The organism is Mycolicibacterium vulneris, assembly GCF_002104765.1.
GTDB lineage: Bacteria > Actinomycetota > Actinomycetes > Mycobacteriales > Mycobacteriaceae > Mycobacterium > Mycobacterium vulneris.
In genome coordinates this window covers 57,672-109,739 of sequence record NZ_NCXM01000022.1, presented here as the reverse complement: position 1 = coordinate 109,739, position 52,068 = coordinate 57,672, and the positions used below count along the sequence as shown (strand labels likewise).

General features: G+C 66.6%; 47 protein-coding genes and 1 pseudogene (1 of these 48 cut by a window edge). 28 read left to right on the top strand and 20 right to left on the bottom strand.

Translation table 11 applies throughout. The features are described 5' to 3' along the window. The 16 genes and pseudogenes from B8W69_RS20425 to B8W69_RS20350 all read left to right on the top strand — a co-directional run. A pseudogene (locus B8W69_RS20425) lies at window positions 1-254 on the top strand (hypothetical protein); the annotation flags it as partial. Between the two features lie 704 nt (window positions 255-958). Next, on the top strand, window positions 959-1,258 hold the full coding sequence (locus B8W69_RS20420) for a PE family protein (RefSeq protein ID WP_085291587.1): 300 nt from the start codon (window positions 959-961) through the stop codon (window positions 1,256-1,258). Between the two features lie 16 nt (window positions 1,259-1,274). Beyond that, window positions 1,275-2,477, top strand: a complete 1,203-nt coding sequence (locus tag B8W69_RS20415) for a PPE family protein (protein WP_085291586.1) — start codon at window positions 1,275-1,277, stop codon at window positions 2,475-2,477. A gap of 21 nt (window positions 2,478-2,498) precedes the next feature. Then, window positions 2,499-3,710 carry a PPE family protein gene (locus tag B8W69_RS20410; RefSeq protein ID WP_085291585.1) on the top strand — a complete coding sequence of 404 codons (1,212 nt, stop codon included), beginning with the start codon at window positions 2,499-2,501 and terminating at the stop codon, window positions 3,708-3,710. Window positions 3,711-3,716: 6 nt separating this feature from the next. After that, a complete protein-coding gene (locus B8W69_RS20405; RefSeq protein WP_085291584.1) occupies window positions 3,717-4,055 on the top strand; it encodes a DUF732 domain-containing protein in 339 nt (112 codons plus the stop codon). Window positions 4,056-4,291: 236 nt separating this feature from the next. Beyond that, a complete protein-coding gene (locus tag B8W69_RS20400; RefSeq protein WP_110881999.1) occupies window positions 4,292-5,251 on the top strand; it encodes a metal ABC transporter solute-binding protein, Zn/Mn family in 960 nt (319 codons plus the stop codon). Then, window positions 5,252-6,136, top strand: a complete 885-nt coding sequence (locus tag B8W69_RS20395) for a metal ABC transporter ATP-binding protein (RefSeq protein WP_085291582.1) — start codon at window positions 5,252-5,254, stop codon at window positions 6,134-6,136. Then, a complete protein-coding gene (locus B8W69_RS20390; protein WP_085291581.1) occupies window positions 6,133-7,050 on the top strand; it encodes a metal ABC transporter permease in 918 nt (305 codons plus the stop codon). The genes B8W69_RS20395 and B8W69_RS20390 overlap by 4 nt, the downstream gene beginning before the upstream one ends. After that, complete coding sequence (locus B8W69_RS20385) at window positions 7,047-7,937, top strand: metal ABC transporter permease (protein WP_085291580.1); 891 nt, start codon at window positions 7,047-7,049, stop codon at window positions 7,935-7,937. The genes B8W69_RS20390 and B8W69_RS20385 overlap by 4 nt, the downstream gene beginning before the upstream one ends. 22 nt (window positions 7,938-7,959) lie before the next feature. Beyond that, the gene (locus B8W69_RS20380) at window positions 7,960-8,373 is read left to right on the top strand and encodes a Fur family transcriptional regulator (RefSeq protein ID WP_085291579.1); all 414 of its coding nucleotides are present in this window, start codon (window positions 7,960-7,962) and stop codon (window positions 8,371-8,373) included. Window positions 8,374-8,490: 117 nt separating this feature from the next. After that, complete coding sequence (locus B8W69_RS20375) at window positions 8,491-8,967, top strand: CbiQ family ECF transporter T component (protein WP_245843316.1); 477 nt, start codon at window positions 8,491-8,493, stop codon at window positions 8,965-8,967. A 9-nt stretch (window positions 8,968-8,976) separates the two neighbouring features. Next, the gene (locus tag B8W69_RS20370; RefSeq protein WP_085291578.1) at window positions 8,977-9,981 is read left to right on the top strand and encodes an alpha/beta hydrolase; all 1,005 of its coding nucleotides are present in this window, start codon (window positions 8,977-8,979) and stop codon (window positions 9,979-9,981) included. Window positions 9,982-9,983: 2 nt separating this feature from the next. Further along, entirely contained in the window at window positions 9,984-10,841 is an 858-nt protein-coding gene (locus B8W69_RS20365) for an SDR family NAD(P)-dependent oxidoreductase (RefSeq protein WP_085291577.1), read from the top strand. A 23-nt stretch (window positions 10,842-10,864) separates the two neighbouring features. Next, window positions 10,865-11,785 carry a reductase gene (locus B8W69_RS20360; RefSeq protein WP_085291576.1) on the top strand — a complete coding sequence of 307 codons (921 nt, stop codon included), beginning with the start codon at window positions 10,865-10,867 and terminating at the stop codon, window positions 11,783-11,785. Window positions 11,786-11,787: 2 nt separating this feature from the next. Continuing rightward, entirely contained in the window at window positions 11,788-13,284 is a 1,497-nt protein-coding gene (locus B8W69_RS20355) for a flavin-containing monooxygenase (protein ID WP_439330631.1), read from the top strand. Window positions 13,285-13,298: 14 nt separating this feature from the next. After that, window positions 13,299-14,207, top strand: coding sequence for a MerR family transcriptional regulator (locus tag B8W69_RS20350; RefSeq protein WP_085291574.1), 909 nt, complete (start codon window positions 13,299-13,301; stop codon window positions 14,205-14,207). A 112-nt stretch (window positions 14,208-14,319) separates the two neighbouring features. Here B8W69_RS20350 and B8W69_RS20345 read toward each other — a convergent pair whose 3' ends face one another. Continuing rightward, window positions 14,320-15,336, bottom strand: a complete 1,017-nt coding sequence (locus tag B8W69_RS20345; RefSeq protein ID WP_085291573.1) for an acyl-ACP desaturase — start codon at window positions 15,334-15,336, stop codon at window positions 14,320-14,322. 179 nt (window positions 15,337-15,515) lie between these two features. Then, window positions 15,516-16,868, bottom strand: a complete 1,353-nt coding sequence (locus B8W69_RS20340) for a salicylate synthase (RefSeq protein ID WP_085291572.1) — start codon at window positions 16,866-16,868, stop codon at window positions 15,516-15,518. A 226-nt stretch (window positions 16,869-17,094) separates the two neighbouring features. Between B8W69_RS20340 and B8W69_RS20335 the strand changes: the two genes are divergently transcribed. Both B8W69_RS20335 and B8W69_RS20330 read left to right on the top strand, forming a co-directional pair. Continuing rightward, on the top strand, window positions 17,095-17,307 hold the full coding sequence (locus B8W69_RS20335) for a hypothetical protein (protein WP_085291571.1): 213 nt from the start codon (window positions 17,095-17,097) through the stop codon (window positions 17,305-17,307). 278 nt (window positions 17,308-17,585) lie between these two features. Further along, entirely contained in the window at window positions 17,586-18,827 is a 1,242-nt protein-coding gene (locus B8W69_RS20330) for a sodium-dependent bicarbonate transport family permease (protein ID WP_085291570.1), read from the top strand. A gap of 17 nt (window positions 18,828-18,844) precedes the next feature. Here the strand turns inward: B8W69_RS20330 and hemW are convergent, their stop codons facing one another. Next, window positions 18,845-20,017: a radical SAM family heme chaperone HemW gene (hemW, locus tag B8W69_RS20325; protein ID WP_085291600.1), complete on the bottom strand. Its 1,173-nt coding sequence runs from the start codon at window positions 20,015-20,017 to the stop codon at window positions 18,845-18,847. Window positions 20,018-20,184: 167 nt separating this feature from the next. On the opposite strand from hemW, the gene B8W69_RS32105 reads away from it, so the two are divergent. The 3 genes from B8W69_RS32105 to B8W69_RS20315 all read left to right on the top strand — a co-directional run bounded on the left by B8W69_RS32105 (window position 20,185) and on the right by B8W69_RS20315 (window position 22,833). Then, the gene (locus tag B8W69_RS32105) at window positions 20,185-20,310 is read left to right on the top strand and encodes an Ms4527A family Cys-rich leader peptide (RefSeq protein ID WP_369332969.1); all 126 of its coding nucleotides are present in this window, start codon (window positions 20,185-20,187) and stop codon (window positions 20,308-20,310) included. Window positions 20,311-20,425: 115 nt separating this feature from the next. After that, window positions 20,426-22,093, top strand: a complete 1,668-nt coding sequence (locus tag B8W69_RS20320; RefSeq protein WP_085291569.1) for a nitrite/sulfite reductase — start codon at window positions 20,426-20,428, stop codon at window positions 22,091-22,093. Beyond that, window positions 22,090-22,833 (top strand): phosphoadenylyl-sulfate reductase, encoded by a 744-nt coding sequence (locus tag B8W69_RS20315; RefSeq protein ID WP_085291568.1) that lies wholly within the window; start codon window positions 22,090-22,092, stop codon window positions 22,831-22,833. The genes B8W69_RS20320 and B8W69_RS20315 overlap by 4 nt, the downstream gene beginning before the upstream one ends. A 31-nt stretch (window positions 22,834-22,864) precedes the next feature. Here the strand turns inward: B8W69_RS20315 and B8W69_RS20310 are convergent, their stop codons facing one another. The 5 genes from B8W69_RS20310 to B8W69_RS20290 all read right to left on the bottom strand — a co-directional run bounded on the left by B8W69_RS20310 (window position 22,865) and on the right by B8W69_RS20290 (window position 27,225). Then, window positions 22,865-23,962 (bottom strand): sulfate/molybdate ABC transporter ATP-binding protein, encoded by a 1,098-nt coding sequence (locus B8W69_RS20310; RefSeq protein ID WP_110881998.1) that lies wholly within the window; start codon window positions 23,960-23,962, stop codon window positions 22,865-22,867. An 8-nt stretch (window positions 23,963-23,970) separates the two neighbouring features. Then, window positions 23,971-24,789, bottom strand: coding sequence for a sulfate ABC transporter permease subunit CysW (gene cysW, locus B8W69_RS20305; RefSeq protein WP_085291567.1), 819 nt, complete (start codon window positions 24,787-24,789; stop codon window positions 23,971-23,973). Continuing rightward, complete coding sequence (cysT, locus tag B8W69_RS20300) at window positions 24,786-25,658, bottom strand: sulfate ABC transporter permease subunit CysT (RefSeq protein WP_085291566.1); 873 nt, start codon at window positions 25,656-25,658, stop codon at window positions 24,786-24,788. Before cysT ends, cysW begins: the two co-directional genes overlap by 4 nt. Further along, window positions 25,655-26,686: a sulfate ABC transporter substrate-binding protein gene (locus B8W69_RS20295; RefSeq protein ID WP_085291565.1), complete on the bottom strand. Its 1,032-nt coding sequence runs from the start codon at window positions 26,684-26,686 to the stop codon at window positions 25,655-25,657. Before B8W69_RS20295 ends, cysT begins: the two co-directional genes overlap by 4 nt. Window positions 26,687-27,021: 335 nt before the next feature. Further along, window positions 27,022-27,225 (bottom strand): hypothetical protein, encoded by a 204-nt coding sequence (locus B8W69_RS20290; protein ID WP_245843315.1) that lies wholly within the window; start codon window positions 27,223-27,225, stop codon window positions 27,022-27,024. 190 nt (window positions 27,226-27,415) lie between these two features. Here B8W69_RS20290 and B8W69_RS20285 point away from each other — a divergent pair, with 190 nt between their 5' ends. Next, the gene (locus B8W69_RS20285) at window positions 27,416-29,455 is read left to right on the top strand and encodes a glycoside hydrolase family 15 protein (RefSeq protein WP_085291598.1); all 2,040 of its coding nucleotides are present in this window, start codon (window positions 27,416-27,418) and stop codon (window positions 29,453-29,455) included. 131 nt (window positions 29,456-29,586) lie between these two features. Here B8W69_RS20285 and B8W69_RS20280 read toward each other — a convergent pair whose 3' ends face one another. The 3 genes from B8W69_RS20280 to lepA are packed head-to-tail and all read right to left on the bottom strand — an operon-like array spanning window position 29,587 to window position 32,987. Continuing rightward, entirely contained in the window at window positions 29,587-30,327 is a 741-nt protein-coding gene (locus B8W69_RS20280) for a sensor domain-containing protein (RefSeq protein ID WP_085291563.1), read from the bottom strand. A gap of 36 nt (window positions 30,328-30,363) precedes the next feature. Beyond that, a complete protein-coding gene (locus B8W69_RS20275) occupies window positions 30,364-31,122 on the bottom strand; it encodes a sensor domain-containing protein (protein WP_085291562.1) in 759 nt (252 codons plus the stop codon). A gap of 2 nt (window positions 31,123-31,124) precedes the next feature. After that, window positions 31,125-32,987, bottom strand: a complete 1,863-nt coding sequence (gene lepA / locus B8W69_RS20270) for a translation elongation factor 4 (protein WP_085291561.1) — start codon at window positions 32,985-32,987, stop codon at window positions 31,125-31,127. 125 nt (window positions 32,988-33,112) lie between these two features. Between lepA and B8W69_RS20265 the strand changes: the two genes are divergently transcribed. Beyond that, entirely contained in the window at window positions 33,113-33,715 is a 603-nt protein-coding gene (locus tag B8W69_RS20265; RefSeq protein WP_085291560.1) for a type II toxin-antitoxin system PemK/MazF family toxin, read from the top strand. 57 nt (window positions 33,716-33,772) lie between these two features. On the opposite strand, the gene B8W69_RS20260 is transcribed toward B8W69_RS20265, so the two are convergent. Beyond that, window positions 33,773-34,201 carry a CBS domain-containing protein gene (locus B8W69_RS20260; protein ID WP_085291597.1) on the bottom strand — a complete coding sequence of 143 codons (429 nt, stop codon included), beginning with the start codon at window positions 34,199-34,201 and terminating at the stop codon, window positions 33,773-33,775. A gap of 167 nt (window positions 34,202-34,368) precedes the next feature. Here B8W69_RS20260 and B8W69_RS20255 point away from each other — a divergent pair, with 167 nt between their 5' ends. Then, the gene (locus tag B8W69_RS20255; RefSeq protein WP_085291559.1) at window positions 34,369-35,211 is read left to right on the top strand and encodes a ribonuclease Z; all 843 of its coding nucleotides are present in this window, start codon (window positions 34,369-34,371) and stop codon (window positions 35,209-35,211) included. Between the two features lie 9 nt (window positions 35,212-35,220). On the opposite strand, the gene B8W69_RS20250 is transcribed toward B8W69_RS20255, so the two are convergent. From B8W69_RS20250 to B8W69_RS20235, 4 genes are read right to left on the bottom strand one after another with little or no spacing between them, the layout of a single operon-like run. Next, complete coding sequence (locus B8W69_RS20250; RefSeq protein ID WP_085291558.1) at window positions 35,221-35,925, bottom strand: hypothetical protein; 705 nt, start codon at window positions 35,923-35,925, stop codon at window positions 35,221-35,223. 52 nt (window positions 35,926-35,977) lie between these two features. Beyond that, window positions 35,978-36,817 carry a transglutaminase family protein gene (locus B8W69_RS20245; RefSeq protein ID WP_085291557.1) on the bottom strand — a complete coding sequence of 280 codons (840 nt, stop codon included), beginning with the start codon at window positions 36,815-36,817 and terminating at the stop codon, window positions 35,978-35,980. Continuing rightward, window positions 36,817-37,794 (bottom strand): alpha-E domain-containing protein, encoded by a 978-nt coding sequence (locus B8W69_RS20240; protein ID WP_085291556.1) that lies wholly within the window; start codon window positions 37,792-37,794, stop codon window positions 36,817-36,819. Before B8W69_RS20240 ends, B8W69_RS20245 begins: the two co-directional genes overlap by 1 nt. Continuing rightward, window positions 37,781-39,511: a circularly permuted type 2 ATP-grasp protein gene (locus B8W69_RS20235; protein WP_085291555.1), complete on the bottom strand. Its 1,731-nt coding sequence runs from the start codon at window positions 39,509-39,511 to the stop codon at window positions 37,781-37,783. The genes B8W69_RS20240 and B8W69_RS20235 overlap by 14 nt, the downstream gene beginning before the upstream one ends. A 146-nt stretch (window positions 39,512-39,657) precedes the next feature. Between B8W69_RS20235 and rpsT the strand changes: the two genes are divergently transcribed. Continuing rightward, window positions 39,658-39,918 (top strand): 30S ribosomal protein S20, encoded by a 261-nt coding sequence (gene rpsT / locus B8W69_RS20230; RefSeq protein WP_007769864.1) that lies wholly within the window; start codon window positions 39,658-39,660, stop codon window positions 39,916-39,918. A gap of 28 nt (window positions 39,919-39,946) precedes the next feature. Here rpsT and holA read toward each other — a convergent pair whose 3' ends face one another. From holA to B8W69_RS20215, 3 genes are all read right to left on the bottom strand, one after another. Then, window positions 39,947-40,915: a DNA polymerase III subunit delta gene (gene holA / locus B8W69_RS20225; RefSeq protein ID WP_085291554.1), complete on the bottom strand. Its 969-nt coding sequence runs from the start codon at window positions 40,913-40,915 to the stop codon at window positions 39,947-39,949. Between the two features lie 65 nt (window positions 40,916-40,980). Next, window positions 40,981-42,477, bottom strand: a complete 1,497-nt coding sequence (locus B8W69_RS20220) for a ComEC/Rec2 family competence protein (RefSeq protein WP_085291553.1) — start codon at window positions 42,475-42,477, stop codon at window positions 40,981-40,983. Between the two features lie 50 nt (window positions 42,478-42,527). Continuing rightward, window positions 42,528-43,397, bottom strand: a complete 870-nt coding sequence (locus tag B8W69_RS20215) for a ComEA family DNA-binding protein (RefSeq protein ID WP_085291552.1) — start codon at window positions 43,395-43,397, stop codon at window positions 42,528-42,530. A 199-nt stretch (window positions 43,398-43,596) separates the two neighbouring features. On the opposite strand from B8W69_RS20215, the gene B8W69_RS20210 reads away from it, so the two are divergent. The 3 genes from B8W69_RS20210 to B8W69_RS20200 are packed head-to-tail and all read left to right on the top strand — an operon-like array spanning window position 43,597 to window position 46,297. Beyond that, window positions 43,597-44,757, top strand: coding sequence for an acyl-CoA dehydrogenase family protein (locus B8W69_RS20210; RefSeq protein ID WP_085291551.1), 1,161 nt, complete (start codon window positions 43,597-43,599; stop codon window positions 44,755-44,757). A gap of 7 nt (window positions 44,758-44,764) precedes the next feature. Continuing rightward, window positions 44,765-45,871 carry an acyl-CoA dehydrogenase family protein gene (locus B8W69_RS20205; protein ID WP_085291550.1) on the top strand — a complete coding sequence of 369 codons (1,107 nt, stop codon included), beginning with the start codon at window positions 44,765-44,767 and terminating at the stop codon, window positions 45,869-45,871. A gap of 3 nt (window positions 45,872-45,874) precedes the next feature. Further along, entirely contained in the window at window positions 45,875-46,297 is a 423-nt protein-coding gene (locus B8W69_RS20200) for a PPOX class F420-dependent oxidoreductase (protein ID WP_085291549.1), read from the top strand. A gap of 12 nt (window positions 46,298-46,309) precedes the next feature. Here B8W69_RS20200 and B8W69_RS20195 read toward each other — a convergent pair whose 3' ends face one another. Next, on the bottom strand, window positions 46,310-52,068 hold the 3' portion of the coding sequence (locus B8W69_RS20195) for a type I polyketide synthase (RefSeq protein ID WP_085291596.1). It continues 5,323 nt past the right edge of the window; the window shows 5,759 of its 11,082 coding nt (coding positions 5,324-11,082); its start codon lies off the right edge, out of view; its stop codon occupies window positions 46,310-46,312.

Below are 52,068 nucleotides of genomic sequence, written 5' to 3'. Positions count from 1 at the left end.
CCGAGTTGTTCAACCTGGTGCTGGTCTGCCCCTATCACCACCGGCTACACCACCGCGGCGTCATCACCATCACCGGACCCGCCGACGATCTCGTCGTCACCGACAGCGCCGGTCGACGACTCACTGGGGGATCGCTCGCGCGCCCGCCAAAGCTTCCCCCACCCGCTGTCCGACCATGCCCGGGGCCCACCGGCGAGCGCGCCGACTGGTGGTGGTATCAACCCTTCCAGCCCCAACCACCACCACCCAACTAAGCTGGTTACACCAGTCGGATCACGGGGATCGGACCGAAGGCCACAGGTTCAGGCACAAACAGATTCGTCGTACATCCGACTGCCATCAGATCTCGACAATCGATAACCAAGGCTGTCGACCAAACCCGCAACTTCGCCGGCCCCCTACCCGACGATCTTGGCCCGCCAGATCCTCGTGGCAACTGTAGGTTCTCGCCTGCGACGTCATATCGCGATCCAGGGGCCTGCTGTGATGCGTGTTGTCTCACGTCATGTCATCTGCCATTCGCCTCAAACTCATGTCATTTGTTCAGGCGCCGCACCTGGGTCGGTTCGCCAAGCTCTCGTCGTCGATCGGGGCGGCCGGCAAGCTTAAGCACCATTACGTCACGTGACAGCGACTAAGGGGGGTAGCCGGCGTCGGTGGAGGACATGACGGCTGAGCCCCTATGTGTTGACGTCGAGTTCCGCTGTGGGAGCCAGCGGTGTGCCAACGCGTGGCCTCTGCCCGGTCGAGGTCTTAATGAAAATGACAATCATTATGGACAACCCTCACCGGAGACGGTACGGTGGCACCGTCTTAACGATAATGGTTTTCAATAACGGAAGAGTCAATGCGTACTCCGGTGGTCCTGGTGGCCGCTCAGCGGGCAGCGACCGCGTAGCGGTCATGCCTCAGCACGACCACTGCCTCGGACTCGGCTTATTTCGGGAGAAGAACTCTGATGGTTTATGTCACTGCGCAGCCGGAAATGCTGGCCGCCTCCGCGAGCCACCTGCAGTTGATTGGCTCGTCGCTGGCCGCCCAGAATGCGGCCAACGCAGCCCCGATGACCGGGGTGGTGCCCGCCGCTGCCGATGAGGTGTCGGCGCTGACGGCGGCACAATTCGCAAGCCACGCCCAGACGTTTCAGGCGGTGAGCGCCCAAGCCACCGCGATCCACGAGGCGTTTGTGACCACCTTGCAGACAAGCGCCGGGTCGTACGCGGCCACCGAGGCAGCCAACGCAGCCGCGACCCGCTAAGCGACCAGAGGGACCAATGCTAGATTTCGCGGCGTTACCGCCGGAAATTAACTCGGCCAGAATGTATTCCGGCCCCGGATCGGGGCCGATGCTGGCCGCCGCCGCTGCGTGGACCATGATGGCCGCTGAAATGCGTTCGGCGGCAGCCGGTTACGGTTCGGTGGTTTCGGAGCTGACCAGCGGGGGCTGGCTGGGTCCATCGTCGATGTCGATGTCGGCCGCGGCCGCACCCTACCTGGCGTGGCTGAGCACCACCGCCACCCAGGCCGAGCAGGCCGGCATCCAAGCAAACGCGGCCGCTGCCGCGTACGAGTCCGCGTTTGCCATGACGGTGCCACCGCCGGTCATCGCGGCCAACCGCACTCAGCTGGCGACGTTGGTAGCCACCAACGTGTTCGGTCAAAACACCCCAGCGATCGCGGCCACCGAGGCCCAATACGCCGAAATGTGGGCCCAGGATGCCGCAGCGATGAACGGCTACGCCGCCGCTTCGAATTCTGCGGCACAAGTGACACCGTTCACTTCGCCCGGGACGAACACCACCCCTGACGCGGTGACCGGACAAAACCAGGCGGTCACCCAGGCAGTCAATACGTCGGCTGGGAATACGCAGTCGCTGTTGTCGGCCAACACCTTGTCAGCAAATGACGTTAGCGCTGCTGCCGACCCCACGGCCGGATCGGCCACTGACTACTTGACAGGCCTTCTGGACGGGTCGAACAACACGGCGCTGGGAAGCTTCCTGCAAAGCAACTTCCTCAGCGGCTCGGTGCTCAACGGAACCATTGCCGGCGGCCCGTTCAACCCGCAAAGCATCCTGGCAACGGCGGTGGGCGCCATGGGGACGCGCGCCACGACACTCGCGGGTCTGGACGACTTCACCGCCGGCGCGGAAGCCACCGCATCCGCCGGCAGCCTGGCGTCCAACACGGTGGGGTCAGCGGGTCTCACCGGCGCATCTGCTGGGGTGGGCAATGCGCATCTGGTGGGTTCGTTGTCGGTGCCACAGGGTTGGAGCTCCGCAGCCACGATCAGCCAAGCTCAAACGGCGACGCCGGTTGGTGGTCTTAGTGACATCGGGACATCCGGGGCGCCGGCGGCGGGCGGGCCGGGAGGTGTTGCGGGGCCGATGGGCGGTACGGGCAGGCGGCTACGTCGCGCCATTCCACGTTACGGCTTTCGCCCCGTCGTCATGCCGCGTCCACCGGCCGCCGGATAAGAGACTTCAGGAGACCATGTCATGTTGGACTTTGGGGCATTAACGCCAGAAGTCAACTCCGCCAGGATGTATGCCGGTCCTGGATCGGGATCAATGCTGGCTGCCGCGGCCGCATGGAACGCCACGGCTGGTGAATTGCGTGCCACGGCAACCAATTACGACGCAGTTATCAAGTCACTTGTCGGCGAGGGCTGGCTTGGCCCGGCTTCGCAGAAGATGGCGGCGGCGGTCGCACCATATATCGAGTGGCTGGATACCACCGCCGCCCAGGCCGAGCTGGCCGGCACCCAAGCCAACGCGGCCGCAGCCGCCTACGAGGCGGCGTTCGCCGCGACGGTGCCCCCACCGGTGATCGCGGCCAACCGCACCCTGCTGACGAATCTGGTAAACAGCAACATTTTCGGCCAGAATACCGCGGCGATCGCGGCCACCGAGGCCCAATACGGCGAGATGTGGGCTCAAGATGCCTCGGCGATGACCGGCTACACCGCCGCCTCGCGCGCAGCGAGCGAAATGACACCGTTCAGCGCACCGCAGTCCGACACCACCCCCGGCGCAACGGCCCTGCAGAGCAACGCGGTTCTCGGCGCCACCAACAACGCCGTGGCCGCCCCGGCCGCGACTCAGGCGACCAGTATCTGGGACTGGCTTGGCCTTGCGCCCAACTCGGACACGTCCACCACCGGGCTCGCCGGCGCCATGAACTTTCTGAGCAATTCAAACGAGAATCTGATCGGGGCCTTCCTCAACAACGCCTCGGTCTCCAACATTTCCAACGGCTTCACCACCAACGGAATTTTGAACCCGACAACATTCGTCGATTCGATGATGACGGTCAACTCCCTGAGCGCAGTAGGCGCTACCACGTCGGGTCTGGAGGATCTGGCCGCCGGTCTTGGTAATGCCGGGTCGCTGGCATCGGCAGTGAGCGTGCCCGGTGCGGCGGCAACAGCGGGGGTGGGACAGGCGAGCCTGGTTGGGGCGTTATCGGTCCCGCAGGCCTGGGCTGACAGCGGGGCAACGGTCAACACCGTCGCGGCGACGACTCAGGTCGGGGCTGGGGCCTACCGCAGCTTTGGCGCCGCCACCCCGATGGTGATGGAAGAGGCTGGGGCAGTGGGTATGCCCGGGCTGCCCTTGGCGGGGATGCCCGGTCCGCATGAGGATGAGTTCGCTGATCCGATCTATGGGTTCCGCCCCCGCGTCATCGGGCGCCCGCCCGCCGCCGGGTAACGACAGATGAGAGTCCTACCGTTTCTGGCGAGCACCGTCGCCTCGATCGGCATGGCCATGCCAGCACACGCCGACTCCGATGACGATGCCTTCCTCGCCGCGCTCACTAAGGCAGGCATTAGCTATCAGAACCCGGACCGCGCCATAACAGCGGGCCAAAAGGTGTGCGACTTGGCCAACTCGGGGACCTCACAGCTCGACATCGTCAGGGATATCCGAGATCTCAACCCCGGATTCACCATGGTCAGCGCCGCCAAGTTCGCCCAAGCCGCCGCCAGCGTGTACTGCCCTGAACGATTGTCGACGGACAGCGGCGGGACCGCTACTGGCGGTGGTGGCAGTTAGCACGAGCGTCAGGCTGCGATTTCCCCTTGCGGAGGCATCTACGTGTCCCTACCTTGCACGCTCACACCCTCCATGCCCACGCGCCGCGTAGCGCCCCTCATGCACGTAAGCCTGTGGTGCTGACCTGCTAGGGGGCGCTCCGGGCCGTTGGGTGCGAACCGCGCAGACGCGTGCTACCATTTCGCAACAGCCGCTAATGAAAACCATTGTCAATAAGGATGCTGGGAAGAGGTCTGATGAAAAATCGACCCGGTCGGCGCAGCGCGGGCGTATGGGCAGTGGTGGCCGCGGCCGCGGTATTGCTGGGCGCGGTTGCGTGTAGCAGCACCAACGCACCGCAATCCGGGCCTAGTGGCACCAGCAGCACGGGGGCCGGGCCCAAACTCGCGGCGGTCGCGACGATCAACGCGTGGGGCAGCATCGCCTCACAGCTCGGCGGTGACCGAGTGCGCGTGACCAGCATCATCACCAACCCCGATACCGACCCGCACAGCTATGAGCCATCGACAGCCGATGCCCGCATGGTTGCCGACGCGAAGGTCGTGGTCGAAAACGGGATCGGCTACGACACCTGGGCCGACAAAATGCTTGCGCCCGACCCGAATCCGCAGCGCACGGTGGTCAATGTCGGCGACAGCGTCGGGGTTGCCCAGGGCGGCAACCCGCACCAGTGGTATTCACCTGACTCGGTCACCAAGGTGGCCAACGCGATCACCGCCGCGTACAAGAACGCGGACCCGAACGACTCGGGATATTTCGATCAGGAGAACCAGCAGTTCCTCAACCAGGTCCTGTCCAACTACCACGGGTTGATCGCCAGTATCAAAGCCAAGTACGCCGGGACGCCAGTCGCTGCGAGTGAATCGATCTTCTCCCCGCTCTCGGATGCGTTGGGGCTGAACCTGATCACGCCACCGCAATTCCTCAAGGCGATCAGCGAAGGCAGCGATCCATCGCCGGCGGACAAGGCGACCATCGATCGGCAGATCGCCACGAAGGCGATCAAGGTGTACGTGTTCAACACCCAAAACAACGACCCCGATGTGCAGGCCCAGGTCGACGCGGCCAAGAAACAGGGCATTCCGGTCACTTCCGTGACCGAGACACTGTCGCCGGCGAACGTTTCGTTTCAAGATTGGCAATGCACACAGTTGTCGGGCCTGGCCGATGCCCTGCACACCGCGACAGGAAAGTAGATGACGAGCACGGTCCCCAACCACGCCAGCGAGCAGGCCGCCGCGGCGCCGGTTGCCGACGAGGTCGCGGTGCGGATGCGTGGCGCCTCGGCCGTGGTCGGCGGGACGACCGTGTGGTCGGATGTGTCCCTCGACGTCGCCGCCGGGGAATTCGTCGCGGTGCTCGGACCTAACGGCTGCGGAAAGTCGACGCTACTCAAGGTGCTGCTGGGGCTCACACCGTCGCACGGCGTGGTTGAGGTGCTCGGCGCGCGCCCCGGCCAGCGCAACAACCGGGTCGGGTATCTGCCGCAACGGCGCGCGTTCGACGCCAGCGTGCGCATCCGCGGGATCGACGTGGTGTCGCTGGGCTTGGACGGCGCCCGCTGGGGAACGCCCATACCTGGGCTGATCCGGTTGCTGGCCCCGCGGCGGTTCGCGGAACGGCGACGACGGCTCGAGCAGGTGATCGAGGTGGTCGGCGCCGCCGACTATGCCCGGCGCCCCATCGGTAGCTGTTCCGGTGGTGAACAGCAGCGGCTGCTGGTCGCGCAGGCCCTGATTCGCCGGCCGGAGCTGCTGTTGCTCGACGAACCGCTCGACAGCCTCGACGTCCCCAGCCAGGCGGGGATCAGTGCCCTGGTGCGCGACATCTGCCGCCGGGAGCGCGTCGCGGTGATCATGGTGGCCCACGACGTGAACCCGATCCTGCCCTACCTGGATCGTGTCATTTACGTCGCCCGTGGGTCCGCCGTGATCGGAACGCCGGAGGAGGTGATCACCGCCGATCAGCTCAGCGCGCTCTACGGCATCCCGATTGAAGTGCTCCACGACCGAGCCGGGCGCCTGTTCGTCGTCGGCCAGCCCGACGTTCCTCCCGCGCACACCGCTGGAGCGCCCGAATGAATCCGCAGCTGACCTGGAATCTGATCACCGATGTGCAGCAAATGTGGGCCTACCCCTTCATGGTCACCGCGCTGCGCGCCGGAACCGTCGTCGCCGTTCTCGCCGGTGTTGTCGGCTGGGTCATGGTTTTGCGCAAGGAAAGCTTCGCCGGGCACACCCTGGCCGTCGTCGGTTTCCCCGGCGCCGCCGCCGCGGCCTGGCTCGGCGTGGCCACCGGCTACGGCTACTTCGCAGCATGCATCGGCGCCGCTGCGGTGATCGCCCTGCTGCCGGCGCCGACCCAGGCGGGCGGACTCGGCGGCTTCAGTGAGGAGTCCGCCGGCATCGGCACGATTCAAGCCCTCGCTCTGGCGACGGGGTTCCTGTTCGTCAGCCTTTACCACGGATTCCTGTCCGGGTTGACCAGCCTGCTGTTCGGCACCATCGCCGGGGTCAGCTCCCAGCAGCTTGACGTGCTGCTCATCGCCGCATTGGTGTGCCTGATCGTGCTGGCCGCGATCGGGCGGCCACTGCTGTGGGCCTCGATCGATCCCGTTGCGGCCGGCGTCAACGGCGTCCCGGTCCGGCTCGTCGCCGGTGTGTTCCTGGTGGTGCTGGGCGTCGCCGCGGCCGGTGCCAGCCAGATCACCGGCAGCCTGTTGGTGTTCGCGCTGCTGGTGGCCCCGCCCGCGGCCGCCTTCCACTTCACCGCCCGTCCCGCGATGGGCATTGCGATCTCGGTCCTTATCGCGGTCGCGGTGACCTGGGTGGGCATCGGCTGCGCGTTTTATTCGCCGTATCCGATCGGGTTCTGGGTGAGCAGCTTCGCGTTCGGCGCCTATCTGGTGGCCGCCGGCTACCGGGCGAGCGTCGAGCGGACCCTGCGGCGGATCGACCGACGGCACTCCCCGGCTCGCCCCGCGGTGGCGGCATGACGATCACCGACGGACGCGCCAGCGCGTCGGGGCCGCTGACCGGCGTCGCGAACATGCTGGGCCACTCCTTCGTCACCCACGCGTTGGTAGCCGGGACCGCGGTGGCGCTGGTGTGCGGTCTGGTCGGCTACTTCCTCGTGTTGCGCGGCCAGGTATTCGCCGCCGACGCGCAAGGACACATCGCCTACACCGGCGCCATGGCGGCGCTGGTGGCCGGGCTGGACCCCCGCGTCGGGTTGTACGCCGCCACCATCATTGCCGGAGTCGCGCTGGGCGTGATCAGCCGTCGCGGGGCCGACGACGTCGCGATCGGCTCGTTTTTCTCCTGGATGCTCGGGTTGGGCGCGCTGTTCTTGACCTACTACACCACCCACGGCAGCGGCAACAACGGCACAGCCAACGTCAATGTGTTGTTCGGCAGCATCTTCGGGATCAGCGATCAGGCCAGGACCTTGGCGATCACGGTCGCCGCCGGCGTGGGCGTCGTGCTGATCGCGATCGCCCGACCGCTGCTGTTCGCCACCATCGACCCGGTTGTCGCCCAGGCCGCAGGCGTGCCGACCCGGTGGCTGAGTACGCTTTTCCTGGTCATCGTCGGGGTTACCGTCGCCGAGGCCACCCAGATCATCGGCGCGCTCGTCGTGCTCGGCCTGCTCGCCGCGCCGGCCGCCGCCGCCGCGCGACTGACGACCCGCCCCTGGCACGGATTCTGGCTGTCGGCGGTCTTGGCCACCGCGGCGATCTGGATTGGCGTCACCGTCGCCTACGCCGTTCCGGCGGCGCCAGCCACCTTCACCATCATGAGCACCGCCGCCACGATCTACCTGATCGCCGCCGTGCTAAGCGCCCGAGGCCGCCAGCCGCGGCTCGCATCGACGCCGCCGTAAAGCAGGAAAGCTGAGGAGCGCAATGCCCGCGCCGCAGGTGCTACGCCAGATCCGAATGACGGCCCAGCAACGAGCAGTGCTCGGCTTGCTGCGTCGCAGCGACCGCTTCCGTGGTGCCCAACAACTCCATCTCGATCTCCGTCAACGCTACGGGGTCCGGATCGGGCTGGTGACCGTGTACCGGATCCTTCACGCGTTTGCCGACATGAAAATCACCGAAACCCAGCGTGCCGAAGATGGTGAGATGCTTTATCGGCTGCGCACCACACCCGAGCACCGCCACTATCTACTGTGCCGACAGTGCGGGCGCGCGATCGCGTTCACTGCGGGCGAAATTGAAGACTTTACAAACCAACTCGCTCAGCAGCACCGCTACACCGACCTCGCCCACGAGATCGACTTCTACGGAACCTGCCCACGGTGCGCTGAGACCTGAATGCGACGGTACCTACCCACGTGGGTACATGAGGTCGACCATTTTGCTGCGCCCAATCCGCAACCTGGGCCCCCGCACCAGCACCGGGTCAGCCACGATTAAGACTTCCCAGCAGTGATGCTGCCCGCGGCCGCTGCCGTGGCGGCCTACTTACTCCCGCAAGCAATTCCACACCCGGCGATCGGCATAACCAGCAACATCGCCACCTACCTGCTGCGGCTGACCGCCGTCGGCGGAATCGTCACACACCTGGTGAGTACGACGACACCGACCGAATTCACCGCCGCGCTGCGCGCCGCCCGCATTTCCCGCGCGATCACGGGCTCCGGTGCCGTCATGCTTCGGTTCCTACCCACTATCACCGCCGAAGCACGCGCCATCCGCGACGCGATTCGCTTGCGCGGAATCGGTAGGACATCCGTAATGCTGCGCCACGCGATCCGCAGCATCGAGTACTTCACCGCCGCTGATCGCATCGAGCCTGCGTGTCGCCGAAGACCTTTCGGCCACCGCACTACTGCGTGGACAGGGCTCCACGGCAGCCCTGCGCTGACCCCAAAGCTGCCATTGACCAATGTCACCATTTGGTGTTGACTGCGTTCTATGACGGACGTCGTTCCGGCTCGCGGATCGTTGCGATCCCGCGGCGCGGCAGCGGTAAGTACGTACACACTTCGGCCGATCACCAGCGTGATTCCGCCCGAACGGGCATGGGGTCTATGGCTATCGCGCCAGATCATCGCCAGGATCATGGGGACGTTCGGCCCCTCGCTCGCGGGCACCCGCGTCGAATCGGTAGACGTCAAGCTGCCCGACGGCCGTCGTGTCAAGGGTGAGTGGGTCTACGGACCACGGACACCGACAAGCGAAAGCGACCGGTCCTCAATCAGCGAAGGTGCGATCTACTACGTGCACGGCAGCGGATACGCCGTGTGTTCGCCAAAGACGCACCGCCGCTTGACGTCCTGGCTGTCGGCCCTGACCGGCCTACCAGTGTTCAGCATTGATTACCGACTCGCGCCGCGGCATCGCTTCCCCACCGCGGCCGACGACGTCCGCGCGGGCTGGGACTGGCTGGTCGACACCTGCCGCGTGCCGGCGCAACAGGTGGTGATCGCCGGTGATTCGGCGGGCGGTCACCTGGCGGTGGACCTGCTGCTGCAGCCCCAGGTCGATCACCCCGCCGCCATGGTGCTGCTCTCTCCCCTGTACGACCTCACGTTCGAGCTGTCGCTGGCGCGCGAACAGGTTCGCCCCGATCCCGCCACTCGGGCGGCGAGCGCGGTCCGCCTGGTCGGCCTCTACCACAGTGGCATCGAGCTCACCCACCAACGGCTGACGCTCGACGTCGCCGGCGCCGCCGCGCTTCCCCCCACCCTGATCCAGGCGGGTGGGGCCGAGATGCTGCAGGAGGATGCGCGCCAGCTGGCCGCCGACATCCGCACCGCCGGCGGCCGATGCGAACTGCAGATCTGGCCGCACCAGGTGCACGTCTTCCAGGCGTTGCCACGCATGACACCCGAGGCCGCCAAGGCCATGGCCTATGTCGCGCGGTTCATCGCCCACGCGCTGCAGGATGCGCGCGCCGCCACCGAGGAGGTCCACTGAACATGTTCGGCCCCGTAGACAGACTGCTCAACCGGTCGAGGACCAGCCGCGGCGCGGCGGCGGTGGTGACCGGTGCCGGAAGCGGCATCGGTGCCGCGTTCGCCGTCGAACTCGGCAAGCGCGGCGGCGCGGTGGTGTGCAGTGACATCGACGAGGCCGCCGCGCAGCGGACGGCCGACACGATCACCGAGCGCGGCGCCAAGGCGGTGGCAATCCGTTGCGACGTATCGCGATTCGAGGACGTGCAGGCGCTCGCCGAACAGTCGCAGGCCTGGTTCGCGGCGCCACCCACGCTGGTGATCAACAACGCCGGCGTCGGTGCGGGCGGTGCCGCCATCGGCGAAGCGCCGCTGGACGACTGGCTGTGGACCTTGGGCATCAACCTGTGGGGACCCATCCACGGCTGCCACGTGTTCACCCCGATCCTGCGCGAGGCCGAGCCGTCGCGCGCGCCGCGGGGCATTATCAACGTGGCCTCGGCGGCGGCGTTCGGTGCGGCGCCCGGCATGGCCGCCTACAACGTCAGCAAGGCCGGTGTGCTCTCGCTCTCGGAGACCCTCGCCGCCGAACTGGCCGGAACGCCGGTGCGCGTCACCGTGTTGTGCCCGACCTTCGTCAAGACCAACATCCTCGAATCCGGCCGGATCAGTGAACAATCCAGCGCGCTGGCCGGAAAACTGATGCGCTGGACCGGATTGTCCGCGGAAAAAGTCGCGCGCACCTGCCTGGACGCCCACGACCGCGGCGAGCTGTACTGCATGCCCCAATACGACGCCAAGATCGGCTGGAACATCAAACGGCTTGCCCCGCAGACCTATACACGCGCGGCCGGCCTGGTATCCCGCATCAACCTGCCCTGATCACCCAACGAAAGGAGCTACCGGTGGCCATCGACATGGAAGCCATGCTCGCCAAGATCAAGGACCGACAGTGGGCACTCGCCGATATAAACTGGGACGCGCCCGGCGCCGAAATGATTAGTGATGAACAGCGGCCACAGCTCAAGGCGTTCATGGCCGATCTGTGCTGGATCGAGAACATCGGCGCCAGAGGCTTCGCGGCGCTGGCGAAGAAGGCACCCACACCGACTATCGCCGAGATCTACCGGTACTTCCATGCCGAGGAGCAGCGCCACGCCAACGCTGAACTCGCGCTGATGAAGCGCTGGGGCATGCTCGAGGACGGCGAGATTCCCGAGCCGAACGTGAACATCCGGCTGGCGATCGACTGGTTGGACCGCTGGGCCGACGACATGCCGCTGTCTCTGCTCGGCACCGTCATTCCGATGCTCGAAGTCGCACTAGACGGCGCCCTGTTGAAATTCCTCCTGGACGAGGTGCACGACCCCATTTGCCACCAAGTTTTCGAGAAAATCAATAATGACGAATCACGCCATCTGGTAGTCGATTTCGAAGTCCTCGACATGATCGGGCACGCGAAGCTCCGACGGCTTTTGATTGATTTCGTCGGTCACAATGCCACTCCGGGTCTCATTATCGGTGCGATCATGGGCGCACCGCTGATCAACAGGATCCGCAACGAGATCACCGCGATGGGTATGGAGCCAGAGCGGCTTTACCGGGCTGTAAAACGATTCAAAGAGCTCGGTGACCGTGGCGAACGTACCAGGCGGGTACCGACTTATCGTTTCCTGAGGCGGTACGCCGGGGTAGTCACAAATCCACGCCACCCGTACCACTTGCTGGCGAATTCGATGGTGTGGCTTTCCGACCGATATCCGCGGCCCCTGCTTCCGTCGGTACCGACTTGGGTTGGAGAACTTACCCACGAGCCGGCGGCGTGACCATGGCGAACAACCGCGCCCATGCGGCACTCATCATCGGAGCCGGCTTCACCGGACTGGGGGCGGCGATCCGCCTGGCCGAAGCCGGAGTCGACGACATCGTGATGCTGGAGCGCGCCGACCGCGTCGGCGGAACCTGGCGCGACACAACGTATCCCGGAGCCAGCTGCGACGTCCCGTCGCTGCTGTACTCGTACTCCTTCGTCAAGAACCCGACCTGGTCACGCACCTACTCGCCCGCACCCGAGATCTACCGGCACCTCGAGGACATGGCGAACCGGTTCGGAATCCGCAGCCGCATCAAGTTCGGCCACGAAGTCAAGGACCTGACCTTCGACGAGGAAGCCGGTATCTGGACCGCGACCACCAAGAACCGCAAGAAGTTTCGCGCCCGCACCGTCGTGCTGGCCTCCGGCCCGCTGTCCGACGTCAGCTTCCCCGACATCCGGGGCCTGGACAGCTACCGGGGACACAAGATCCACAGCGCACGCTGGGATCACGACTACGACTTCACCGGCAAGCGCGTCGCGGTCATCGGTACCGGCGCCAGCGCCATCCAGATCATCCCCGAACTGGTCAAGCAGGCCGGGTTCGTCAAGGTATTCCAACGCACGCCGTGCTGGGTGCTGCCGCGCCTCGACGTCGCCACCCCGCCGGCCGTACAATCGCTGTTCGCCAAAGTCCCTGCCACCCAACAGCTTGCGCGCCAAGCACTGTACTGGGGCCACGAAGCCAGCGCGACGGCGCTGGTGTGGGACACCCCGTTGACGTCGCTGGTCGCCCGGCTCGGCCGGGCGCACCTGCGCGCCCAGGTGAAAGACCCGTGGCTGCGGCGGCAGCTGACGCCGGACTTCCGGCCCGGGTGCAAACGCATGCTGGTGTCCAGCGAGTACTACCCCGCGCTGCAACGCGACAACTGCAAGCTGATCGACTGGCCGATCGCCACATTGAGCCCGGCCGGTATCCGCACCAGCGACGGCATCGAGCACCACCTCGATTGCATCGTGTTCGCCACCGGTTATGACGTGCACCTGACCGGTCCTCCCTTCCCGGTCACCGGACTGGGCGGCCGGTCGTTGGCCGCCGAATGGGCCGATGGCGCACAGGCTTACAAGAGCATCAACGTGCACGGCTATCCGAACCTGTTCGTCATGACCGGCCCCAACTCCGGACCGGGCCACAACTCGCTGCTGGTGTACATCGAGGGCCAGCTGGACTACGCGGTACGCGGGATCACCACGGTCCTCAACGAGGACCTGCGTTACCTCGATGTGCGCGAAGAGGTCCAGTGTCGTCACAACGCGGGCCTGCAACGCCGACTCACCAAGACGACCTGGATGTCGGGGTGCCGCAGTTGGTACCTCACCAAGGACGGATTCAACGGGTCGATGTACCCCGGTTTCGCCACGCAGTATCTTCGCCAGATGAGGGATTTCCGGTACGAGGACTATCAGGCGGTGGCACATCACGCCCAGACGCAGGCCACCGCGTCGGCCTGAGATGCCGCACTGACATGGCCACTGAGCGCGCAGCGCGGCCCGAACCCGGCACCATCGCCAGCGTGCTGCACAACGTGCGGCGCGCACCCAAACGGGTTCGGCGCCAATCGCGGGAGTATCGCCAACTCATCGAGGGGGCGGTGTCTCAGCTCTTCGACGCGGCCGCCCGGCACCCGCACGGCGCCGCGGGTGAGTACCGGATCGACGACCTGGCCCGGCTGGCCGGCACCACCACCCGCAATATCCGCGTCTACCGCGACCGCGGGCTGCTACCGCCCCCGCTGCGGGTGGGGCGAATCGCGCTGTTCAACGACACCCACTTGACCCGGCTGCGGCTCATCACGTCGATGCTCGACCGCGGCTACAACATCGCACACGTGCGAGAGATGCTCAGCGCGTGGGAGGAAGGCAGAAACCTCGGCGACGTGCTGGGCCTGGAGACCGCCATCGCCGGCACCTGGACCACCGAAAAGCCGGAGACGGTGGCGCTGGCCGACGCTCAGCGACTGGTCGACGACGCGCAAGCGTTCGAGCGCCTGGTGGCGCTCCAGGTGATCCGGATCGAAGGGACGCAAGCGACCATCACCCGCCCGAAACTCATCGAAGCGTTCAACGAAATCCGGGGCTACGGCGTCAAATTCGACAAGCTCATCGACCTCCACGAACAGATCGTCCCGGAGATCGACAAGATCAGTGACATGCTGGTGCGCGCCGGAGCCGAACACGTGCTGGATCGCATCAAGCCCGGCGAACCGCTGCCGGCCGACGCCGAAATCGCCGAACTGATCACCATGCTGGTGCGCTTCCGGACCCAAGCCGTGGCGACCGTCACCGCCACGCTCGCATCGTCGATCGAATCGAATATTGAGTCGCTTGTCGGCCGAATCCTGGCCGACTATCTCGAATCGAGCTCTTCGGTCTGAGTCTGGGTTAGCGCGCACCTCGGGCCGTGCGCGCCGGCGCCGTTACGACGCGAAGACGGTGCAGGCTGGGCACGCGACGGCGCCGGTGCAGTCGGCTATTCCCGGATGGCGGTCAGTGCTGGCTCAGCGTCAGCGTCCCCTTCGTTTGAAGCACTTTACTGGCGGTGATCTTCTCGGTTCTGCGTGCCTCACGCTCGAGGTAGCGCTGCTTGGATTCGTCGAATTTCTCCGCAGCGTCCTCGAGTTCCTTCACCAGCAGCGCAAGGTCGTCGCGCATGCCGGCGGCTTCACCGGTGAAGTCTTCGCGTTCGAAGATCCGCCACTTCTTGAGCACCGGCATGACCACTTCTTCGAGATGGATGCGGGGGTCGTAGACACCGCCCACGGCGATGATCACCGCCTTGCGGCGAAACTCCGGGACAGTGAACCCAGGCATCTTGAAATTGCGCAGGATTCGGTGCACCGACCTCATCGCCTGATCGGGTGCGATGTCCAGTCCCGCGGCGCTGATATCCCGATAGAACAGCATGTGCAGGTTTTCGTCATGCGACACCCTGGCCATCAGCTGCTCGGCGACCGTGTCGTTGCTGACCTTGCCTGTGTTGCGGTGCGAGACGCGGGTGGCGAGTTCCTGGAACGAGACATACATGACCGAGTCGAACAGACTCTCAGCGAACATGTCGCCCTGCTGGTTCTGGCCGGGACTGAAGCCCCTCGTCATTTGCTCCAGCCGCAGCTTTTCCAGCTCGACCGGGTCGACGGCGCGAGTGACCACCAGGTAGTCACGCAGCGCCGTGCTGTGCCGGGCCTCCTCGGCGGTCCATCGATTCACCCACTGCCCCCATGGGCCGTCCATGCTGAAGTTCATCGCGATCTCACGGTGATACGACGGCAAATTGTCTTCCGTCAATAGGTTTTGGACCATCGCCACCTGCGCGACGTCGGGCAGCCTCGTCTGCCCGGGCGCCCAATCCCGGCCGTCCGGCCCGTAGAAGTTTCTGCCGTCCGACCACGGAACGTAATCGTGCGGGCTCCACTCCTTGAACATCGAGAGGTGGCGAGTGAGCAGGCGCTCGACCACCGGCTCAAGCTCGTGAAGTAGCTGCAGGTTCGTCAGCGCCTTGGACACGCAACCCTCCCAGTTATCTGCCGCGGTCAGTAACGCGCAATGTATCTGTGTCATGCGGTTACATGAAGATGACACGCGCGCGGACCGGGCAAATAGGGCCGAAAGTCCCTAGGGACCGACCGTGACGCAGGGAACACCAAGCCGGCTACCGCCGGCAGGCAGCCAAAGCATTCAGAAAGTTATTGGCGCGCAATCAGATAGGGGGCGAGCGTGGACAGCTTTTCGCAGGTCTCTTCGAATTCGCGGTCGGGTGTGGACTCTTCGATGATGCCCGCGCCGGCCCGCAGCCAGACCTTGCCGTCACATTCGTACGCGGCCCGCAGCGTCAGCGCCGCATCAAGCCCGCCGTCGGCCGACAGCATCACGACCGCACCCGAATACAGCCCGCGCGGGCCCTCGTCGAGGCGCATGATCGCTTCGACGCCACCGGCTTTCGGGATGCCCGACGCGGTGACCGCCGGGAACAACGCTTCGAGTGCATCCATCCGGTCGTTGGATGTGCCCAGCCGGCCGCTGACCGTGGAGCCAAGGTGCTGCACGCTCCCCCGTTCCCGCACCGTCATGAAATCGGTGACGACGGCGGTGCCCGGCTCGGCGATCTCGGTCATTTCCTGTAGCGAGCTTCGCACCGAAATAGCATGCTCGACAATCTCTTTGGAATTCGACTCCAGGTCGTCGCGAGCCTGGCGGTCGCGCACCTCGCCACGCCCGAGCGCGCGGGTGCCCGCCAGCGGCTCGGTCACCACAACGCCGTCGTGATGGACGGCCGCGACCAGTTCGGGGCTGTAACCCACGGCGCGAATTCCACCGAGCCGCAGCAAGAACGACCGCACCGGGGTGTTGTGCCGGCGGGCCAGCCGATAGGTGGACGGGAAATCCAGTGCGAAAGGCACTTCGATAGAACGGGAAAGAATCACCTTGTGGTAGAGGCCCGCGGCGATCTCTGCGACGGCCGATGCGACGCGGCCGCGGTAGTCCGACGGGTCGGCGGCGACGTCGACCGCCGAGGCGTCGCGCACATCAGGCACGCCCTCGCCGAGTACGCCGAGGACTTCGTCGCGGTGCCCGGCCGAGGTACCGTACAGCCGGACCCCCTCGCGGGTCACCACGATGCGGCCATGCGGCCAAAACACTCGGGCCAGTGGGGTTCCCGGCGCGAGCCGCTGCTGCAGACCGTAGCGGTACACACCGAATTCAAAGGCGATCCAGCCGAAGAGCTGATCGGTTTCCAGCAACAGCCGGTCGATGGCTTCACCGAGCACCGGGCCAGGCCTGCCCAACCATTGTTGACTCTGGGTCACCCCGTCGCGGATCACCCGCAGCTCGTCGCTGTCCAGCTCGATCATCGCGCGCACACCGGTGGCCAGCACCCATTCACCGCCGCGCTCGTAGAGCAGATACTCGTCCCCGACGCGCTCGGACAGCGCCGCGGCCAGCTCGGCCGCCAGCTCCGCCGGATCGATGTGCAGGGGAAGCGGAATCGACGGCGACTCAGAGCCTGCGGAACTGGTCTCGACGCTGACCTCGGTCACGGTTAGTAAATGTAGCCTAACCTATATAGGTGTGCGCAACCGGTCCCGGGAACTGCGCCCTCGATTGCCATCCCTGAGGCGCGGGTCTCGCCGCCAGCTGTGAAGCTCGCCACTCCAAAAGTTTCCCGATCGTTCAGGTTGCGGCCGCACAACGGGCGGCTCGGCCAGCCAGACTTTTCCTAGCTCACCGCACGCGCGCCCGCGTCCACCGGATTGGAGGACCACCGTGTTCATAATCCGGCTTTTCAACGGCGAGGAAGTGCACGCAAGCGAAGGCGACGAGCTCGAAATCAATTCGCAGACCGGCGTGCTTTCGGTTTCCCGGGTCGACGGTTTCGAGGAAATCACGACGCATTACTCGCCGTCGGCGTGGCTTTCGGTAACGCATCGCAAAAAGGGAGCCGGCGTCAGGCCCTCACTCGTCCAGTCGGCGCGTTGATCCCGAATTTACACCACAGTAAATGCACAGCAGGTTCACACCAAACCCGCGACACACGTGGCGGGCCCTCGGGTGAGATTTCGCCCCGACGAATTGGCCCTGACCTGCTGTTTCGTCGGTTATCACCAGCACCGTGAGTACCCGCTTCCCGGTGTGCTTTCGAGTGGCGGCGTGTCAACTGCGGCGATAAGTTCTTGACGGTCGTCGGGATGTTTCGTGGTTGCTCCGCTTGCGGACGGTGCTTCCCCAGATCAGCGCTCTAACCAACGGAGGCATCGATGCTGCAAGAGTTCTGGCACAACTTCACCCATAACTTGTTCAAACCGCTTCTGCTGTTCTTTTACTTCGGGTTCCTGATTCCGATCCTCAAGGTGCGGTTCGAATTTCCCTATGTCATCTACCAGGGATTGACCATGTACCTGTTGCTGGCCATCGGCTGGCACGGCGGGGAAGAACTCGCGCGGGTCAGTGCCTCGAGCGTCGGGGGCATCGTGGGCTTCATGGTTCTGGGCTTCGTGCTGAACTGTCTGATCGGCGGCCTGGCCTACCTGGCCCTGAGCCGCCTGAAATCACTCCGGAAAGTCGACCGCGCGACCATCGCCGGCTACTACGGGTCGGACTCGGCGGGAACGTTTGCCACCTGCGTGGCCGTCCTGGCCGCGGTGAACATCGCCTTCAACGCGTACATGCCGGTGATGCTGGCCGTGATGGAAATTCCCGGCTGCCTGGTGGCGCTGTATTTCGTTGCCCGACTGCGGCATCGGGGCATGGACTCCGCCGGCTACATGCCAGACGAGGCCGGCTACACGCCGCCGGTCAAGCTCGGGGTCGGACCCGGCACCGCCGCGCGACCTCCGCACGGGCAGAGCCTCGAGAGCCAAGAGGAAGCCGCGATCGAGCAGGAGCTGGAACTGTCGCTGGAAAAGCTGGAGCACCCGGATTGGGAGCCGGACCAGAGCCCGGCGCGCCCCAAGGGCAAGAGGGTGCCCATCTTCTCCCGGGAGCTGTTCCAGGAGGTCTTCCTCAACCCTGGCCTGGTCCTGTTGATGGGCGGCATCATCATCGGTCTCGTCAGCGGACTGCAGGGACAGAAGGTCGTCGCCGACGACGACAAATTCTTCGTCTTGGCCTTCCAGGGCGTGCTGTGCTTGTTCCTGCTCGAGATGGGCATGACGGCGTCGCGCAAGCTGAAGGACCTTCGCACCGCGGGTCCGGGATTCATCGTCTTCGGCCTGGTGGCTCCGAACGTCTTTGCGACACTGGGCATCATCGCCGCCTGCAGCTATGCGTCCCTGACCCACACCGACTTCAAGACCGGAACCTACGTACTGTTCGCGGTCCTGTGCGGCGCGGCGTCCTACATCGCCGTTCCGGCAGTGCAGCGTCTGGCGATCCCCGAAGCGAGCCCGACGCTGCCGCTGGCCGCCTCACTGGGCCTGACGTTCTCCTATAACGTCACCGTGGGGATCCCGCTCTACATCGAGATCGCCCGCCTCTTCGAGCATTGGTTCGGGCTCTGAGCACACAAAGAATGCCGCTATCCCAATAGCGTTCGCACCACGGCGTCGGCCAGTAGCCGTCCGCGCGGAGTCAGGACGAGCCTGTCACCGTCGGACACCAACAAACCGTCGGCAACCATGCCCTGGGCGCGCCCCCGCTCGGCAGAGCTCAGCAGATCCACCGGGAGTCCCTGGCGCAGACGGGTTTTCAACAGCACTTCTTCGGTGTGTAAGTCGTCGGCGTCGAGCTGCTCGAATCCGGCCACCGGCAGCGTCGCGGCGCTCAGCCGTTCCGCATACGCGTTGGGATGTTTGACATTCCACCAGCGCGTCGTACCGACGTAGCCGTGTGCGCCCGGCCCGGCGCCCCACCACTGACCGCCATCCCAGTAGCCGAGGTTGTGGCGGCATTCACCGCCCGGCCGCGACCAGTTGGACACTTCGTACCAGGACATGCCCGCCTGCGACAGCCGCGCGTCCACCAATTCGTAGCGGTGGGCCAACACGTCGTCATCGGGAGCGGCCAGTTCACCGCGCCGGACTCGCCGGGCCAGCGCGGTGCCTTCCTCGACGACCAGCGCATAGGCGGACACGTGATCCACGCCGGTCTCGATCGCGGTGTCGACCGAGCACAGCAGGTCGTCGTCGGACTCCCCCGGAGTTCCGTAGATCAAATCGAGGCTGACATGCTCGAAGCCCGCGGCCAACGCCTCGCGGGCGGCGGCCGCGGACCGGTTCGGGGTGTGGATGCGGTCGAGGACACCCAATACCCTGGGCGCCACCGACTGCATCCCGAGCGATACCCGGGTGTAGCCGGCCGCGCGGATGGCGTCGAAGAAATCCGGCCATGCCGACTCGGGGTTGGCCTCGGTAGTGACCTCGACATCGGCTGCCAGCGTGAAGTGCTGGCGCACCATGCCCAGCAGCGTCGCCATCCGCGGGCCCCCCAGCAGGGAGGGCGTCCCGCCACCGACAAACACGGTGTTCACCGACGGCGCCTGCAACCTCGCGGCCGCCAGTTCCAGTTCCCTTCCCAGTGCGCCGAGCCAGGCGTCCGGATTGACGCCACCCAGCTCGGCAGGGGTGTAGGTATTGAAATCGCAATAGCCGCACCGCGTTATGCAGAACGGCACGTGGATGTAGATGCCAAACGGTTGCCCGGCGACCACCCTGACCTCGGGCAGATCGACCGGTTCCTCGCGACTGGCCATGCCAAATGATCCCATGACGCGCAGGGCGACGCGGGGCGGGCGATTCCGCCCGCGACGACGACCGGCCGGGCCGCACAGTCGCATGAACTTCTCAGGTTTTTCCAATGGGCTCTCCCAAACTTGGTCGGTAGTTTTAATCACCGTGAGCCAAGATTTGACCTGCTCGCATGGCCCTTCGGCATCCATGGCACAATGGTGGCGTGACTGTCGACCGACCCAGCCCGCACCTTGTGCTCGTGGCTCGACGGCACATTGATCTCAAGCGCGTTTGCAGCTGTATCTGTCTGCCTTGACGTGGTAGACCCAGGCCCCCTGTGTCTCCAGCTGGCCGACGTTTCCGCGCCGCCCGAAAGTGCCGGTGAACTGACCTGGCCGCGCTGGCGATCCTTTTAGAGGAGAGAACTTCCGATGACCACCGCCCGAGCCGCAAAGCCCCGCAACGAGGGTCAATGGGCACTGGGAAATCGTGAGCCGCTGAACCCGAACGAAGAGATGAAGCAGGCCGGCGCCCCGCTGGACGTGCGGGAGCGCATCGAGACGGTCTACGCCCAGAACGGTTTCGACAGCATCGACAAGAGCGACCTGCGGGGCCGTTTCCGCTGGTGGGGCCTGTACACCCAGCGCGAGCAGGGCTACGACGGCACGTTCACCGGCGACGATAATGCCGACTTGCTGGAAGCCAGATACTTCATGATGCGGGTGCGGTGCGACGGCGGCGCGCTGTCGGCGGCCGCGCTGCGCACCGTCGGCCAGATTTCCACCGAATTTGCCCGCGACACCGCCGACATCACCGACCGCGAGAACGTGCAGTACCACTGGATCGAGGTGGAGAACGTCCCGGAGATCTGGCGGCGGCTGGCCGAGGTCGGACTGCAGACCGCCGAGGCGTGCGGTGACTGCCCCCGCGTGATCCTGGGCTCACCGCTGGCCGGCGAGTCGCTGGACGAGGTGCTCGACCCCAGCTGGGCGATCGAGGAGATCGCGCACCGCTACATCGGTCAGCCCGACTTCGCCGACCTGCCGCGCAAGTACAAGACCGCGATCTCGGGTCTGCAGGATGTGGTGCACGAGGTCAACGACATCGCATTCATCGGCGTCAACCACCCCGAGCACGGCCCGGGGCTGGACCTGTGGGTCGGTGGCGGGCTGTCGACCAACCCGATGCTGGCCCAGCGGGTCGGCGCCTGGGTACCGCTCGAAGAGGTGCCCGAGGTATGGAACGCGGTGACGTCGATCTTCCGCGACTACGGCTATCGGCGGCTGCGGTCCAAGGCGCGGCTGAAGTTCCTGATCAAGGACTGGGGCATCGAGAAGTTCCGCGAGGTCCTGGAAACCGAGTACCTCAAGCGTCCACTGATCGACGGCCCGGCGCCCGAGCCGCTGAAGCACCCGATCGACCACGTGGGCGTGCAGCGGCTCAAGAACGGCCTCAACGCGGTGGGCGTCGCCTCGATCGCGGGCCGGGTGTCGGGCACCATCCTCACCGCGGTGGCCGACCTCGCCGAGCGGGCCGGCTCGGACCGGATCCGGCTCACCCCCTACCAGAAGCTGGTCGTCCTCGACGTGCCCGACGACAAGCTTGACGAGCTGATCGCCGGCCTGGAGGCGCTGGGCCTGCAATCACGGCCGTCGCATTGGCGCCGGAATGTGATGGCGTGCACGGGGATCGAGTTCTGCAAATTGTCCTTCGCCGAAACCCGGGTCAAGGCGCAGTCTTTGGTGCCCGATCTGGAAAGCCGCCTCGCGGACATCAACGAGCAGCTCGACGTGCCGATCACCGTCAACATCAACGGTTGTCCCAATTCATGCGCCCGCATCCAAGTCGCCGACATCGGGCTCAAGGGCCAGATGGTCGACGACGGTGAGGGCGGCTCGGTCGAGGGTTTCCAGGTGCACCTGGGCGGCAGCCTGGGTCTGGACAGCGGGTTTGGTCGAAAACTGCGCCAGCACAAGGTCACCAGCGACGAGCTCGGCGACTACATCGAGCGGGTCACACGCAACTTCCTGAAATATCGCGGCAAAGGTGAACGTTTCGCACAGTGGGCTATGAGGGCAGACGAGGACGATTTGCGATGAGCGAACGAACAACCAAACTTCCAGAAGCCGAACTGCGGGCGCTGGCCGCCCGCGGGGCGGCCGAGCTGGAGGGCGCCAGCGCCGCCGACGTATTGCGTTGGACCGACGAGACGTTCGGCGGCATCAACGGGCCGCGCGGCTGGGCCACCTGCAACTACGTGGTGGCTTCCAGCATGCAGGAGGCCGTGTTGATCGATCTGGCGGCCAAGGCGCGTCCGGGCGTTCCGGTGGTGTTCCTGGACACGGGTTATCACTTCGTGGAGACCATCGGCACCCGGGACGCGATCGAGTCCGTGTATGACATCCGGGTGCTCAACGTCACGCCGGAACAGAGCGTCGCCGAGCAGGACAAAATGTTGGGCAAGGACCTGTTCGCGCGGGACCCCGGTGAGTGCTGCCGGCTGCGCAAGGTCGAGCCGCTGGGTAAGACGCTGCGCGGATACTCCGCCTGGGTGACCGGGCTGCGCCGGGGTGAGACCGCCGCACGCGCCAATGCGCCGGTGGTCGGCTTCGACGAGGGCTTCAAGCTGGTGAAGGTCAACCCGCTGGTCGAATGGTCCGACGAGGACGTGCAGAACTACATCGACGAGCACGGCGTGCTGGTCAATCCGCTTATGTACGACGGCTATTCATCGATCGGTTGCGCCCCCTGCACGGCCAAGCCGCTGGCGGGCGCCGACCCGCGCAGCGGACGCTGGCAGGGACGGGCCAAGACCGAATGCGGGCTGCACGCGTCGTAGCGACAGACGTGCGACATGACGAATCCGGCCGTCAGGCCGACGTCAGCGTGTTCTCGTCCTCATCGGCCTGATCAGCGGGGCGAGCGTCGGCTGCCGCCTCGAGGGCGATCGGCGGGACTCGGGTGGCACGCACGTAGACGGTGTCCCCCTCGCGCAGCGCCAGCGCCTCGGCGTCGCCCCGCGTGATCTGGGCGGTGAAGAAACCGCCGGTGGCGGCGCTGGTCAACTCGACCCGCACCTCGAAACCCAGCGTGACGACACGGTCGACGACGGCGCGCACCACCCCGACGGAATCGGCGGTGCCGTCCCCGCCGGCGATCGCCATCTCGGGGTTGCGGCCCACCCGGATATCGTGCGGCCGCACCAGGGTGCCGTTCAGGGTGGACACCGCACCGAGGAATGACATCACGAACGCGTTCGCCGGGGCGTCATAAACGTCGGTCGGGGATCCGACCTGCTCGATGCGGCCCTGGTTCAGCACCGCGATCCGGTCGGCCACGTCCAGCGCCTCGGCCTGGTCGTGGGTGACCAGCACCGTGGTCACGTGCACCTCATCGTGCAGGCGCCGCAGCCATGCCCGCAGGTCCTCACGCACCTTGGCGTCCAGCGCGCCGAACGGCTCGTCGAGCAGCAGCACCTGCGGATCGACGGCCAGCGCCCGCGCCAGCGCCATCCGCTGTCGCTGACCGCCGGACAGCTGGTTGGGGTAGCGGGCGTGAAACCCGCTCAGCCCCACCACTTCCAGCAGGTTGTCGACTTTGGCTTTGATCTCGGCTTTGGGCCGCTTGCGCACCTTGAGCCCGTAGGCCACGTTGTCGCGGACGGTCAGGTGCTTGAACGCCGCGTAGTGCTGGAACACGAACCCGATGCCGCGGCGCTGCGGCGGCACCCGGGTCACGTCACGACCGTAGATCGTGACGGTTCCGGTGTCGGGTTGGTCTAGGCCGGCGATGGTGCGCAGCAGGGTCGATTTGCCCGAACCGCTGGGACCCAGCAGGGCCGTCAGCGAGCCGGTCGGCACGACGAAGTCCACATGGTCGAGGGCGACGAAATCGCCATAACGCTTGTTGGCGTCACGCACGATGATGGCGAGGTCGTCGTGGTTGGTGCCGGCGTCAGTCACGGTCATTCCCCTCGTCAGGCCTGTTTGGCCGCTCGTGTGCTGCGGGCGTCGAGCACCACCTGGAAAACCAACACCAGCACGGCAACTCCCATCAACAGCGTGGACAGCGCGTAGGCGCCGTACTCCGCGCCACGGTTGTAGCGGTCGGAGACGAGCAATGTCAGTGTCTGCGACTTACCCGGGAGGTTCGACGACACCATGAGCACGGCACCGTATTCCCCCAGGGTACGTGCGATGGTCAACACGATGCCGTACGTCAAACCCCACCGGATGGACGGCAGGGTGATCCGCCAAAAGGTCTGCCACCAGCCCGAACCCAGGGTGGCCGCCGCCTCCTCCTGGTCGGTACCCAGCTCGTGCAGCACCGGCTCCACCTCGCGCACCACGAACGGCAAAGTGACGAAGATGCTGGCGAGCACGATTCCCGGCAGGCCGAAGATGATCTTGAACCCGAGGTCGTGTTCCACGAACCCGAGCGCGCCGGCCGACCCCCACAACACGATCAACGCGACGCCCACGATGACGGGCGAGACCGCGAACGGCAGATCGATGACGGCCTGCAGCACGCCCTTGCCGCGAAACCTGTTGCGCGCGAGCACCAATGCCGTGGGGATCCCGAAGACGACGTTGAGGGGCACCACAATGGCCACCACCAGCAGCGTCAGATTCAACGCCGATATCGCGGCGGGGGTGCTCACCCAGGCGTAAAACTGGCCGAGCCCGGGCTGAAAAGTCCGCCACAGGATCAACGCCACCGGAACGACCAGCAGCACGAAGATGTAACCGAGCGCGATGAACCGCAGCCAATAGCGCACTCCCGCAGACGATGTCATGCGGACAGCTCCTCTCGCTTGGCGGCATGCCCGCCCACGATCCGCAGGACGAGCAGCACGACAAACGAAATGGCCAACAGCACAATCGAAATTGCGGCGGCGCCGGTCCGGTCGTCGTTCTCGATCAGCGTGCGTATCCACTGCGACGACACTTCGGTCTTGCCCGGCACCGCACCACCGATGAGCACCACGGAGCCGAACTCGCCGATCGCCCGTGAGAACGCCAGGCCGGCACCGGATAACAACGCCGGCAGCAGTGACGGCAGCACCACGGAGGTGAAGATCTTCGGGCCGCTGGCACCCAACGACGCCGCGGCCTCCTCGGTTTCGCGATCCAATTCCAGCAGCACCGGCTGGACGGCGCGCACCACGAACGGCAGCGTGACGAACGCCAGCGCCACCGTCACACCCCAAGACGTGTGCTGCAGGTGCAGGCCGATCGGGCTGTTGTTGCCGTACAACGCCAGCATCACCAGGCTGGCGACGATGGTGGGCAGCGCGAACGGCAGGTCGATGATCGCGTCGACGAGCCGCTTGCCCGGAAAGGTGTCTCGCACCAGCACCCACGCGATTACCAAGCCGAAGACCAGGTTGAGCACGGTGACGCCGGCCGAGATCGTCAGGGTCACCCGGAAGGACTCGAGGGCGGCATTCGAGGAGACCGCCAGCCAGAAGGCGTTCCAGCCACCGCCCGCGGATTGCCAGGCGATCGCGGCCAGCGGCAGCAGCACGATCACCGACAGCCACACCGTGGCCGCCCCGACCCGAAGGGCGGTGGTCCCGCGGCCGCGCCCGGGAAGCGGTCCCGGTGGCGTGTCACCGCTGAGTTCGGGCCGGATTGCCAGCGGGTCCGGCGTGATGGCCGTCATCCGGTGGCCTTCGTGTAGATCTTGGTGATGCTGCCGGTGTTCTTGTCGAACAGCTGCGGATCCGCGGTGGCCCAGCCGCCCAGGTCGGCGATGGTCCACAGCTTCGCCGGCACCGGGTACTGGTTTCGGAAGTCGGCGGCGACGGCAGGATCGACCGGGCGGAAACCAGCCTGCGCCCAGACCTTTTGGGCCGCGGCCGTGTATTGGAAGTTCTTGAAGGCGACGGCGGCATCCAGGTGCGGACTGGTGTTGACCACGGCCACCGGATTGTCGATCCTGAAGGTCTGCGGCGGGTTGACGTGCTCGACCGGCTTTCCCGCCCGCTCGGTGGCGATGGCCTCGTTCTCGTAGCTGATCAATACGTCACCGCTGCCCTGCACGAAGACGTCAGTGGCTTCCCGCCCTGATCCGGGACGCAGCTTGACGTGCTCGGTCACCAACTTCTTGATGAAATCCACACCGGCGTCGCTGTGTGCGCCGCCTTCACTCTTGACGGCGTACGGCGCGAGCAGATTCCACTTTGCCGATCCGGAACTCAGCGGGCTGGGCGTGATGACCTCGACGCCCGGCCGCAACAGGTCATCCCAATCCTTGATGTTCTTCGGATTACCCTTCCGCACCACCAGCGTGACCACCGAGCCGAACGGAATTCCCTTGGTGGCGCCGGTATTCCAGTCCTTGGACACCTTGCCGGCCTTGACCAGTCGTGCGATGTCGGGTTCGACCGAGAAGTTCACCACGTCGGCGGGCTTGCCGTCGACGACACCGCGGGACTGGTCACCGGAGGCCCCGTAGGAGGTGACCACCTGCACACCCTTGCCCTCGTCGGAGGCATTGAACGCCGGAATTATCTTGCTCCACCCCGGTTCTGGGACCGAATAGGCGACCAGGGTGATGCTGGTGCGCGCGTCGGACAGCCCCCCGCCGCCGACGGCATCGCTGGCCCCGCCGTGGCATCCGGCGATGAGGCCAGCAATCAGGGCAAGGGTGAGGACGGGCCGCCAGTGCAATGCGGTCCTGATGTCCATTGAGGGCCTTCCGATGCGAACCGTAGGGGATTTCGGTCCCGTTTCTGCGGATAGGCACCTAGAACTTCAGGAGAATTCGAAAACTCCAGACCAGACCGCGTACGGGTTTGGGAGTCAGCGACAACAGTGCACGAAGGCATAGCACCCCGGAATGCAAAATGCCACGCGCATGGCGGGAAGCCTAACAGGAATTGCGGTTGCCGCCACCGCGACGGTGGCTGAGCAAACGGGCGGCGCCGGCTAGTGGTGCATCAGGTGGGTCACCAACCACGTCACGACCACCAGCGCCACCAGGATGGCGAGAATCAGCGTCACGTGCGACCGGGGCATGGGCGTTACTCGGGCGTCCCGTCGGCGTGGCGAGCGCGGCGCATCAGCTCGATGCCCTTGCCGAGCACGCCATCCAGCACGGCCGCCGTGGCGTAGGCCACCACCAGCACGACCGGCACCACCACCATGGCCTGCAGTACGAAAGGGAGTCCCGAAAGCCACAGCTCGTTGCCGTCCCACCAGTTGAGGAACGCGTTCACGGGGCTCACCCTATTCGGCACGGCCGTCGAAGACCAATATGTGAAGATCGCGGCTCCGGATGACTCCACCTGCCCGATTGCCGGCGTCAACGTCACGGTGATGAAAACACGCCGCCTTCCTGCGCAAGCGGTTAGGCGGGCGCCACGCCACCTCGCCGAAACGTTGGACGCGAGATCGCTGAGCAGCGATGATGGCCAGATGGTTCTGCATGCCCAACCCGAAGACCAGCCGGCCGATGCCTTGCCCGAGGACGCATATCAAGCCGCCTCCGCAGCGTCGATGTCGTCGTCCATCGATTTGCGCACGGCCGGGCCCCTCGCTCCCAGCGCCGGCTTACGGAACCCTTTCCCGCCGATCGCCGACTATGCGTTCCTGTCGGACTGGGAAACCACCTGCCTGATCTCCCCGGCCGGGTCGGTGGAATGGCTGTGCGTGCCCCGGCCGGACTCCCCCAGCGTGTTCGGCGCGATTTTGGATCGCAGCGCCGGTCATTTCCGGCTCGGGCCCTACGGCGTCTCGGTGCCGTCGGCCCGCCGGTATCTTCCCGGCAGCCTCATCATGGAGACCACCTGGCAGACCCACACCGGGTGGCTGATCGTGCGTGACGCGCTGGTCATGGGCCCCTGGCACGACCTGGAGCGGCGGTCGCGGACGCATCGGCGCACCCCGATGGACTGGGATGCCGAGCACATCTTGCTGCGCACCGTGCGCTGCGTCAGCGGCACCGTCGAATTGATGATGAGCTGCGAGCCGGCGTTCGACTACCACCGCGTCGGCGCCACCTGGGAGTACTCCGCCAACGCGTACGGCGAGGCCGTCGCACGCGCCACCAGGGAACCCGACGCCCATCCGACGCTGCGGCTCACCAGCAATCTGCGCATCGGGCTGGAGGGCCGCGAGGCACGCGCGCGCACCCGGATGAAAGAGGGCGACGACGTGTTCGTCGCCCTGAGCTGGACCAAGCACCCGGCGCCGCAGACGTACCAAGAGGCCGCCAACAAGATGTGGCAGACCACCGAGTGTTGGCGGCAGTGGATCAACATCGGCAACTTCCCCGATCACCCGTGGCGGGCGTACCTGCAGCGCAGCGCGCTCACGTTGAAGGGCCTGACCTACTCGCCCACCGGCGCCTTGCTGGCGGCCAGCACCACCTCACTGCCGGAAACGCCTCAGGGCGAACGCAATTGGGATTACCGCTACGCCTGGGTCCGCGACTCGACGTTCGCGTTGTGGGGTCTGTACACCCTGGGGTTGGACCGCGAGGCCGACGATTTCTTCGCGTTCATCGCCGACGTCTCCGGCGCCAACGACAACGAACGGCACCCGCTGCAGGTCATGTACGGGGTGGGCGGCGAGCGCAGCCTGGTCGAAGAGGAACTGCACCACTTGTCCGGCTATGACCATGCCCGCCCGGTCCGGATCGGCAACGGCGCCTACGACCAGATCCAGCACGACATCTGGGGCTCCATCCTGGACTCCTTCTACCTGCACGCCAAGTCACGCGAGCAGGTTCCGGAGACGTTGTGGCCGGTGCTGAAGAAGCAGGTCGAAGAGGCGATCGAGCACTGGCGCGAGCCGGACCGCGGCATCTGGGAGGTGCGCGGGGAACCGCAGCACTTCACGTCGTCGAAGGTGATGTGTTGGGTGGCACTCGACCGCGGGGCCAAGCTGGCCGAGCGGCAGGGCGAGAAGAGCTACGCCCAGCAGTGGCGGGCGATCGCCGAGGAGATCAAGAACGACATCCTGACTCACGGCGTGGACTCGCGCGGGGTATTCACCCAGCGCTACGGCAGCGACGCGCTGGACGCCTCGCTGCTGCTGGTGGTGTTGACCCGGTTCCTACCGCCGGACGATCCGCGGGTGCGAAACACCGTCCTGGCGATCGCCGACGAACTCACCCAGGAGGGCCTGGTGCTGCGGTACCGGGTCGAGGAGACCGACGACGGGCTGTCCGGCGAGGAGGGCACCTTCACGATCTGCTCGTTCTGGCTGGTGTCGGCGCTCGTCGAGATCGGAGAGGTGCGGCGCGCCAAGCGGCTGTGTGAGCGACTGCTGTCCTACGCCAGCCCGCTGCACCTATACGCCGAGGAGATAGAACCGCGCACCGGCCGGCAGCTGGGCAACTTCCCGCAGGCGTTCACCCACCTGGCGCTGATCAACGCGGTGGTGCACGTCATCCGCGCCGAGGAGGAAGCCGACGGCTCCGGGATGTTCCAGCCCGCGAACGCACCGATGTGACGTGGCGATCGCGAGCGCGGCGTAGCCGGGCGAAGCGGGTCGCCACCATCAGCTAGTGGCGATCGCGAGCGCGGCGTAGCCGGGCGAAGCGGGTCGCCACCATCAGGTAGTGGCGATCAGGTAGGGCCGCGTCAGCTGCGGGCGCTGAGTTTGTCCATGAGCGCGTGGGTGAGATCGATGGCGGTGGTGTTGATGTCACCGTTCCCCGCATCTCCAGCACTGGAATTGGGAATGAAGTCGACCGTGACCTCGACCAAGTAGAGCCCCTTGACGCCGAGGGCGCGGGCCGTGGGGATTGCTTTCAAACCTGAGTGTGGGCCGGACCCCATCGAAACCGTTGCCGCGACAACAGAATCCAGGACACGCACGCCGGAGATGGCGTCCGAACCCCCTACATCGAGGGGCTCCACGGTCAGCGTGGTCCCGTCGCACCTCTGCCACTGCGCGGTGAACTTGGCGAACAACGCGTTGGCGTCCCCGTCCGTCCGCAACGCGACGATGCCTTCCTGGACGCTGTCGACCTTCACGGAACCACCTTTGTGCACCCACATTTCGGCCGCCGTGCCTTGTGGCGCGGAGCCGTACGGGCCCCGCTGCATCAGGTGAACGACTCCGATGCAGTCGGCGGGCTGCCCGTTATCCCAATTGGTTCCTAATTTGTCGATGCCCCCGAATTCCGAGTAGTGCGGGTAGGGCTGGAACGGCTGGTTGAGCAGCCTTGCCAGCGCGGTACCGTCGAACAAGGCCCGTTTGACGGTCGGCACCCGCCCTGCGTTTTGCCCCAGACTTGCTGTGCCAGAGGTGGTTTCGGTGCAGCCGCTCGCCACCAGCACCGCAGTCAATGCGGCCAGCGAGCGCCAGCTGCTTCTCAATTGGCTTCCTTGCCCTTCCCGACGCCCGGGGCGACGTCAGCCCAGGGCGCTGACTCTGTCCATCAGCGCGTGCGCGACGTCGATGGCGCTGGTATCGATGTCGGCCGATCCCGGGTCGGAGGACCGTCGCCCGCCGAAGAACACCACCTGAACCTCGACGAGGCAGTTCGACCGGATGCCGATCGCGCGCGCCTGCGGGGTGGGCCGCAGGGGCGGCATGTTGGGCAGGATCGACGTCGCGGTTTTGGTGGCGGCGATGGTGGAATCCGTGGTGCGGACGTCGCTGATGACGTTCGTGGTGCTGATCGGGCCGCTCTGCTCCGACGTCGTCATGCCGTTGCACTGCTGCCACTGCTGGGAGAACTGCGCGAACAGCGCCTGGGCCTGTGCGGGCGACGGAAGCGTGACGACGCCCTCCTCGACCACGATCACCTGCGCCGGCTCGCCATTGTTCCACCACGATTGCGATGCAACGTCTTTCACGTCGGCGGATTGGTACACACCCTGTTGCAGCATCGCCGTCACGCCCAGGCAACCGGCCTGCGACATCGATCGCTTGACCTGATACAGCTTTTCGGGCCCGCCGAATTCGGCCGGGTCCCGCGCCACCAATGTCTGATTGAGCATCCGCGACAGCGTCGGGCCGTCGAGAAGCACCTGTTTGACCGTCGCGCCGCTGAGCGGTTGCGGCTTCAGGTTCGGTGCCGGCTTCGCCGTGCCCGCCACGACCCCACCGCAGCCCGTCGCCAACGTGGCGACCGCCACCAGCATCGTCGCCATCCCCCGTATCCGCATGACTATTTCTTGCCCTTGTCCCCCGCGGCGTCGGCGGACAGCGCCGCGACGAACGCCTCCTGCGGCACGTCCACGCGCCCGATGGTCTTCATCCGTTTCTTGCCTTCCTTCTGCTTTTCCAGAAGCTTGCGTTTACGGGTGATGTCACCGCCATAGCACTTCGACAACACGTCCTTTCGGATCGCACGAATGTTTTCGCGCGCAATAATTTTCGATCCGATGGCGGCCTGGATGGGGACCTCAAACTGCTGGCGCGGGATCAGCTCTTTGAGCTTGCTGGTCATCTTGTTGCCGTACGCCGATGCCCCGTCCTTATGGACGATCGCGCTGAACGCGTCGACGGCCTCGCCTTGCAGCAGGATGTCGACCTTGACCAGTTGCGCCTCCTGCTCGCCGGCCTCCTCGTAGTCGAGGCTCGCGTAGCCGCGGGTGCGCGACTTCAGCGAGTCGAAGAAGTCGAAGATGATCTCGCCCAGCGGCATGGTGTAGCGCAGCTCGACCCGTTCGGGCGACAGGTAATCCATGCCGCCCAGCTCACCGCGGCGCGACTGGCACAGCTCCATGATGGTGCCGATGAACTCGCTGGGCGCGATGATCGTGGTCTTGACCACCGGCTCGTAAACGGTGCGAACCTTGCCTTCCGGCCAATCCGACGGGTTGGTCACCACGATCTCAGTGTTGTCTTCCTTGACCACGCGATAGACGACGTTGGGCGACGTCGAAATCAGGTCCAGGTTGAACTCGCGCTCCAAGCGCTCCCGGGTGATCTCCATGTGCAGCAGACCCAGGAAGCCACAACGGAATCCGAAGCCCAGCGCCACCGACGTCTCCGGCTCGTAGGTCAGCGCCGCGTCGTTGAGTTGCAGCCTGTCCAGAGCGTCACGCAGAACCGGGTAGTCGGAGCCGTCCACCGGATACAGGCCCGAGTAGACCATTGGCCTGGGTTCACGGTATCCGGTGAGCGCCTCGGTGGCGCCGTGCCGGGCCGTCGTCACCGTGTCACCCACTTTGGACTGGCGCACGTCCTTGACTCCGGTGATCAGGTATCCCACCTCTCCCACGCCCAGGCCGTCGCTGGCCTTCGGCTCGGGCGAGACGATGCCGACCTCGAGCAGTTCGTGGGTGGCGCCGGTGGACATCATCGCGATGCGTTCGCGCGGCGTGATCTTGCCGTCCACCACCCGGACGTAGGTCACCACACCGCGGTAGATGTCGTAGACCGAGTCGAAGATCATGGCGCGCAGCGGCGCGTCGGCGACACCCTGCGGGGGCGGCACCTCGCGCACCACGTGGTCGAGCAAATCGGCGACGCCGTCCCCGGTCTTGCCCGATACGCGTAGCACGTCGCCCGGCTCGCAGCCGATGATGTGGGCGATCTCGGCGGCGTAGCGGTCGGGGTCGGCAGCGGGCAGGTCGATCTTGTTCAGCACCGGGATGATGTGCAGGTCGCGGTCCAGCGCCAGGTAGAGGTTGGCCAGGGTCTGCGCCTCGATGCCCTGCGCGGCGTCGACCAGCAGCACCGCGCCCTCGCAGGCCTCCAGCGCGCGGGACACCTCGTAGGTGAAGTCGACGTGGCCAGGGGTGTCGATCAGGTGCAGCACGTAATCGGTGTCGCCGACTTTCCACGGCAGGCGCACGTTTTGGGCCTTGATGGTGATCCCGCGCTCGCGCTCGATGTCCATCCGGTCCAGGTACTGGGCGCGCATGGACCGCTCGTCGACGACGCCGGTGAGCTGGAGCATCCGGTCGGCCAACGTGGACTTGCCGTGGTCGATGTGGGCGATGATGCAGAAATTCCGAATCTGCGCCGGCGCAGTGAAGGTCTTGTCGGCGAAACTGCTGATGGAAATCTCCTGTGCGTGCAAGCTTGACGGGGTGCGTCGCGGCCGTTTCCGGGCCGGTTCGCGGGTATGTCCAGCGTATCCAGACAGGGCCGCCGCGACCTACTTGGACACATTCGCAGCCCGCCGCTCGCGTCTATGCTGCGAATATGCCGTCTCCCCGGAAATCCCAGTGGAAGACGTTCCAGCGCTTCGCGGAGAATCTGGTGTTCAGCGGGGCTCCGCGCCTGGTTCGGCAGGTGCAGAATTCCCAGACCGTGCTGCGCGAGTTGCAGCAGGCCGTGCGGATCACCGCGAACGTCATCGCCGCGGTCGCGCCGCCCCCTGCCGAAGCGCCCGTCACCGGCCGGCCGGTGACCAGCGGCAGCCTCCCGACCGCGCATCGCGCCCGCAAGCTGGTGTACGCGCCGAGCCTGGACGGCCGGGCCGATCCCGGCGAGATCGTCTGGACATGGGTGGTCTACGAGGACGACCCCACCCGCGGCAAGGACCGCCCCGTCCTGGTGGTGGGACGGGAGCGCAGCGTCCTGCTGGGGCTGATGGTGTCCAGCCAGGAGCGCCACGCGGCGGATCATGACTGGATCGGAATCGGTTCCGGCCCTTGGGATTACGAAGGCAGGCCAAGCTGGGTACGACTCGACCGGGTGCTCGACGTGCCCGAAGAGGGCATTCGCCGCGAGGGCGCCATCCTGGATCGCGAGATCTTCGATGCGGTGGCCGCCCGGCTGCGGGCCGACTACTCCTGGCGCTAGTGCGCCGACGAGCGTGCACTCACGTTCGGCGAGTGGAGCTTACCCACCGCCGGGCAATCAGCCCTGGGTGATGTAGGACTGCAGCTGCTGCTGCTCGGCCTCGAGCTCTTCCATTCGGGTCTTCACCACGTCACCGATGCTGACGATGCCGATCAGCTTCTTGCCGTCCAGCACCGGCACGTGCCGCACCCGGTTCTTGGTCATCAACACGCTGATGGCGTCAACCTCGTCGTTCTTGGTGCACGTGGCCAGCATCGACGTCATGATCTTGGACACCGGACGGGACAGCACGCTGGCACCGTGCGCGTGCAGCTGGCGCACGACGTCGCGCTCCGACACGATGCCGACCACACCCTCGTCGCCGACCACGACCATGGCACCGATGTTTTGGTCGTTCAGCCCGGCAAGCAGCTCGCGAACCGTCGCGTCCGGGTTGATGGTCACCACCGCCGCCCCCTTGTTCCGCAAGACGTCCGCTATCCGCATCGAGGCCTCCAGCCGGGTTGTGATCCGCTTCACATCAGGCTACGGCTAACTCGCGCGGCGGAAAAGCCACCAAGAGAACCTGCAAACAGATCGTGTCCAAACGGTGAAGGCCGCACGGATCGGCTGATTGGGCCACTACGGCCACCGCGGTCTTGCAAGATATCTCCATGATGGAGGTCACGCTGCTGGGAACCGGAAGTCCGATCCCCGATCCGAACCGAGCCGGGCCATCCACGCTGGTGCGGGCCGGCGGGCAGACGTTCCTGGTCGATTGCGGGCGTGGCGTGCTGCAGCGCGCGGCCGCGGTCGGGGTTGGCGCGGCCGGCTTGACGGCGCTGTTGCTGACTCACCTGCACAGCGACCACATCGGCGACCTGGGCGACGTCCTCATCACGCGGTGGATCAGCACCTTCACCCCCGATCCCGCGCCCCTGCCGATCATCGGACCGCCGGGGACCGCCGAGGCGGTCGCGGCGACGCTGAACGCGTTCCGGCACGACATCGGCTACCGGATCGCCCATCACAGCGACATCAATGAGCCGCCGGCGGTGGACATCCACGAATACACCGAGGGCGCCGCCTGGGACCGCGACGGGATAACCATCCAGGTGGCGCCCACCGATCACCGGCCGGTCGCCCCGACCATCGGCTTTCGGATCGATTACCAGGGCGCCTCGGTGGTGCTCGCCGGCGACACCGTCCCGTGCGCCGGCCTGGACGAGCTGGCGGCGGGCGCCGGCGCGCTGGTGCACACGGTGATCCGCAAGGACATCGTCGCCAACATCCCCCAGCAGCGGCTGCAGGACATCTGCGACTACCACTCGTCGGTTGAGGAAGCGGCGGCCACCGCGGCCCGCGCGGGGGTGGGCACCCTGGTCATGACGCACTACGTGCCGGCGCTGGTGCCCGGCCAGGAAGAACAGTGGCGGGCCCTGGCGGCCGCGCAGTTCAGTGGGCGCATCGAGCTCGGTGACGACCTGCACCGGGTCCAGGTGGACGCGCCTTCGTGACGCCGCGGCTCACCGGGCGGCCGAATTTCGTTGCGCCGCAGGGGATAGCGCAACTCCTGCCGCCATTAGCCAGGTCAGCGCCAGTACCCGCGCGATCGGCAGGATGACGCCCAGCGCCGGCCAGATCAGCACCGCAGTCGTCGCTTCGGCGAGGGCGGCCGTCGCCACACCGATCCGGGCGATCGGCCGGGGCAGCAATCTGTTGCCGGGCGCCGCGAGGGCGCCGACCAGCAGGCCCAACGCCACGATGTGCCCCGGGCCGCCGGTGAGAAACACCAGCAGGTAGAGCGCCCTGACGACCGCGGCATTCGCCGCGACGTCCCGTATCGACAACGCCCAACCCAGGAGTCCGGCCAGGCCGAGCGCACCGGCAGCCAGGGCGCCGCCGGTCAGCGCGACCGCGGCCGACCCGGCGCCGGCCCCGAGCCGGCGCAACCGGGCGGCCGCGACCGCCGCGTAGAGCGCCAGCGGCACCGACGACGCGAACGTCGCAACCGCGATGATGCGCACGGCGGTCGGCTGGGCGCGGACGTAGCTCACCACGGCGCCTGGCGGGCCGTAGGGCAACGGCATGACACCGCCCACGGCGACCCCGATGGTGATGCCGCCGATGAGCAGCCCGACGCAAACCAGGGACAGCGCCGCCAGGGGCGACCCGCCACGCCTGGGTCGGTTCGCATCGCGCCGGGCCGCGCCTTCGGCTGAATCGTTCATCCCTGCAACGGTATCGCCGCGGCGGCTCACCGACGACGGCTTTGCGCCCCGGCTACGCGAGCCGGGTCACCTCCACGATGACGTCGAGGTCGGTGGCGCCCTCCCCGGAGTAAATGCCCTTCAACGGGGAGACGTCGGCGTAGTCGCGACCCGCGCCCACGCCCACGTACTGTTCGGTGATCTCGGTGTCGTTGGTGGGGTCATAGCTCCACCACGCGCCCGTCCAGGCCTCGATCCAGGCGTGGCTTCGCCCGTCCACGGTATCCCCCACCACGGCTTCACGTTTGGGATGCAGGTAGCCCGAGACGTAGTGCGCCGGAATGCCCATGCTGCGCAACAACATCAGTGACAGGTGGACGAAGTCCTGACAGACGCCCTTGCCCTCTTTGAGCGCGTCCAGCCCCGAGGAGGCCACACTGGTGGTCCCGGGAAGGTATTCGAGTTCGTTGCGCACCCAATTGGCTGCGGCGATGACGGCTTCGGCCGGCTCGTGGGACTTGCTGATCTTTTTGCCCACGGACGCCACCCGCTTGCTGGCCGGGGTGTGCTCGGTGGGGCGCAGCAGGTCGTCGTAGCGATCGATCACGGCCTCCGACTGCAGGTCGCTCCAGCCCACCTCCGTCGAGAGCGGCTCGGCCCGTTCGGTTTCGACGACGGAGGATGACATCACCGTGAGATCGGTGTGGGGAGCGTGCAGGTCGAACGCCGTGACCGCGGTGCCCCAGTAGTCGATGTAGCGGTAGGACCGCGTCGCCGGGATGGTCTCGACGCGGTTGAGGATGACGTTCTGCCTGTTGTTCGACCGCGGGGTCAGCCGGGCTTCGTTGTAGGAGGCGGTGACCGGCGACTGGTAGGCGTATCCCGTGGTGTGCACCACCCGGAGCCGCCACATCAGCCGTCCCCTTTCCTGCTGACCAGTTGGGCTTGCTGGCCGGCGTCCGACCAGGCCACCCATGGAGTCACGTGGAAGTACTGCGCCGCCAACGCTTCTCCGACGTCACGACATGTTCGTTGCAGACCCGCCAAACGGCTTTCCAGCGTCTCCAGCAGCACGCCGGGCTGCACGAACTCCAATTCGCTGCGGGCCTGCCCGAGCAGCCGCTGCGCCTCGGCGGTGGGCCCGATTCGGCTCTGCCGGTTGCGGACCAGTTCGTCGAGGTTGTGTTCGGCCAGCCGCAGCGAGTAGAACACCGAACGCGGAAAGAGCCGGTCCAGCAACATGAACTCGACCACTCGGCCCGCGTCTAGCACACCGCGGTAGGTGCGCAGGTAGGTGTCGTGTGCACCCGCCGAACGCAAGAGCGTCACCCACGCCGGGGACGAAGCGCTGTCTCCGACCCGCGACAGTAACAGCCGCACCGTCATGTCCACCCGTTCGATCGCCCGGCCCAGCACCATGAACCGATAGCCGTCGTCGCGCGACAGCGTAGAGTCGGCCAACCCGGCAAACATTGCCGCCCGGCGCTCAACGAACGACAAGAAGTCGTGTGGCCCAAGGCGTTTGGCGGCGCTTTCGCGTTCGGGCAGGGCGTGGTATGTGGTGTTGAGGCACTCCCAGATTTCGCTGGACGTCACCTCGCGCGCCGACTTCGCGTTCTCTCGCGCCGCGGTGATCGCGTCGACGATCGAGCAGCCGCCTTGTGTGTTGGTGTTATAGGCCACCAAGTCGGTCAACGACCACACATCCAAGTCGTGATCCGGCGGGTCGATGCCGAGCACCCGCAACAGCAGGCGCGAAGCCTGGTCGGGGTCGACGCTGGAGTCCTCGAGCAATTGGTGCAGTGCGACGTCCAGGATTCGTGCGGTGTCGTCGGCGCGCTCGACGTAGCGGCCGATCCAGTAGAGCGCCTCGGCGTTACGGGCCAGCATCAGCGCACCGCCTTTTTTGTTGCTGTTGCTTGGGCTTTTGCTGTTGCTGTTGCTGTTGCTGTTGCTTGGGCTTTTGGCGCTGGGGTGGGTCGGTGGGTTGCGGCTGCTGAGAGGTCAGAGACGTCAGCCGCGGCGAGTCTTCCAGCGGATCCGGCATCGACTCGGGCAACGACCGCACCACCTCCGCCGCGCCGAGCTCACGGTCGCCCCCCGACGCCCGCGACGCCAACACCCAGGTGTCCTTGGAGCCACCGCCCTGACTGGAGTTGACCACCCGCGACCCCTCGACCAGGGCGACCCGGGTCAGCCCGCCCGGCAACACGAACACGTCGTTGCCGTCGTTGACCGCGAACGGCCGCAGATCCACGTAGCGGGGCGCCAAGGTGTTACCGATCTGAGTCGGCACGGTCGAGAGCTCCATCATCGGCTGCGCGATCCAGCTGCGGGGATCGTCGCGAATCTTCTTGGCGGCGGCAGCGAGCTCTTTCGCCGAAGCCTCCGGACCGAACACGATCCCGTAGCCGCCGGAACCCTCAACCGGCTTGATGACCAGCTCGTCGATGCGGTCGAGCGCTTCTTCACGCTCGTCATCAAGCCAGCAGCGCAACGTCTCCACGTTGGCCAGCAGTGGCTTCTCGCCCAGGTAGTACTCGATCATGGTGGGCACGTAGGTGTAGACAAGTTTGTCGTCGCCGACGCCGTTGCCGATGGCGCTGGAGATGGAGACGTTGCCGGCGCGGGCCGCGTTGACCAGACCGGCCACGCCCAGCATCGAGTCGGCGCGGAACTGCAGCGGATCGAGGAAGGCGTCGTCGATGCGCCGATAGATGACGTCGACTTGTCGCTCGCCCTCGGTGGTGCGCATGTACACCTGGTTGTCGCGGCAGAACAGGTCGCGCCCCTCGACCAGCTCCACACCCATCTGACGGGCCAGCAGCGAATGCTCGAAATACGCCGAGTTGTAGACGCCCGGGGTCAGCACCACCACCGTGGGATCGGCCTCGTTGGTGGCCGCGGAGTTGCGCAGCGCCCGCAGCAGGTGCGAGGCGTAGTCGTCGACCGCGCGGACCCGGTGGGTGGCGAACAGGTTCGGGAAAACCCTGGCCATGGTGCGCCGGTTCTCCATGACATAGGACACACCCGACGGCGAGCGCAGGTTGTCCTCGAGAACCCGCCAGGTGCCCTTGTCGTCGCGGATCAGGTCGATGCCGGCGACGTGGATCCGCACGCCGTTGGGTGGAACGATGCCCATCGCCTGGCGGTGGAAGTGCTCACACGATGTGACCAACCGGCGCGGGATCACCCCGTCGTTCAGTATTTCCTGGTCGCCGTAGATGTCATCGAGATACATCTCGAGTGCCTTGACCCGCTGGGTGATGCCGCGCTCCAACCGGGTCCACTCGGCGGCCGAAATAACCCGCGGCACCAAGTCGAGCGGGAAGGGCCGCTCCTGACCCGATAACGAGAAGGTGATCCCCTGGTCGATAAATGCGCGGGATAGCGCTTCAGCGCGCGCTTTCAGGTCCGAGGCGTCCGAGGGCGCAAGCTCGGCGTAAATGCCCTTGTAGGGGCCGCGAACGGTGCCCTCGGCATCGAACATCTCATCGAAAGCCATCTCGTAAGCGTCCGACGACATGTTGTAGCCGCCGAAAATGCGCTCAGAACGCGCAGGGCGAAGCTCCCGCCTGGTCTCCTCAAGCTGGTTCGAAAGACTCACTGTTCAGATGCTGCCTCAAATCGACGTTGTAGGCAGCCCACGTGTTCCCATTTTGGGAGAAAACGTAACTCACTGATAACCTGGGCAGTCGCTGTGGTTGTATCCGGCGCCCCAACCAAACGTCCAATCGAAGAAGGAACTCGAGCGTGGCCAACATCAAGTCGCAGCAGAAGCGCAACAAGACGAACGAGCGCGCCCGCCTGCGCAACAAGTCGGTGAAGTCGTCGCTGCGTACCGCCGTCCGCGCATTCCGCGAGGCCGCCCACGCCGGCGACAAGGAGAAGGCCGCCGAGCTGCTGGTGTCGACTAACCGCAAGCTGGACAAGGCGGCCAGCAAGGGCGTGATCCACAAGAACCAGGCCGCGAACAAGAAGTCGGCGCTGGCGCAGGCCCTCAACAAGATCTAAAGGCCCTACCGGCCTACGCCGCCCGCCCCTAGTGGCCGCGCTGGGCGGCTAGTTCGGCGACCTGCCTGACCGCGGATTCCAGGGCGTAGTCGGCGTCCACCACCGCCCCCTTGACGTTCGCGTTGAGCGCGGCGACCACCTTCATCGCCGTCGCCACCGAGTCACGCGACCAACGCCGGGCCTGCTTCTGCGCCTTTTGCACCCGCCAGGGCGGCATCCCGAGCTGCGACGCCAGCCGGTAGGGATCGCCCGACAGGGGGCCGACGCGGCCGATCGTGTGGATCGCCTCGGCCAGCGCGTCGGCCAGCACCACCAGCGGCTCCCCCCGCATCATCGCCCACCGCAGCGCCTCGGCGGCTCCCTCGATGTCGCCGGCCACCGCCTTGTCCGCGATGTCGAACCCCTTCACCTCGGCCTTGCCGCTGTGGTAGCGGCGCACCGCGGCGGCGTCGACCGCCCCGCCGGTGTCGGCGACCAACTGCGAGCAGGCAGAGGCCAGCTCCCGCAGATCGGAACCGACCGAATCCAGCATCGCGGTCACCGTCTCCTCGTCGGCCTTGACCCGCAGGCCGCGAAATTCCTTGCGGACGAAGTCGATGCGCTCGCTGAGTTTGGTGATCCGCGCGCAGACATGCACCTCGGCGCCGAGGGACTGCAACTCGGTGGCCAGCGCCTTGGCGCGGCCACCGCCCGAGTGCACTACCACCAGCACCACGCCCGTCGGCATGTCGTTCGCGGCCGAAACAATCACCGCGGCAGCGTCTTTGCCCGCTTCGCCGGCGGCTTCCAGCACGACGATGCGCTCGTCGGCGAACAGTGACGGGCTCAGCAGCTCGGCGAGCTCATACGTGCTGACGTCGCCCGCCCGCATCCGGTTGACCGGAACGTCGTCGGTGCCGGCCCGTTTCCGCGCCAACCGCAGCACGTCGGCCACCGCACGCTCGACCAGCAGTTCCTCGTCTCCCAGAACCAGGTGCAACGGCGAAACCTCACTCACCCCACGATGGTGTCACGCCCCACCGACTGTGCCGCTCGGGGATCCGGCGCGAACGACGACCCGCCCTAGCCCAGCCCGGACAGCGCCCAGGCCAGTCCGGCCAACGCCGCCACTCCGGCCGCGAGGCGGAACGGCCGCCACCGCCACAGCACCACCGCCAGCACCGTGACACCGCCGACGATCAGCGTGCCGGGCATGCCCTCCGGAACCGGCACGGTCGCGCCGGGCAGGTTGGCCGCCCAGCGGGCCACCCCGTTGACCCACCACAACTCGGGACCGGTGAAACGGATCAACAGCCGCGCGGCCGCCGGCCACACCGCACAGAGCGCCGCCGCGGCGGTGCCGAGCACCGTGATCGGCGCGATCACGGCAGCCACGACGAGGTTTGCGAGCGCGGCAACCACGCTGAACCGGCCCGAGATCGCCGCAACCAGAGGCGCGGTCACCAGCTGCGCGGCCCATGCGACGGCAAGCCCGTCGGCCAGCGGCTTGGGCCACCCCTTCCCCACCATGCGCCGCGACCAGACCGGCGCGACGACGATCAGCGCGGCGGTGGCGACCACCGACAGCGCGAACCCCACGTCGACGGCCAGCGCCGGGGCGACGGCCAGCAGCACCAGCACGGTGGCGGCCAGGGCCGGAATAGCTTGCCGCCGACGCGAAGACAGCATCCCCACCAGCGCGATGGCACCCATCACCGCCGCCCGCACCACACTCGCCGTCGGCTGCACCACGATGACGAAGGCCACCAGCGCCAGCGCAGCAAGGGCGACGGCCGCGCGGGGACCGATCAACCGCGCCGAGAACAGCACGGCGGCGCATACGATCGTCACGTTGGCGCCCGACACCGCCATGAGGTGCGTCATCCCGGCCGCGCGAAAGTCGCGGCTGGTGCCGCTCGACACCGCCGAGGTGTCACCGAGGACCAGCGCGGGCAGCATCTCCGCCTGCTCGCCGGGCAGCGTCTCGCGGACGGCGGCGGCGAACCGGCTGCGCACCCCGTGCGCGGCACGCTGTACGGCGCTCGCGGTGCCCATGGTCGGCCGGCCCGACGCGTTGAGCACCGCGACCGTCAGGTCTCGACGGGCCGGCCGGGTGATGCGCGCGGTGAACTGCACCGGCTGGCCCACCATCACGGCGCCGAAGTCCGAGCCGCGCGCGAAAACGACAACCCGGCCCGATGTCTGGGCGTCGCGCACACGTTGCAGAGAGGCCTTGAAGATCGACCGGCCGGCGCCCAGCGACACCGGACTCTCGGTGGGCGTGACGGTGACGGGGGCGCTGCTGCCGAATGCCGCGGTGATCGGGTGGTGAACGACGGCGTCGGTGCGCAGCCCGATGGCAAAGCCGTATCCCGCGCCAACCACGCCGACCGCGGCCAGGCCGGCACCGATCGCCCGCAGCCGCGCCGTTCGGCCGGGCCGGTGCGCGGCGCGCCATGCCAGCACACCGGACGCGGCGACAAGCGTGAGGCAGCACCAGGCGAGGATCCGGCCGGCCGGCCACCAGATCCCGGCGGCGGTCACCGCCCAACACGTCAGCGCCGCCGGCACCAGGCGCACATCGACATGCCCCGAAGGCGATATGCCCGGCCCGGGGTGAACCACCGAGGTCAGACACGGACCAGGGCGCGCAGCTTCTCCAACCGCGCCGGCCCGATGCCCTCGACGTCGGCGAGCTGGTCGACGCTGGTGAATTTGCCGTTGGATTGCCGCCACGCCACGATCGCGGCGGCGGTGACCGGCCCGACGCCGGGCAGCGCGTCGAGTTCCTGAACCGTCGCGGTGTTCAGGTCGACGGCCTGGCCCGGCTTCGGCTTGACCGATCCCGGCGTCGGTGTTGGGGCCTTCGATGTCGGCGTCGTTCCGGTGGCCACCGAGCTGCCCAGCGCCGTCGGCTGTCCGTGAGCGGGAGCCAGACCGACCACGATCTGTTCGCCGTCACCGAGCGGTCGGGCCATGTTCAGTCCGATGGTGTCCGCGCCGTTCACCGCGCCGCCGGCGGCCTGCAGCGCATCGGCGATGCGCGCGCCCGGGGCGAGGGTCACCAGGCCCGGGGTGTGCACCAAACCGACCACGCTGACCACCACCGGGTGGTCGGGGCCCGGCGGTGGTGCGGCACCCGGACTTGTCGATGACCTCGGGCCGGCCGTCGACACCTTCTCGACCGGTGGCAGCTTGGCCGACATCACCGGCGCCGGCCGGTCGCGCAGCAGCGTGAAGACCGTGACCAGCACCGCCAGCGCCGCCACGATCGCCAGCCCGATGGCGCCGGCGCGTCCGGGGTCGGCGCGCACCCTGGCCACCCAGCCCTGGTCCCGCGACGCGTCGGGAAGCCACCGCGGCAGCAGCGAATTCTGGTCGTCGTCCGGGGTGTCGTCCGTCGACGCCGGCCCGGCGTCCTCGGGACCGGCGTGTGCATCGGTCTCCGGTTCAGCGTTGAGTCGTCGCTGCAGGCGCTCCGCCGGAAGTTCTGTTCGCATGGGCCGACGGTAGGTCCGCGGACCGCCACAACCGCCCCGCTCAACGGCGCCGCGGGACCGATCTGTGGATTAACCCGAGGCTGTGCACGGGGCCCGCGAGGGATGGGTCAAGATGGAAGCGAGCGAACGACCGGCATCGCCAGAAAACAGCTCTGGGCGCTGCGTCGTCACGGTCACCCCGAAACGACAGGAGGCAGCCATGCAACTGGCGCTCACGCCCGAGGAAGCCGCGTTCCGCGACGAACTCCGCACCATCTACACGACCAAGATTCCCGAGGAGCTGCGCGAGCGGGTGCGCCGGGGCTCGGCGGAAGTGAACCACGACGACATCGTCGCCAGCCACAAGATCCTGCACGAGCACGGCTTGGCGGTGCCGAACTGGCCGGTCGAGTGGGGCGGCAAGGACTGGACGCCGACCCAGCATCAGATCTGGGCCGACGAGATGCAGCTGGCGTGCGTTCCGGAGCCGCTGAACTTCAACACCAAGATGGTGGGTCCGGTGATCGCCGAATTCGGTTCGGAGGAGGTCAAACAACGCTTCCTGCCCCCGACGGCCAGCCTCGACATCTGGTGGTGCCAGGGATTCTCCGAGCCCGAGGCGGGATCGGATTTGGCGTCGTTGCGCACCACCGCGGTCCGCGACGGCGACAGCTACGTCGTCAACGGCCAGAAGACCTGGACTACGCTCGGGCAGTACGCGGACTGGATCTTCTGCCTGGTCCGCACCGACCCGCAGGCGCCCAAGCGGCAGGCCGGCATCTCGTTCCTGTTGTTCGACATGAACACGCCGGGCATCACCCTGCGGCCCATCAAGACCATCGACGGCGGCCACGAGATCAACGAGGTCTTCTTCGAGGACGTCCGGGTGCCCGCCAATCAGCTTGTCGGGGAAGAGAATCAGGGCTGGACTTACGCGAAGTACCTGCTGGGCAACGAGCGCACCGGTATCGCCGGTGTGGGGCGGACCAAGGTCCGCCTCGCCGAGGTGAAGAAACATGCGGCGGCCACCGGGGTGCTCAGCGACCCGCTGTTCGCGGCACGACTGGCCGAGGCCGAAAACGAGCTGCTGGCACTGGAACTCACGCAGTCACGGGTGGTCACCGACTCCGCGGACGGTCAGCCCAACCCTGCGTCGTCGGTGCTCAAGCTGCGCGGCAGCCAACTGCAGCAGGCGGCCACCGAACTGCTCGTCGAGGTGGCCGGGGCGGATGCGCTGCCGGCCAACGGCGAAGACATCGCGTCCCCGGACTGGGCGCAACACAGTGCGCCGCACTACCTCAATTACCGCAAGACGTCGATCTACGGCGGCAGTAGCGAGGTGCAGCGCAACATCATCGCGTCGACGATTCTGGGATTGTGAGGCAGCCATGGACTTTCAACTGAGCGACGAGCAAGCCCTGCTCCGCGACACCACCCGCGATCTGTTGTCGCGCACTTATGACCCGGAAAGCCGCAACAAGGTCATCGGCTCCGATCTCGGCTGGAGCCGAGAGGTGTGGAATCAGCTCGCCGACACCGGAATTCTCGGTCTGGGCTTCGAGCCGGACGAGTCCGGCCAGATCGAGATCATGGTGGTGCTGCACGAGGTCGGGCGCCGGCTGGCCCCCGAACCGGTGCTGCACGCCGCTCTGGGTCCCGGTGCGCTGATCGCCGAGCTGGGCAGCGCAGAACAGAAGCAACTGCTCGACGAGGTCGCGGGCGGGCAGCGGCTGCTGGCGTTCGCGCACCTCGAGCCGGGTCAGCGCAAACCGTCCGCCGAGGTGAGCACCAAGGCTGAGCAGCAAGGTGATTCGTGGACGCTGAGCGGCCGGAAGAACCCGGTGCTCGCCGGGGACTGCGCGGACACCTTGGTGGTCAGCGCCGCGCTGCCGAACGGCGGCACCGGCCTGTTCCTGGTCGATGCCGCAGCGGTGACCAGGAACCCGTACCGGACGTTCGATGGACAGCGCGGCGCCCAGATCGACCTGGACTCCGCCGCCGCGGAACCGCTGGGCGAGGCGGTCGACGCGTCGGGCGCCATCCGCGACGCCGTCGTGCGCATCCAGTCGGCGCTGTGCGCCGAGGCGCTGGGGGCGATGGAGGAATCGCTGCGGCTGACCACCGATTACCTCAAGACGCGCAAGCAGTTTGGCGTCACACTCAACAAGTTCCAGGCGCTTACGCAGCGCGCCGCCGATATGTACGTGTCGCTGGAACTGGCCCGCAGCATGACATTGTACGCGGCCATGTCGATCGCCGACGGCAACATCGACCCGGTGATCGCCTCCCGCGCCAAGCTGCAGATCGGCCGCTCGGGCCGGCACATCGCGCAGGAGTCGGTCCAGATGCACGGCGGCATCGGCGTGACAGCGGAATATCCGGTCAGCCACTACGCCGCCCGGCTCACCGCGATCGAAAACACCCTGGGCACTTCGGGTGAGCACCTGCACAACCTGATCGACCACATCGGCGACTACGACCTGGCCAGGCTATAGCCGATGGCCGGCCTGTCCGACAGGGTCGTCGAGTTCCTGTCGGCCGGTACCCGTACCGGGATGCTGGGGTACGTGGCTGCCGACGGCCGGCCGCTGGTGGCCCCGGTGTGGTTCGTCGTCGACAACGGTGAGCTGGTGTTCAACACCGGGCGTGACACCGCGAAAGGCCGTGCGCTGGCTCGGGATTCACGTGTCGCGATCTGTGTCGACGATCCGACCCCGCCCTACTCGTTTGTACAGGTGCAGGGCATTGCGACGACGCAGGACGGTGCAGAGGACCTGCTCGAGATCGCTACCCGGATCGGCGGGCGCTACATGGGAGCAGATCGCGCCGACGAGTTCGGCCGGCGCAACGCCGTTCCCGGTGAGCTGGTGGTGCGAGTTCGGCCGACGAAGGTGAACTCGGCCTTCGATATCGCCGACTGAACCCGCCGAATATCAACTTGATCCGGTCGCCGCGGCAGGTTCCGGGTTCGACTCCGGCGCCGCAACAGATTCCGCCTCGTGGGACTGCGAGTCCGACTCCGATTCCGCGTCGGGCAGCTGATCCGCGAGATACGAGGCGAGGCCGCCGATCGTCGGATAGTCGAATACCGCGGTCGCGTTGATCGTGAACGCGCCGCCGAATTGGCTATGCAACCGGTTGCGCAGTTCGACGGCCATCAGGGAATCCGTGCCCAGGTCCAAGAACCGACTGGTCGCGGCGGGTGGTTGCGCGAGGCGCAGGAATCCCTGCACTTCGCGCTGCAGGAATTCGGTGATGAAACTGGCACGCTGGGCCACCGGTATCTCCTGCAGTTGGCGGAGCAACTCGCTATCGCCGGTAGCCTCCCCGACGGCGCTCGGTAACACGAGGTCGAGAATCGGTGGCCGAGAAGCGCCCAGCAGCTTCGCGGCACGTTGCCAGTTGGCCTTGATGATGGTTGCCTGTCCGGTTCCGTTGGCGACAACCTCAGCGAGTGCGTTGAGGGCGGCCGTCGGTTCCAGCGGAATCAGCCCTTGCGCACCGATATTCGCGCGCGCGGCCTCCGAGGAGGCCATACCTCCCTGGGCCCAGGGACCGAAGTTGACCCCGGTTGCCGTCAAGCCATGCGCCGTTCGTTGCGCGACCAGCCCGTCGAGCAACGCATTGGCCGTCGAGTAGTTGGCCTGGCCCGGGGAACCCAGCAGGCTGGACACCGAGGAGGACACGATGAAGAAGTCGAGATCGTCGTCCTTCGTCAACCGGTCCAAATGGCACGCACCAAACGCCTTGGGAGCCAATGTCGTCCGGAAACGCTCCAGGCTTTGCTGTGACAGCAGCGCGTCGTCGAGCACGCCCGCCAGGTGCGCCACTCCCGCGAGCGGAGGCAACCCCGCGCGGATCCGCGCCAGCAGCTTTTCGACTTGCGCCTCGTCACCGACGTCGGCCGCGAAGGTGTGGATGCGGCACCGGTAGCGCTCGATGATGTCGTCGATCGACCGTTGCGCGTCCGCGTCGGGCGCACGGCGGCTGGTCAGCACGATGTCGCCCGCCCCGAGCTGGGCCAGATAGGCCGCCATATGCAGGCCGATTGCACCGAGTCCACCGGTGATGAGATAGCTCCGATCGCCACGCGGCTGCATTGGGCTCGGCATCTGCAGCACGATCTTGCCGATATGCCGCGCTTGCTGCATGCGGCGAAATGCCGTCTTCGCCTCGGACAGCGGGTAGATCTCGGCGGGCAGCGGCGTCCACTCGCCTGTGGCCAACCCGTCCGAAACCTCGATGAGCAGCCGACGAATGTGCTCGGGTTGTTGCACGCAGGCCCAGTCCAACGCGACGATCTCGTAGGCGATATCGGGACGGGCCGCCGTCATCTGCTCGCGCGTCCAGATGTCTCGCTTGGCGATCTCGACGAATCGGCCGTTTTCGGCGGTAGCCCGTACGGTCGCCTCGATGAACCCCTCGTTGGTCAGGCTGTTGAGCACCACGTCGACGCCGGCGCCGCCGGTGTCGGCGAGGATCTGGTCGGCGAAATCCGTTGTGCGCGAGTCGTAGACATACTCCACACCCAGCTTTCGCAGCGTGGCACGTTTATAGGTGCTGGCCGTGGCGAAGACGATCGCACCGTGTTGTTGGGCCAGCTGGATGGCGGCCAATCCGACACCACCGCTCGCCGCGTGAATGAGCACCCGGTCACCGGGCTTCAGCTCCGCCCAGTCGAACGCGAGCCGGGCCGTCAGCGCCGCGGCGGGAATGGTGGCCGCCGCAACCGCGCTCAGACCGTCGGGTATCGGCGCCAGCAACTGGACCGGCACATTGAACCGGCTGGCGAACGCACCCTGCATGAAGCCATAGACGCGTTCGCCGACCTCGAGTCCGGTGACACCATCACCCAACTGTGTGACGGTGCCGGCGAAGTCGCCGCCGAGCGGGCCGGGATCGCCCGGGTAGAGGCCGAGCACATTGAGCACCTCCCGGAAGTTCAAACCACCGGCCTCAACCCGGACCTGCACACAGCCCTCGGCGGGTGGCGGCGCTTCCTTCTCGATCAGACGCAGGTTGTCGATCGCGCCCCGTTCGGTGGGAGCCAGCACGTAATCGGTTCCACGCGGTACCGCGAGATGACCGCTGCGCGCCCATGGCAGTAACCGGGAGGCCAACAACTTTCCTTGCCGCAGTGCGAGTTCGGGTTCGTCGAGCGTCCCCCTGAGAAGGCCGGCCAGCGACTGCACAGCCTGTTGCGAGCCGTCGCAATCGACGAGCCTGCAACGCAGGGCCGGTTCCTCGTTGATGATGGTGCGCCCGAGGCCCCACAGCGCCGCCTGCACCGGATCGACGGCTTCGCCGGATTCTGTCGCCACGGCCCGTTCGGTGATGATCCACAGCCCATCGGGAAGTTTGGCCGACTCATCGGTCTGCAAGGTGTGCACCACACTGAGCAGATGGGCGATGTCGGTCTCCAGTCGCCGCGCGGAATCAGCGCTCGATTCTTCTGCACTCGGCCCGGAGGCGCGCCAGACGATGCCGGCGAACGGCACGTCGCGCTCTCGCGCCTGTGCCAACAGCTGCCCCAACGACTCCGGATCCGTGTTCCGGTCAACGGAGACGCAGCCGGGCAAATCGGCCGCCAGTTCGTCCAACCCGGCAACCAGCCAGGTGCCGTTCGCGTTTCCGGCGCCCTCGGCACCACCGCTCGGCAGTTGAGGCGGCACCTCGTGCCAGCCGAGGGTATACAGCAGCCGGGTGGCATCGCCGCCGAGTCCACGCAACAGCGCCTCCCGGGGTGCGCGCTTGACCGTGAACTCGCGGATCCCGCCGAGGTGGCGACCATCCCGATCGACGAAATCGATGTCGAAGACCTGGGTTTCGCTGTCGAGGGCGCTGGCACGCCACTTCCCGCGGCAATAGAACCGTCGTGGCATCTTCTCCCGGAGTGAGACCTGCCCGTACCGCAACGGCAGCAAGAGATCGTTGATCCCCTGTTCGGCCGCGAGCAGGGCCGGGAACGCCGGGAAGACGACGCCGGTGCACAGATCGAGCAGCACCGGATGCATCGGCTCGGTTCCGAGGTGCTCGGCGAGTTCCTCGCCGACGGTGACATCGCCGATCGCCTCACCCTCGCCGAACCACAGCGATTTGAGTGACGTCGACCAGGTGGTCCCCCATTCCAGCTCGCTTTCGGCGAAGCTCTCGAACAGCAGCTGGGGACGACTGCGCTCCAGCCGCTCGATCGCTGCGTCGATGGAGTCCGCCGGATCAGTGGCAGGCTCGTCTTCGACACCGGCGACGATGGTGCCGTCGGCGTTCAACGACCATTCGGCATCCGGGACGCCGTAAGGGCGGCTGTCCACCCGGAAGCTCCAGCCCTCGCCCTCCTCCAGCGGATGCAGGCTCAGCTGCACTTCGCGAGAAGCCTTCTCGGGCAAGATGATCGGCTCATAGAAGTAGACGTTTTGCACCCGCCCCGGCGGCCCGACGGCGGCCAGGGCCATCGCCGCGTACGTTGCCCCCGGGACGACGACAGTGCCATAGATGACGTGATCGGCGAGCCACGGCTGCGACTTGACCGACAACCGGCTGGTGTAGACGCAGTCGCCGGAGGCGAGCTCTTTTGCACTGCCCAGCAACCCGGATGCCGCAGCACCCTGACCATCGATGCCGGCGATGCCGGAGGCCTTGGGCCAGAAGCGCCGGTGCTGGAACGGATAGGTGGGAAGTTCGAGCCTGCGGCGAGGCGGACGGTGCGGCGCAGCGAAGTCGGGCCGATGACCGCTGACGTACGCCGCGGCCAGCGCCTCGGCGATTTGTCGCCGGTCGCTGACGCCCTTGCGCAGGGAGACGATCGCGCGCGGCGCGGTCAGATGTTCCGGCCAGACCTGCACCGCGGCCCCGGTCAGCACCGGTTGCGGACCGATCTCCATCAACACCGAGCACCCCAGCGCCGCCGCGGTCCGTACGCTTTCGGCGAACTGCACCGGCTGGCGGGAATGCCGCCGCCAATATTGGGCGTCCAGTGGGGTTTCGGTGGTGAGCACGGCGCCGGTGCGGTTGCAGACCAGCGGCAGCGTCGGCACAGCGAAATCCAAACGCGCTGCGAACGATTCGAATTCACCGAGCACCGGCTCCAGCAGTTCGGAGTGGAAGGCGTGGCTGGTTTCCAGCCAGCTGCAGCGGATCCCGTCACTGCCGCCGCGGGCGACGATCTGTTCCAGATCCGCGCCGGGACCCGACAGCACCGTGTTGGGGCCGTTGTAGGCGGCGACCGACACCCGGGGGAAGTCGCTGGCGATCTCCTCGACGTATTTGGCGTCGGCGAACACCGCTACCATTCGCCCACCATCGGGCAGGCTGCCGAACAGCCGGCCCCGCTCGGCCATCAGCCGTGCTCCCTCCTCGAGGCTGAAAACCCCGGCCACACACGCCGCCGCGTACTGGCCCACGCTGTGTCCCAGCACCACGTCGGGCTCGACGCCACGCGACTGCCACAGCCGGGCCAGGCCCATCTCGACGGCGAACAGCGCGGGCTGCGCAAAGGAGGTGTGTCGCAGCGTTTTTCCGGCTTCGCCTCCGGTTTCCCGGTCGGTCGCGAAGATCACCTCCAGCAATGGACGCGGCAGCATCGCGTTGACCGCGTCCGCGCAGCGTGTCACAGTATCCGCGAAAACCGGTTCGGCGTAGAACAATTCGCGCGCCATCCCCGGGTACTGGCTGCCCTGCCCGGTGAACAACCATGCCGTCGTGGGCCGGTCCGTGCACTCGGCGCGCACCACTCCCGGCCGCATCCGGTTCTCGGCCAAGTCGGCCAGCGCCTCGCGTGCGCTCTGAACCGAGTCCACGACCACCGCGGCCCGATGTTCGAAATGCGAACGCCCCGCCCCGGCCGTGAAGCACACATCGGCGATGTCGGCCTTCGGGTGGGTGTTCAACCATTCCTCGTAGCGCCGCGCCAGTGCCACCAGGGCCTGCGGTGACCGCGCGGACAGCGGCAGCACGTCGGCCGGCTCATCATGAGCGTTCGTCTCCGATGCCGCCGCGAGGTCGCCTGTGGTGTATTCGTCGCCGGTCGCCGACGACGGAGGCGCCTCCTCGATGAGCACGTGTGCGTTCGTTCCGGTGAACCCGAAGGAACTTATGCCGGCACGTCGCGGTCTGCCGTTGGCCTGCCACGGGATCGCTTTGTCCACGACCCGCACCGGCAACGAGTCCCACGGGATATGTGGCGATGGTGTCTCGAAGTGCAGGCTCTGCGGCAGCACTTCGTGCTGCAGCGATAACACGACTTTGATCAGACCGGCGATCCCTGACGCCGACTCGAGGTGGCCGATGTTGGTCTTCACCGACCCGATCAGCAACGGCCGGTCCACCTCACGAGTGGCCCCATAGGCGGCCCCGGCTGCCTGCACCTCGATCGGATCACCCAGCGCGGTGCCCGTTCCGTGCGCCTCGAGGTAGTCGACATCCCCGCCGGCGAGACCGGCGCGAGCCAGCGCCGCGGAGATAAGTCGTTGCTGGGCACCACCGTTGGGCACCGTCAAACCACTGGAAGCGCCGTCTTGATTGATCGCGCTGCCCGGAATGACCGCGCAAACCCGGTCGCCGTCACGCACCGCATCGCTCATCCTTTTGAGCACCAGGATCCCGCAGCCTTCGCTGCGCACATAGCCGTCCGCGGAGGCGTCGAAGGTCTTGCATCGCCCGACGGGGGACAACATCCTGGCGCGCGACGCGGCGA

Excerpts from the sequence above, each read along its gene's own strand:
- B8W69_RS20395 (WP_085291582.1), top strand. The coding sequence starts at position 5,252 with ATGACGAGCACGGTCCCCAACCACGCCAGCGAGCAGGCCGCCGCGGCG.
- B8W69_RS20385 (WP_085291580.1), top strand. The coding sequence starts at position 7,047 with ATGACGATCACCGACGGACGCGCCAGCGCGTCGGGGCCGCTGACCGGC.
- B8W69_RS20240 (WP_085291556.1), bottom strand. The coding sequence starts at position 37,794 with ATGCTGGCCCGTAACGCCGAGGCGCTCTACTGGATCGGCCGCTACGTC.
- B8W69_RS20370 (WP_085291578.1), top strand. The coding sequence starts at position 8,977 with ATGACGGACGTCGTTCCGGCTCGCGGATCGTTGCGATCCCGCGGCGCG.
- B8W69_RS20390 (WP_085291581.1), top strand. The coding sequence starts at position 6,133 with ATGAATCCGCAGCTGACCTGGAATCTGATCACCGATGTGCAGCAAATG.
- B8W69_RS20375 (WP_245843316.1), top strand. The coding sequence starts at position 8,491 with ATGCTGCCCGCGGCCGCTGCCGTGGCGGCCTACTTACTCCCGCAAGCA.
- B8W69_RS20410 (WP_085291585.1), top strand. The coding sequence starts at position 2,499 with ATGTTGGACTTTGGGGCATTAACGCCAGAAGTCAACTCCGCCAGGATG.
- B8W69_RS20245 (WP_085291557.1), bottom strand. The coding sequence starts at position 36,817 with ATGTGGCGGCTCCGGGTGGTGCACACCACGGGATACGCCTACCAGTCG.
- B8W69_RS20285 (WP_085291598.1), top strand. The coding sequence starts at position 27,416 with ATGGTTCTGCATGCCCAACCCGAAGACCAGCCGGCCGATGCCTTGCCC.
- B8W69_RS20355 (WP_439330631.1), top strand. The coding sequence starts at position 11,788 with ATGGCGAACAACCGCGCCCATGCGGCACTCATCATCGGAGCCGGCTTC.
- B8W69_RS20265 (WP_085291560.1), top strand. The coding sequence starts at position 33,113 with ATGCCGTCTCCCCGGAAATCCCAGTGGAAGACGTTCCAGCGCTTCGCG.
- B8W69_RS20400 (WP_110881999.1), top strand. The coding sequence starts at position 4,292 with ATGAAAAATCGACCCGGTCGGCGCAGCGCGGGCGTATGGGCAGTGGTG.
- hemW (WP_085291600.1), bottom strand. The coding sequence starts at position 20,017 with ATGGCCAGTCGCGAGGAACCGGTCGATCTGCCCGAGGTCAGGGTGGTC.
- B8W69_RS20405 (WP_085291584.1), top strand. The coding sequence starts at position 3,717 with ATGAGAGTCCTACCGTTTCTGGCGAGCACCGTCGCCTCGATCGGCATG.
- B8W69_RS20380 (WP_085291579.1), top strand. The coding sequence starts at position 7,960 with ATGCCCGCGCCGCAGGTGCTACGCCAGATCCGAATGACGGCCCAGCAA.
- B8W69_RS20215 (WP_085291552.1), bottom strand. The coding sequence starts at position 43,397 with ATGCGAACAGAACTTCCGGCGGAGCGCCTGCAGCGACGACTCAACGCT.
- B8W69_RS20365 (WP_085291577.1), top strand. The coding sequence starts at position 9,984 with ATGTTCGGCCCCGTAGACAGACTGCTCAACCGGTCGAGGACCAGCCGC.
- B8W69_RS20255 (WP_085291559.1), top strand. The coding sequence starts at position 34,369 with ATGATGGAGGTCACGCTGCTGGGAACCGGAAGTCCGATCCCCGATCCG.
- B8W69_RS20295 (WP_085291565.1), bottom strand. The coding sequence starts at position 26,686 with ATGGACATCAGGACCGCATTGCACTGGCGGCCCGTCCTCACCCTTGCC.
- B8W69_RS20320 (WP_085291569.1), top strand. The coding sequence starts at position 20,426 with ATGACCACCGCCCGAGCCGCAAAGCCCCGCAACGAGGGTCAATGGGCA.
- cysW (WP_085291567.1), bottom strand. The coding sequence starts at position 24,789 with ATGACATCGTCTGCGGGAGTGCGCTATTGGCTGCGGTTCATCGCGCTC.
- B8W69_RS20275 (WP_085291562.1), bottom strand. The coding sequence starts at position 31,122 with ATGCGGATACGGGGGATGGCGACGATGCTGGTGGCGGTCGCCACGTTG.
- B8W69_RS20260 (WP_085291597.1), bottom strand. The coding sequence starts at position 34,201 with ATGCGGATAGCGGACGTCTTGCGGAACAAGGGGGCGGCGGTGGTGACC.
- B8W69_RS20205 (WP_085291550.1), top strand. The coding sequence starts at position 44,765 with ATGGACTTTCAACTGAGCGACGAGCAAGCCCTGCTCCGCGACACCACC.
- B8W69_RS32105 (WP_369332969.1), top strand. The coding sequence starts at position 20,185 with ATGGCCCTTCGGCATCCATGGCACAATGGTGGCGTGACTGTCGACCGA.
- B8W69_RS20350 (WP_085291574.1), top strand. The coding sequence starts at position 13,299 with ATGGCCACTGAGCGCGCAGCGCGGCCCGAACCCGGCACCATCGCCAGC.
- B8W69_RS20310 (WP_110881998.1), bottom strand. The coding sequence starts at position 23,962 with ATGACCGTGACTGACGCCGGCACCAACCACGACGACCTCGCCATCATC.
- B8W69_RS20210 (WP_085291551.1), top strand. The coding sequence starts at position 43,597 with ATGCAACTGGCGCTCACGCCCGAGGAAGCCGCGTTCCGCGACGAACTC.
- B8W69_RS20420 (WP_085291587.1), top strand. The coding sequence starts at position 959 with ATGGTTTATGTCACTGCGCAGCCGGAAATGCTGGCCGCCTCCGCGAGC.
- cysT (WP_085291566.1), bottom strand. The coding sequence starts at position 25,658 with ATGACGGCCATCACGCCGGACCCGCTGGCAATCCGGCCCGAACTCAGC.
- B8W69_RS20330 (WP_085291570.1), top strand. The coding sequence starts at position 17,586 with ATGCTGCAAGAGTTCTGGCACAACTTCACCCATAACTTGTTCAAACCG.
- B8W69_RS20415 (WP_085291586.1), top strand. The coding sequence starts at position 1,275 with ATGCTAGATTTCGCGGCGTTACCGCCGGAAATTAACTCGGCCAGAATG.
- B8W69_RS20200 (WP_085291549.1), top strand. The coding sequence starts at position 45,875 with ATGGCCGGCCTGTCCGACAGGGTCGTCGAGTTCCTGTCGGCCGGTACC.
- B8W69_RS20315 (WP_085291568.1), top strand. The coding sequence starts at position 22,090 with ATGAGCGAACGAACAACCAAACTTCCAGAAGCCGAACTGCGGGCGCTG.
- B8W69_RS20250 (WP_085291558.1), bottom strand. The coding sequence starts at position 35,925 with ATGAACGATTCAGCCGAAGGCGCGGCCCGGCGCGATGCGAACCGACCC.